Below are 57671 nucleotides of genomic sequence, written 5' to 3'. Positions count from 1 at the left end.
GAATTAGGGCTGAAAATATTTATCCGCATTCATTTGGCAAGATGCTGTAATCGGCACGTGGGGTATTGGTCTGATAGTGAGACTGCTAAAGATCAGAAGGGGAATCCTTTTCCAGAGATGTTCAGCATGGCTCATGAGCCTTCCGTACAAAAAGCCTTAAGTTTTGTCAAAGAAGTTTCTGAGCGCTACGCTTATCTACAAAGAGAAGGAAACATTATTTGCGTGGCGGCTACTACCACCCCTACCCAAGAGGCAGGGTATCATTATGAAGGTAATACAAGTGCGGGAGGCTTTGGCGGAACTTCCTACCTGTCGATGTTTGACTACGCTCCTAGCATGATAACAGGATACCGTGAATGGCTCAAACAGAAATACAAAGATATAAAGACCATCAACGCTACTTGGCGTTCAGATTACATTAGTATAAATGATATTCAGCCAGTTACGACCGATTATCCTCACGCCGAAAACATACGATGGAGTGATTGGTATGTGTACCGGCATACTGTTTTGAAAAACTTTTTGGATGGCGTGAGCAGAACGGTCAAAAGTGTTGATAATTCTTATAAGGTTGTCAACGATTTTGGCTCGGTTCACGATGGGCTGAGTATGCGTAGAGGTACTTTAGCATTTAAGGACTTGGCCCGCTCTACCGACGGAACCAAGATAAATGACTCTCAGTATTATTCCCATTATTTCAGTGCCGATGTATTGAGAAGCAATATGGGCGAAGGAAAATGGATTATGAATGAGGCATTTCATGAGCCAAATCTGTCTACTTACGGTTTGCAAGTGATGCTTAATCAGCACTTTGAACGGGGGTGTAAGTTGGTAAACATTGTGGCGTCCAACCTTGACGATGTCAATTTTTATTCACAAGGAATAAAATCTTTTGTGGCCAATTGGTTAAATAAACCCCTGACCAAAATTGTTCCAGCTCAACAGATGGTCGTAAAACTTTCGGAATTGGTCAGAACAGGCGGCTATTTTCATCCTGGGTACAATAGCCGTTGGGATGAGAAAAAAGCAAGTGGCCCCGTAGATGTAAAATTGATTGAAGACCTTTTGGGTGAGCCTGAAAACAATCAGCCGCCAATCGTCAAGAAAACATTACAGAATTATAACCTCGTCTCTGGTTTTGACGCCTCTTACGTTATTCCTCAGGATGCATTCCAAGACCCCGACGGAACCATTGAGTTTTACGAAGTAAGCGGTTTGCCTACGGGCTTGTACTTAGATAAGTTTACGATTAAAGGAAATACGACGGTGTTGGGTACGTTTGAGGTGAAAGTCAAAGCAACGGATATGTACGATGCCTCCACGACCACAACGTTCAAATTAACGGTGATGCCCCAAAAGACTACCCGCCTTGATTTGTACAAAGCGGGGGACTTTAAAACGCGTAGCTTGATTCGTACGCTCAAAAACAATGATACCCTCAATGTGAGTGAGTACAATTTTCCAATCAACTTTTTTGCGGTACCAGATGCCTCTGCAAGAGCAGTAGTGATGAAACTGTCGGGAGCAATCAACAAAACGCAAACCGAAACGACGGCACCTTATGGATTGTACGGTGATAATGACGGTACTACATTAAAAGTGGGTAATTATGAAATGGTATTGGAAGCGTATAATTCTACCATCATAGCAGGGGCGACGGGAATTGGGAAAGTAAGCTTTAATCTGGTTGTAATTGACAAACGCATCAATAGGGCTCCAATCGTAGTGACGCCGCTTGGAGAGCAACTCGCAACGGTTGGCAAAGAATTTAGTTACACCATTCCAACAACGGCATTTGAGGATAAAGATGGAAAAATAGCCCGTATTGAAATCAAAGGTTTGCCAAGCGGATTGAAAGCCGACGGTTGGAAAATAAGCGGTACGCCTACGTTGGCCGCCAACTCGACCATCACGGTTGAAGTTTTTGACAATGAAAACGCTTCTGTTAAAGTCCAGTTTGTGTTAAAAATCACCGTAGAGAATCAAAAACCAACTGTAACAACGACCATCCCCGACCAAGCGGCGGTACTGCAACAATTGTATGAATACACCCTTCCTACTGGCTTATTTAAGGATGCAGATGGGACGATTGTGAGTATCACAGCCAAAAACACCCCAAATGGCGTGACCCTTAATGCTGGAAAACTCACTGGAAAACCAACGACTGCTGGCGTATTCCAGATAGTGTTACGGGGAACTGACAACAGGGCGAGTTGGGTAGAAACTAGTTTTCGACTGACCGTTAAAGAGACCTCAGATAACTTACCGCCAATTGTAGCGGAGGTTATTCCCAAGCAATCGACGGTGATTGGACAGAATTTTAGCTTTGCGATTCCCACCACGGCTTTTAAAGATCCTGAAGGTGGTGCCATAACCGTAGAAGCACTAAATTTACCCGCCGGTTTGAGTAATAATAAAGGGGTTATTTTCGGAATTCCAACAGTAGGAGGAGAGTATAAAGTAACAGCGCGGGGGTATGACCCTCAGGGAGCGTTTGTGGATACCACATTTTTGCTCACAATTCGTTTGGCTAATGGCAATATCCCGCCAACGGTTGTAGCCGCTATTGAAGACCAAACCATCAAACTCGGCGAACCCTATACATTTACCGTTCCAGTGAGTACTTTCTACGAACCCGACGGATTTCTGTCAGGAATTGTGGTGAGGGGATTGCCCGCGGGACTTACTTATGTGGGAGGTAAAATAAGCGGCACTCCGACCGTAGCGGGTTCATTTACCATCATGGTGCGGGCCATCGACAGTCAGGGAGCGGCAGTTGAAGCTTATTTTAACTTAAAAGTAATCGATGCCTCACCGCCTACAGTAGTATTTAGTCTGTTCAAAGCAGGTGGTTCATCCTCACGGCGATTTGTCCAAACACTCCGTGATAAAGACCAAATGGCGCTAAGTCAGATTCCGTCTTTTATCAATATTTTTGCGGAGGCCAATGTTCCCATCGACCGGATACAATTTGCAATGACTGGTCCGATGGAGGTTACGTTTACCGATGTTACGTCTCCTTATGGTCTGTTTGATGACAATGGAGGTTTTGGCTCGATTGGCGGAACTTACACCTTGTCGGCCAAAGCACTCAAAAGCGGTCAGGTGGTCGCCGAATCTAAAATTCAGTTTGAAATAACCAATGGCGGCGGCGGTGGTAGTTTTGGGGGAGAAGAAGTTCTGTGGGCACCTTACCCGAATCCTTTCAAAGATTCATTTAAAATGACATTACCGCTTGACTATGAGCCAGCTACGACCTCGTTTTCGTTGCTCAACCTTTCGGGACAAAAAATCCCGCTCAATGATGTACTTTGGGAAGGTCAACGGGCTACCATTGGTATCAATTCTGGGGGATTAAATAGAGGCTTGTATCTGCTTCAAGTGCATCATCCAGAATATCCCAACAGAATACTAAAAGTGTTGAAAGGAGAATAATTTAAGCGTAACTACCATAAAAAAACAGTTCATAGTCAAACTATGAACTGTTTTTTTATACCTAAAAAATTAAAAAACTAAACAACAATGCTCTTGCCTGGTACAGCCACAGGATAGAAACCATCAGGTCCTGGAAGCAACTTAGGAAGGGCATCCCAAGCTAATTTTTCGGGGAATAAGCTGATGTTTGAATTCAGTGCATCTTCCCACTTAACCAATTTGCCCGAATACGTCGCCATACGGCCCATGATGGAAGTTAGAGTACTTTTGGCACCGTTTTCGGCATCGGCAAATTTGTATTCGCCTTTGGCAATGGCCGCAAACAGTTCGTCGTGCTCTACTTGGTAAGGGTTACGGTCTCCTTTTCCTTCGTGTCCGTAAATCACCTTATTGCCTTTGTAAGATTTAAGGACGGTGTTGTTGCCGTTAAAGCTGTCGATACGGCCTTTAGTTCCTAAAAACTGCTCGTCTACTTTGCTGTACGTTCCTTCATAGTGACGGCACTGGCTATTGATAAGCGTTCCGTCGGCGTAGGTAAAGTCAACAATGTGGTGGTCAAAAATTTCGCCAAACTCTTTGCCCGCACGAATCTGACGTCCACCTGTCCCCTGAGCCGATACGGGATAACCCTGCTTTGCCCAGTTGGCTACGTCGATGTTGTGTACGTGTTGCTCAGTGATATGGTCACCGCACAACCAGTTGAAATAGTACCAGTTACGCATTTGATACTCCATCTCAGTTTGGCCAGCTTTGCGGGGGTGATTCCATACACCTCCCGACACCCAATACACGCTACCACCCACGATGTCACCGATTTTGCCGTCATGGATACGGTTCATGGCTTCGCGATAATTGCGTTGATAATGGCGTTGCAGACCCACTACAACGTTGAGTTTTTTACGTTTGGCTTCTTCGGCGGCGGCAAGTACTTTCCGGATTCCGGGGCCATCAGTTGCCACGGGTTTCTCCATAAAAATGTGCTTGTTTTGTCTTACCGCTTCTTCAAAGTGCATTGGACGAAAACCCGGAGGCGTTGCCAAAATCACTACATCTGCCAGAGCGATAGCTTGCTTATAAGCGTCAAAACCTACGAATTTGCGATCTTGAGGAACATCAACTTTTGATTTTACATCAATTTCAGCACCTGCGGCGTCTTTGTATTTACGTTTGGTGAGAGCGTTGTAGGCATCATCCAACCGGTCAGAGAAGGCATCGGCCATCGCAACCAATTTTACGTTTTGAGTTGTACTCAAGGCTTGCGCGGCCGCTCCCGACCCACGACCACCGCAGCCAATAAGCGCGATTTTGATGGTGTCGTCGGCAGAGTTATGGTAGCCATACGATGAAAAAGGCAAACTGCTTAATAACGCTCCCCCCGTAAAAAGGCTGGAGGTCTTAAGAAACTCTCTTCTATTAGTTTCCATTAGAATGTAGGTTTTAGATTATGGATTTTGAACTGTGGATTACTATTAATTGATAGATTCAGGAATGTATAATTGAAAACGGACGATTAATAATCTTCAATCAACGGAGGATTATAGTATGCCGCAATTTCTTCTTTGGAGGGCGTTTTTAGGGGTCTTACAATTCGGAAACCTACAAAAGAGGCGCTCGTCATCCACCACTCACTTTTTGGGCTTTGTGGGTCAATGATTTTCCAGTCGGGAGAGGAGGGGATTCGGTTGGCACTTCGGCATACGCTAGCGTCGTCGTCCCATGAACCACCGCGTACCGAGGTTGGATACAACTCCGTTACTTTTGCAAACGCTTCTTTTACTTCTCCTTTTGATTTTTTGGTGTAATAATCCTTGAAATATTGGTCTAGTGTCCATTCCATGACGTTCCCGTGCATGTCATGAAGGCCCCAAGGGTTTGGTTTTTTGGTGCCGATTTTTTTGTAACCATTATTGCTGTTGCCTTTAAACCAGCCGTATTCGTCCAACAATTTCGGGTCGTCGCCAAATGAATAGGCCGTATTTGTACCCGCTCGGCAGGCGTACTCCCACTCGGCTTCGGTAGGCAAGCGATAAAACACCCCCGTTTTTTCATACAACCACTTACAAAAATAGATAGCGGCGTATTGGGTCATGTTGATGGCTGGATAGCCCGAACGCCCCATTCCAAACGACATATCTACATAAGCCGCGCTGGGGCGGGTACTTCCGTCGGTCTTGGCAAGGCTGTTTTCGGGGTCTGGGTGGCGCTTGGCCATTTCAATTTCAATGTTTTTGGTGGTAAACAAATCGTACAAATCCCACTGAATTTCGTACTTACCCATCCAAAAAGGCTCAATCTTTACGGTGTGTTGCGGGCCTTCGTCTTCTTTGCGTCCTTTTTCTTTGGCAGGACTACCCATGGTAAATTCGCCACCTTTGATGGCGACCAGATCGTACGTAACGTTGCTTCCAGAGATTTTCTGGGTGTAATTTTCAAGCTTTTCCTGGGCTAACAGAGGAACACTAAATAACGTAAACCAACTTAAGTGCTTTAGAAACATTCTTATACGCTTTTGTGATTAAAGAATAATAAATCACAAATTTACCTCATTTAAGGAATAGAATTCAAATTATATATGAAATTGCCTTCTGTTTATTCTTTACTCAATGGGTTTACCGTGGGTATTTTTAATGACAAATCGTAAAAGGGGCTTGCCCAACCCAAAAAAAGACAGAGCAACCTCTGATAGCCACGCGTCACCAAAAAGCCTTTGAACGTTTCGTCCCACCCATAATCGTGCCGCAAATTCCCGCTTCCACGCCTTTTTGTATTGTTTTTCCAGTGCTATACGGGTGAGGTTACCATTGAGAAATTGAGCCGTCAACGCTGCCGCGATTTTGCCGCCGTGGATGGCCATGGCCATGCCATTTCCACAGAGTGGCGTGATGAGCCCCGCGGCATCTCCTACCATCAAAATGTGGTTTTCGACTATGTGTTTGGGTTCAAACGAAAATTCATTGATGACTTCTGGGCGTTCGAAGATAAATTCAGATTCGGTGAACAGGCGCTTTAAATGAGGATTTTTCCATAAAACTTCGCGCTCCATGTCGACGATAGTGCCGTGTTTACGAATATTGTTGCGCGTGGTGAGGTAGCAAAGGCAATAGCGGTCTTCTTCAATGGCCGAAATGCCACAATAGCCATCTTGAAAATTATGCAGTGCAATCAAATCTTGGGGAAATTTGGTGCGGATGTGATATTTTACTCCTATATAAGGCGATTTTTTATGGGTAAAGTCACGATCAAGCGCCTTGTCCATGCGGGAATTTTTGCCAAAACTGCCGAGCACAATTCGGGCCGATAAATGAAGATGATTGACGGTCGTGGCCTTACATTCGTCGTTGGTACATTCTACATTATCGACGGTTTCTCCCAAGACAAATTCCACCCCCTTTTTCTTTGCTAATTCAAACAATGCAAAGTCAAGTGCGTAGCGACTGATGCCGAAACCTCCCATATCTAAATCCGTTTCTAATACCCGGCCCGATGGCGAGGTAAATTGAAAGCGCTGAATTTCTTTTATGCCCAATTCGTTGAGTTTTAACCCTAATTTTTCCAAATAAGGTCGGACTTCGTTGGATACGTATTCGCCGCAAACTCGGTGAAAGGGGTACGTTTTTCGTTCGACTACCACCACCATAAAGCCCCGTTGTGCTAACTCAATGCTACTCACCAGCCCTGCTAGTCCACCGCCAATAATGAGTACATCGGTCATAGTTCAATCAATTTAGTCATTCAAGTTGAACAAAGTAGGTAATTGTCAGTTTGGAAATGTGAATATGCCCAAATTTTTCGTTTTACTATCGCCCACCTTTCTTAAACATAGGTTTATGCTATTTTATTGCTTCAAATAAATCCCCACACTAAACAGACTAACAAAGATGAAATTGAACCGCACAGTAACGCTATTCGCAATGGGTTTTGGGTTGCTGGCTTTAGGATTTTCGTGCAACGAAAAAAGCCCTGAAACCATCCTGACCGACGAGGACTCGGAGGTAGTGCCTACCCTAACAAATGCATTTCCTGCCCTTACGTTCAGTAGCCCCGTTGAACTCGTACACGCTGGTGATGGAAGCAACCGGTTGTTTGTGGTAGAACAACGAGGGGTGGTAAAAGTTTTTAAAAATGAAGCCAGTGCCGCACAAACGGAAATATTTCTGGACATCAGTGGGCGCGTAACTTCGGGCGGCGAAACTGGATTGCTGGGCCTTGCTTTTCATCCCGATTTCAAGAACAACGGACAATTGTTTGTGAATTATACCCGACGGGAAAATGGTCAGCTGCAATCGGTGATTGCCCGTTTTCAATCCAATAAAACAACCGCCGATGCCAACAGCGAAGAAATTTTGTTGACCTATAATCAGCCCTATTCCAATCACAACGGTGGGTCTGTGTTGTTTGGAAAAGATGGATTTCTGTACATTGCCACGGGCGACGGCGGTTCGGGTGGTGACCCCCAAAACTACGCCCAAAATTTGGGATCTTTGCTCGGAAAGATGTTAAGAATTGACGTTAATACGAAAGAAAATGGCTTAAATTATGCCATCCCCGCCGATAATCCTTTCAAAAATACGGCCAATGCTCGCCCTGAAATTTATGCCTACGGATTGCGTAACCCTTGGAAAGTGACCGCCGACCGTGAAAATGGACGTTTTTGGATTGCGGATGTAGGCCAAAATGCTAGAGAAGAAATTGATATTTTGGAGCGGGGTGGAAATTATGGGTGGCGTATTGCCGAAGGTAAAGAATGTTATAGCCCTGCCGCCAACTGCAACCGTACGGGATTGGTAGAGCCTATCTTTGACTACGGAACCTCTGAAGGGAGGTCCATTACGGGTGGGTACGTGTATCGCGGAGCGAAATTGGTAGATTTAAAAGGCCAATACATCTACGGCGATTTCGTGAGCGGCAAGATTTGGGCTTTACAATACAACGAAACTTCGCGGCAGGCATCCAACAAATTGATTACTCAATTGACGGGCTCATTGTCTTCTTTTGGGGAGGATGAAGCGGGAGAATTGTATTTGCTGAACTATCAAACAGGAAAGATTCAGCAACTGACAAACCGTTGATTTTGGTTGCCAATACTTTCAGTATCTTAGCCGCAAGATTTATTGCGAAAGGACATGGAAAGTAACCTAACAACACCTTACCAACCCAAAAATCACGTCAGAATTGTGACGGCTGCTAGTCTTTTTGACGGTCACGATGCTGCCATCAACATCATGCGCCGTATCATGCAGGCGTCGGGGGTGGAAGTGATTCATCTTGGACACAATCGCTCGGTGCAAGAAATTGTGGATTGTGCCATTCAGGAAGACGTGCAGGGAATTGCGATTACCAGCTATCAGGGCGGTCACGTCGAGTATTTTAAATACATGTACGACTTGCTCCACGCGCAAAATGCGGGACACATAAAAATATTTGGCGGTGGTGGTGGAACCATCCTTCCCGCCGAAATTGAGGAGCTTCATGCCTACGGAATTGCGAGGCTGTATTCTCCCGACGACGGGCGAGCAATGGGTTTGCAGGGAATGATTAATGACTTGATTAGGCAGTGCGATTTTGCGTTGGACCATGAAATAGATTTTCCTGACGAACAGGAGAATGAGTGGACTCTGACTCAGTCTCAAACAAATGTGCAGGCTATTGCCCGACGAATCTCTATTGCCGAAAATGCCCCCAGCGTTTATGCAAAGTTAAGCGTTGGGCGTGTTGCCGACCGCTTGTTTCAACCCCTTGTTGTAGGCATTACTGGTACGGGTGGGGCGGGAAAATCTTCATTGGTGGATGAATTGGTGCGGCGGTTTTTGATGGATTTTGACCATAAAACGCTGGCAATCATCTCGGTAGATCCTTCCAAACGAAAAACGGGCGGTGCGCTTTTGGGCGACCGCATCCGAATGAATGCGCTGCATCCTGAACTTGCGCACGGGCGGGTTTATATGCGCTCCTTGGCCACGCGGCAGTCCAATTTGGCCTTAAGCAAATACGTGCAAGACGCCATTGATGTGTGTAAAGAAGCGGATTTTGACCTGATTATTGTTGAAACCTCGGGCATTGGCCAATCGGATACGGAGATTACGGAGCATTCTGATGTGTCGCTTTACGTCATGACGGCGGAATACGGCGCAGCGACCCAGCTCGAAAAAATTGATATGCTCGATTTTGCCGACGTGATTGCCATCAATAAATTCGACAAACGAGGGTCGTTGGATGCCCTTCGCGACGTACGAAAACAATACCGCCGCAATCATAACCTCTGGGATACCCCCGACGATGCCCTGCCGATTTTTGGCACGATGGCTAGCCAGTTCAACGATGCGGGCATGAATGCTCTGTACGGAAAGTTGATGGAATTGTTGGCCCAAAAGGATAAACGGAAGGCTGAAAATGGTGAAGGCAGCACATCCAGCTGGGTAAATGGTAAATTGTTTGCTCACTGGAAGGGGCAGGTTCAGTACTCTAAAACATCCGCTGCCAAAGGTATTATTCTACCCGATCGGGTACGGTATTTGGCCGAAATTGTAGAAAGCGCCCGCGCTTATGACCAATTTGTGAATGAACAGACAACCATTGCCCGACAATTATACCAACTTGACGGCACGATAAAAACGCTGGCAAAAGGGAATAATGCAGGGACGATTGAGGCGCTAAAAGCCGTTTATACTGAGCTTGAAGCCCGTTTGCATTACGATTCTAACCAATTACTCAAAAAATGGCCCGATACAATTCGAAAGTACCGCGCTGAGAAATATCAGTTTCAAGTCAGAGATAGAATTATTGAGCAAGACTTATGGACAGAAACCTTATCACACCTTAAAATTCCGAAAATCGCCCTCCCGAAATACAACGATTGGGGGGATATTTTGCGGTGGCAACTGACCGAAAATGTCCCAGGTGAATTTCCCTACACGGCTGGTGTCTTTCCGCTCAAGAGAGAAGGTGAAGACCCCACCCGAATGTTTGCGGGAGAAGGTGGCCCCGAGCGCACCAACCGTCGCTTTCATTATTTATCCAAAGCCATGCCAGCCAAGCGGCTGTCAACGGCTTTTGATTCGGTGACGCTCTACGGCGAAGACCCCGACTTGCGGCCTGATATTTACGGCAAAGTCGGTAATTCGGGCGTAAGCGTTTGTACCCTTGACGATGCCAAAAAACTATACAGTGGTTTTGACCTTTGCGACTCTTCCACGTCAGTATCGATGACCATCAACGGCCCTGCTCCGATTGTGTTGGGTTTCTTTCTCAATGCCGCCATCGACCAGCAATGTGAAAAGTACATTTTATCAGCGTGGAGTCGGGAGGAGCGAGAAACAAGAATATCAAAAATTAGAACTGAAATCGGGTACCAGGGCGAGATTCCAGAAGGCCACAATGGCCTGGGATTAATGCTTTTGGGAACAACAGGCGATCAATTGTTGGAGCCCGAACTGTATCAAAAAATCAAAGCCCAAACGCTTCGTCAGGTGCGTGGAACGGTGCAGGCGGATATTCTGAAAGAAGACCAAGCGCAGAATACGTGCATATTTTCGACCGAATTTGCGCTCAAACTCATGGGCGATATTCAGCAGTATTTTATTGAAAATCAGGTGCGTAATTTTTATTCGGTTTCCATTTCGGGCTACCACATTGCTGAGGCTGGGGCCAACCCCATTTCGCAATTAGCGTTTACGTTATCCAACGGCTTTACGTTTGTGGAATACTACCTCAGTCGCGGAATGCACATTGATGATTTTGCGCCCAACTTGTCCTTTTTCTTCTCCAACGGCATGGACCCCGAATACACCGTGTTGGGCAGAGTGGCGCGGCGGATTTGGGCAAAAGCCATGAAATTGAAGTACAAAGCCAACGAGCGCAGCCAAAAACTAAAGTACCATATCCAAACTTCTGGCCGAAGCTTGCACGCGCAAGAAATCGCTTTCAATGATATTCGGACCACGTTACAGGCGTTGTTGGCTATTTATGACAACTGCAACTCGTTGCATACCAACGCCTACGATGAAGCCATTACCACCCCCACCGAAGAAAGCGTGCGGCGCGCCGTGGCGATTCAGTTGATTATCAACCGTGAATTTGGATTGACCAAAAACGAAAATCCCTTGCAAGGCTCTTTCATTACTGAAGAACTGACCGATTTGGTGGAAGAGGCAGTCTACCAAGAGTTTTTGAGTATCAATGAGCGGGGTGGGGTTTTGGGCGCTATGGAGCGGATGTATCAGCGGAGCAAAATTCAGGAAGAGTCTATGTATTATGAAATGCAAAAGCATACGGGTGCATTGCCCATCATTGGAGTAAATACTTTTTTGGATGAGAAAGGCTCCCCCACGGTGCTTCCCGCCGAAGTGATTCGCTCAACCGACGATGAAAAACAATACGCGGTTTTGGCAAGAAAATCCTTTCAAGAACACAATAGTGAAAAGGCAACGGTTGCTTTGGGTCAATTGCAAGAAAGGGCGCTTCAAGGAGAAAATTTGTTTGAAAGCCTCATGGAAGCCACCAAAGTATGCACACTCGGGCAGATTTCGGGCGCGCTGTACAAAGTTGGCGGTCAGTATCGACGAAATATGTAACGGGTTTATTTTACTGGTAAACTTACGCCTGAGCCGACACCGAGGCGTCGTTAGATAAATAGAATTTCGTACCTTTGTGACCATCTCAAAAGATTGGCGGGAGAAGGAGAATTATGCAAGCGTATATTGTTAGCGGCCAATCGTAACCGGTAAATTGAATATGGAATCCAAAAGACAACAAAAAGTCGCTCGGCAAATACAGAAAGATTTGAGCGATATTTTTCAAAAAGAGGGTCGGACCTGGTTCGACAATGCGTTTATAACCGTCACCATCGTTAGAATGTCACCAGATTTGAGCGTGGCACGCGTTTATTTGAGCTTTTTAGCCGTAAAAAATAAAGGACTTATTTTAGAGCAAATACAAGAACGCAGCAAGCAGATACGTCAGCTATTGGGACAGCGGGTACGCCATCAGTTGCGTATTGTCCCCGAAGTCCATTTTTATTTGGACGATACGGCCGAATACGCCGCCAAAATGGACAACCTTTTTGCGGGGCTGACCATTCCACCGCCACCCAAAGAAGATGCTGATTAGTATTAAAATAAGTTTTGTGTAATTTTCTATTGATTTGGTGGGAATAAGCGCAACAAGTACGCCTATCCCCACCAATTTTGACTCCTAAACCATGACTTTAGAAGAAATACGCCACGAAATAGATTCGTTGGACGACCAACTGCTTACACTCCTGAACCGTCGTATGGAGTGGGTCCATAAAGTTGGCGAATTGAAACGGGCCACCAAAACGGTCATCTACCGTCCCGAACGCGAAAAAGCGATATTAGACCGGGTAAAAAAGCACAATACAGGCCCCCTTACCTCAGACGCAATTGAGGCCATTTACTTAGAAATATTTGCGGCCGCCCGAAACATTGAACTTCCCGAGCGCATTGCTTATTTGGGCCCTGAGGGCAGTTTTACGCACCAAGCCGCCGAAAGCCGTTTTGGGGCCATGAGTGAATACATGACCCTACCAACCATCAAGTCTGTGTTTGAAGCGGTAGATACTGGACGGGCAAAATTTGGCGTGATTCCGATTGAAAATAATCAAGAAGGCATTGTGTATGAGACCGTTGACTTACTCAACGAAACCAGTGTCAACATTGCGGCTGAGCTGAAAATTCCAGTTCATTTTGCGTTGGCAACGGAGTGCGAAAATCCCTCTAAAATAAAGCGTATTTACTCCAAAGACATTGCTTTTCGGCAATGTCGGGGATTCTTGAATAAATATTTTGAGCAAACCCAACCCGAAGAAATTCAGGTAGAGTCCACGTCTAAAGCAGCAAAATTAGCAGCCGAAGACCCCGAAAGTGCGGCTATTTGTTCGGTCATTGCCGCCCGTTTGTTCAGTCTACCCGTCTTATTTGATAACATTGAAGACAACGGTAACAACCGCACCCGGTTTTTTATTTTGGCCAAAGATTTTGTCAATCAGCCCAGCGAAAACGATAAAACCACCATCATTGCCCGTTTGCCCGATACCGACAAACCAGGGATATTGGCTGGTTTTTTGCAAGATTTCAAACGATTGAATATCAACCTTACCAAAATCGAAAGCCGTCCATACAAAGGCAGCGAAGATTTTAACTTCTGGTTTTTTATTGAGTTGGAGGGGTATTTTAAGGACGAAAATGTCCAGAAAGTATTCAAAAAACACCGCAATCACATCAAATGGTTGGGTAGCTACGTCAAGAATGCGTAGCTGCTTAATACGGTTGTAAAAGACATGTACTCAAAAGAAATTTTCTTCAAATGAGTTTAGAAAAAGGCAATAATTGATGGAGTAAAAGATATGTTAATTTTTGCTCGAATCAGTGAAGGGAGAAGGCAAAGAGGCGATGGCGGTTGTTGTGTAAGGTTTTGATTATAATGCTCCATTCTGGGTCAGTTTCCCTAAAAATGCTAAAATTATCTGCCTAATTGACGGTAAACCTCTGAATGAAGAGCAAATTGAAAATTATGCTGGAAAGTTTCAAGGTGCAATAAGCTGCAGAAATACAGGAGATGTTTCAATGATAGCCAAAAAATACTGAGACCTCATAGCCAACTATGATGGGGGCATTGATTTGAAAACGACGCGTTAAATTTACTTTACAGGAGGTAAACCGACTTTTAGCGTTTTTTGCTATTTCCCCAATATTTTACTTGACAATAGTATTGTTTTCGGACAATGGTTAGGGTTTGATTTATTTTAAGTTAGTATTCCATAAAATTTCTGCGAAAGGTGAGCTGTTTTTGATGATAAGTGAGGTATAAGGGCAATTTCGGTCAATTGTCAATAGAATTTCCTTCAAGAAAGGAGAAAGCAATGTTTGGTCTTCTTGACTTTTTTGAAGTAAAAATTCAACACCAGCACTAAACAATGGCAAATCTTTCAAGTCCTCAAATTCATATCTTTGGTCTTTAAAGGAACGTTTTTTTGGGTTATTGCCCAACAAATCCAATACCCGAATGTCGTTGTTAAGTATGTCAGTCGCCTTTACCCCATTCAGGAGTGACTCATCCAAGAAAGAGACTTGGTCTGGTTTTACTTTATTGTTAATAAATAAGTGGTAGAGATAAAAACAAGCCACAATAAGAAATGGATTTTGGTGATTTTCGCCGATGGACCATTGTTTGAGTTGAGTAAGTAGTTCCTCGGTCGTTCCTGCAGGGCCTTCAAGCAATTGCTCCAACGCCAAACTTAAGAAGTAGTTAGCATTATCTCCTCCACGGTAAGGAGCATTTGCCGAGTAATCGTCTTTCAAACCACTGGGGTCTTGGCGAGAGATTATACTATTTGTCGTAATCAATAACTTATCAAATCGAACTATAAAATCTGGTCCCCCCCTTTCAAGTTGTTTTTGCACTGCTGTTTTCTCCTCAATTTGCGCAAAAAACTGTATTTGATTTTTTGGGTGAGCAAAGAAAGGAATAAGGCGGGCGTAGTTTCCACCTTGGTAACAAAGCAAGTTGTAATTGTGAAGGTGTTGGCTGCCTAAGTGTTTACCTGACCACGAGTCAGAAGAAGTATTCAGTAAAGGAAGGCGTGGAAAAGTAACATTGTTCTCCACGTAAAAAAAATTAAAACGCCACAACACATCTTGGTAACTGACAGCAAGGGGTTGGGCTGCTATATTATCGAATGCACGGATAAATAAAAAAACATTAGGAAATCCCCGTGGAGTTGGCTTTTCACTAATGGAAATGGCGTCATTGTGATAATACTCATGGGTGGTATCGAGGAAGTTTTCGAGTGAAGATGCGTAGAGTGGAGGTGCATCTATTTGAATAAGTTGTTCGTTTTCAGTTACTTCAATTTCGGTGGCTTGACTTACATAGTGGTTGATTTTTGAATAAAAAATGTACTTTCCTGGAGGAAGTTGGAGTGATTTATTGCCAAAAAAGGAAAAATTGACCATCAACCCATCGACGCTGTTGATATAGATTTTTATCAAAGGGCAGAGAGCCTCTATCGACGGATACTGTTTGCGGAACAGCAACTTCACCTGAACGTTGAGCAAGGTATCAAGCAGGTTGGAAAGCTGTAAGTCAACTTGCTGCTTGTTTTTATTGATGGTAAAGAAATTTTTATTGGTCGGCACCTCAGTTAACGGCTCGATATCAGTGGTACGAAAGGTCGAAATCGACTGATAGCGACCTTTGGGCAGCGAAAATGTCCCACCTCCAATCAACTCAAAACTAGCCTGGGACTTCTCATGGATAAAACGGGTTTTGACAGACGGTATCAACTCTTCGGGCATTTCATTGGGCATTTTCACCTCAATAGTTTCAAAAGACAATGACTGGGTGTCAGAATCGCTTTTTCCCATCAATCCGCCCAATACATTTTTAAGGTCGATGCCGTCGCCCTGGGTGAGCACCAGGTCATTGCCCAACAGTGCTTTGAGCAGTTCCTCTAGCGTGCCTCCTTGCAATTCTTCGGCGGTTTTTTTTATGACTGCCTCAGTGAGTTTATCCATCCATCCTTTTTCTTTGGCAAATACAAGCAGGTTTTCGGGCAGAATATTGGCCCAGGGAGGACCAAATTCGAGGGTTTTCATGCGGGAGGTGGGGAGTTCGGTCAGCGCCCGTCCTGATTGTACCTTTTGGTCGTGGGTTTGGATGGGGTGTTCCAAAAAATTCTTCAGTGCCTCGGCTGTCACCTGACCGCTGATGGGAGGCAGGTTGTTCAATCCTTTTTTGCCTCTTAGCCCGCGGAGCAACTGCGCTGTGAAATAGCCAAAAATCTTTTCTTCTGGGTCAGCATACTCGTATTCGTAGGATTTACTGCCGTAGGTAGTTGAATGGAAAATGATGATGTCACGGTCGCCTTCGGACACATTGTTGATGGCCTGCGTTCCGAATTTGAAGGGATTGATACTTACACCAGGAGGTTTGTAATCGCGGCAGCAATCCAGAAAAAAGAAGACTTGCTGGGCGCTGGTCTGGTTGAGCAGAAATTCGGTGGCATTGGCCGTTGAAAGGCAGGAGTCGGCGTAGTCATAGCTCCATTCTGACATCAAAAAGAGTGTTTCAAACTTGTCCCAACCCAGGCCATGTCCAGAAAAATAAAAATATATTCGCCCAATGCCTTCGGAAATTTTTTCGAGCTCCCTCAGTTTGTCACCAATGGCTTTTAGTCGGGGTTTTGGGTCGGCCTGGGTACTGTTTTCGGAGAAAAAAGGATAAATCTGCCCATCTGGAATACCTCCACCGTCGGCAGCGGTCAACCATTGGCCAAATTTGCGTGCGTCGGCTACCGGTCCTTTCAGCGAGTTGAGTTCATGGTAGTCGCCGACGGCAATCAGAAAAGCGTGATCGTTGGAAGCCATGCGCGTCAGCGGTTGATCAGAAATTTCAGACTGGCAACCGTGGAGGAGTCGTTGTCGAAAGCACCGTGGTCGAGGGAACCGCAGTTTTCGCCTTCGGGCATTCCGAATACATCCGCCAGTATCACTTTCCCTTCCAGAAACTGTTGAAGCTTTTGGGTTAGGGAGTCATTGGGCAGGGGAGGGTTTTGCCCCCAGAATCGTTCCATTCCCAGAATAACTGAGTCGGTACCATCGGGCTCAAACAACCCCGAAACTAAGTACAGCAGCGAGTGGGTGTACAAAAACTCCAGTACTGGCATGTCGATGAGGCGGTCGAGTTGCTCCTTTTCGTCGCGCATCGTAAACATCCGAAAGTGGCCAAACCGCTCAGGGTGGGCGATGACCTCGTCGGCAAACAAATCTGCTCGGCAGGCTGGGGCCAGAAAAAATAGATTATCAAAAGTCAGGTCGTGGGTATGTTTCAGCAGTTCGCAGCCCACAATCGCCCCGGCGCTATGGCCGATAAAGTGCAGCGAGACATCGGGGTGCTGACTTTTGAAATCTTGCAAACGAGTCAGAAACTGCCTACCAATCTTATTGGGGTCGCCTACGTGCATTTTTGTGGGATGCCAGAGCGCAGCGGCTTTGTCTTTCATGCCCGTCCAGATACTTGTACCGAGTTGGTCGAGGTACAGGTGTCGACCGATTTCTTCCACTACCGTACAATGAAGCCCGTGGTCACGTTTTTCATGAAAACGTTTTAGCACCCTATAGGCGATTTTCCCGATGGCAAGTGCTATTTTTGCCGCGCTGATGATTCCCTTGCTCCCTTCAGTCTCGGCGGTTACTACTTCTTCGGTTTTGAGCAGCGGCAGTTTTTCGACCTCTACCTTCAGCAGTGCATCCCGCAAAAACTTGTTAGTATTGATTTCAATTTCGGCCTCGCTTTTCAGCTTTTTCTCCATGTAGGTCTCATTGTCAATGTCATTAACCTGAACGACAGCGTTTTTAGCGCCTGTTGTGAGGTTGGCTTCGGCAAAGGGCTGATAATACGGAATGGTTTTCGCTTTTGTTAGTTCAGCTTCAATTTCGGCGTAGGAAATCTCACCGCCAGTGGCGCTTTTAGCACCAATCAGCGCGCCAATTTTCCGTGACGCGATTCTGATGACAATCTTCAATAATGCCTCAAAAAAATCGGTTTGGATGACCATACCTAGATTTTCCTGCAAGGCCGTCAGAAAATCAGTATGCCAGAGCAGTGACAGAAATACGGTGTTGGGGGTGTCGAAGGTATTGATCAATTCTTTTGACCCTTCGATACCTGACTTGCACGACACCAGCCCGCCATGAACGTACAGAACAATTTTTTCGGGAGGTGTCGCCGTCCACTCCGTCATCATTCTGTCGAGGTCGGCTACGGTGGTAGGAGGGAGAGTGCCCAAAAAAGTAGATTCACATTCTGGGCCTACATTGATAAAATTATGGATTTTCATCAGGTTTAGGAGGAGGGCGAGTAGTAAACTTTATACAATATAGAATTTCATTCCTTTTTAGTCAAGTAAAGGGGCTTTTTTTCGAAAAAATGATTGTTTTTGCTATTTTTGGATAAATTACACTTTTTCTTAACCCAAAACTATGCAAAAAACCCTCTACACCGCGCTAATGGCAGTGGCTATTAGTATAATGGGCTGGACTCAGTCTAAAAAAGCCCCTAAACTCTCCCCTGAGCAAGCCCGTCTCGAAAAGCTCAAACAAGAAGCGGTGGCTGGCGTTGAAAAACGTGCTGTGATGGGACAGCAAATCAACGATATGTTGTTTAGTTTTTCGGAATTAGGCTTTCAAGAGGTTGAAACCTATCGGTATTTAACCGAATTGCTAGAAAAGAATGGATTTACCATTGAGCGTGGTATCTCCAATATGCCCACGGCTTGGTTGGCCAAATGGGGGAGTGGAAAGCCCGTCATCGCCATCGGCTCAGACGTGGATTGTATTCCCAAGGCTTCCCAAAAGCCTGGAGTAGCCTATCAGGACCCCATCGTAGTTGGGGCACCCGGTCATGGTGAAGGCCACAACTCTGGGCAAGCGTTGAATATCATTTCGGCGTTGGCGGTAAAAGAAATCATGGAACGTGAGAAAATCCCTGGTACGTTGGTGCTTTGGCCGGGTGTAGCTGAGGAGTTGGTAGGGGCCAAGGCATTTTATGTTCGCGATGGTTATTTCAAAGATGTAGATGCTTGTATTTTTACGCACGTAGCCAATAATCTGGGGGTTTCGTACGGCGATGCAGGCAACAATGGCTTGGTATCTGTACGATTTAATTTTGAAGGAGCCGCCGCCCACGCGGCAGGAGCACCATGGCGGGGTCGGAGTGCATTAGATGCGGTAGAATTGATGAATATTGGTTGGAATTTTCGCCGTGAGCATTTGGAATTGACACAACGCTCACATTATGTGATTCCTGACGGTGGAGACCAGCCCAACGTCGTTCCTTCCAAAGCAGCAGTATGGTATTATTTCCGCGAACGCTCCTACCCCAAAATCAAAAAACTGTTTGACATTGGCGTCAAAATCGCCGAAGGTGCAGCTTTGATGACGGATACTAAGTTTAGCTATGAAATTTTGGGGTCCGCTTGGCCCGGCCATTTTAGTAAGCCCATTGCCGAAGCGATGTACGAAAACATCAAAAAAGTAGGCTTGCCGACCTGGTCAGAAGAGGACCAAATGCTCGCAATGGCTTCCCAAAAAGAACTTCAAGCCCCTAAAATTACGGGTTTGGCCACAAAAGTAGACACAATAGGCCTACCTGCCGATTCTCCTACGCGCATGATGGGCGGGCAAGGGATGTCAATGGGGGGTGGCTCTGACGATATTGCCGATATTTCTTGGTCATTGCCCACCATCGTTTTACGGTATCCTTCCAACATTCCGGGATTGCCTGGACACCACTGGTCAAACGCGATTTCAATGGCGACCCCCATTGCGCACAAAGGCGTAGTTTATGGGGCTAAAGCAGAAGCCATGACCTTGATTGATATGTTGTTGAAACCTGAAATCATCAAAGAGGCTTGGGATTACTATAAAAATGAGCAAACGAAAGAGATGAAATACGAGCCTTTGATTTCGCCCAAAGAAGTTCCCGCTGTATATCTTAACCGTACCATTATGGAAAAATTCAAGCCTGAACTTTCAAAATACTACTACGATCCCACGAAATACAAAACCTACTTGGAGCAGTTGGGAATCAAATATCCAACGCTTCGGGACGACCAAAAAGAAGACCTAAAGAAAATTAAAATAGAAGGAGGGAAGTAAACAATCATTAAACAAAGAGAGCCACTGTTACGGTGGCTCTCTTTGTTTAATTTAGGCTTGGTTAACGGTGTATTGTTGAATCGGGGCGGCTACTTTGTCGAGGCCAAACTGTTTACTGATATGTTCATGAACAAAATAATACGTTTCCCAATAGGTAGTGGCTTTTGTCCATACCCTTACATCGAAAAAGATGGCATTTTCGGTGAGCTTGGTCACCAATACATCGTGGGTTGTCGCGTTGGCATACGGGCAGGCTGCAATTGCTTTTTCAATGCTGGCGCGGATTTTATCAACTCCGTTTTGACTGCCACCGGCAAATACCATATCGACTCTGATGTCCCCTCTCGTAGAAATATTGGTAATCGGTCCCGTTGATAATGGGCCGTTGGGAAGCGTAACCGTTTTATTATCAACCGTTACTAGCACCGTATCAAAGATGCGAATCGCTTCTACATTACCTGTAAAGCCCTGGGCATTTATCAAATCACCAACGCGAAATGGTTTAAAGAGCAGGAGCAAAACACCGCCCGCAAAATTGGCCAGACTGCCCTGCAATGCCAAACCAACAGCTAAACCCGCCGCTCCCAAAACTGCGACGAATGAAGTAGTTTGTACACCCAAAATTCCCGCACAGCTTATGAGAAGCATAACCGTAAGTGCCACTCCCACCAGTGATTTGAGAAATGGTTGTACGTCGCGGTCAATGTGACTGCTATTCATTCGTTGGCCGATGAAGCTCATGACACGCCCAATAATAAAGCGACCAACGATAAAAACCACAATCGCCAACAAAATTTTGCCACCGTATTGAGTAATGGCCAAAATGAGCTGCTCTTTGATTGAGTCAAGTTTAATATCCATCTTGAGGTTTAGGTTTTAATTGATTAAGCTATTTTATACATACTCTGATTGAAAATTAAGACTGAAATAAAATAGTTAGGTCACATTATGAGGTGTGATGAATTCGTCGAAGATATGCACTCAATAAACCGCAACCAATTCAATTTCAATGAATTTGTCTGGCTGGACCAGCGTTGCAATGCCAATGGTGGAGCGGCAGGGCTTTACTGGGTTTTCCTTGGTGCCGAAGTATTGCGCGTAGGCCTCAAACCAGCCCTGAAAATCAAATTTGTTGTTTTGAAACATGTCAGGGGCAACGTACACCCGTAGGTACAATACGTCTTTAAAAGATAATTTTTGCTTCGCCAACGCCCCTTGTAATTTTTTCAAAATACTCAAAGCCTGGGTTTTGGTGTTGCCAAAACGTGCATACGTGCCCACTTGGGCACTGCTATCGGCTACATCTGCGACAATGCCGCTTGACCAAAACATTTTTTTGCCTTCTGGTACAACCGCCCCCGACGAAATCGCCGAAGAAGGTGTGCCAAAAAACTCAACGGCTTGAGCGTGAGTGGTTGTTGAGACAAAAAATGAAAAAACAACAAGCCCAATGAAAGTGAATAGTTTTTGCATAATTTAAAGGTTTTGTGTTGTTGAATGGTGAAATGTAAAAATATAGTATTTTAAAATGTAAAATAGTCAAAATTATATTTTGTTGTATGCCTTTTTGAGGTTAGATTTGATAAAAGTTATAAATGTATTGCCGAAGGCCGCACGGCAATACCGTTCTCATTCAACATTCTAATCCTTCTTTATGAATCGTCGTGGATTTATCCAACAGGCCGCTATTGCGGGCAGTTGGGCGGCTGTGGGTAGTACGGTTGCTTCTTGCGCTACTACCGCAAAAGGATTTGCCGATAAGCATTTCCAAATCAACATGGGACATTATCGTATCCCTAAATTGCGTCTTTCAATGGACCGTATTGTCCGGGAAACCGTGGGGCTCAGGCCTTTTCGAACCATTGGTCCACGGCTCGAATCAGAGCAGTTGGGTAGCAAAACCCTCGTCCATAATTATGGTCACGGGGGGAGCGGTTGGTCGTTGTCGTGGGGTTCGGGCATGTTGGCGCGCGAAGAAGTCCTGAAAACGGGCGTTAAACAGGTCGCGGTGATCGGAGCGGGCACTATCGGTCTTACCACCGCGCGACTGTTGCAAGAAAAGGGCATTGAAGTAACCATCTACGCCAAAGACCTTGCCCCTAACGTCACCAGTAGTTTGGCTACCGGAACATGGTCGCCGTCGTCGAGGGTATGTGACCCGCAAAAGGCGACGCCCGAATTTAAGGCGTGGTGGGAAAAAGCCACCCGTTTGTCTTTCAGGGCGTTTCAGTTTCAGTTGGGCTTAAACGATATTATCTCGTGGGTGGATGAGTACAACGTATTCAACGAGCCTCCCGCTGAGCGTCCAAATTCTGAAATATTTGCCGATTTGTCGGGATTGGTGCCTGAACGAATCATGTTGGGCAAAAAAGAACATCCGTTTAAGGCAGATTACGTATCAAGGCGCTCCAACGTGATGATTAATATTCCGACCTATTTGCACAAGCACATGACCGACTTTTTGATGTTTGGGGGAAAGGTTAAAATTCAAGAAATCAAGAAGATAGAAGATATTGACGCTCTTTCCGAAAAATGCGTGGTCAATTGTATGGGTTTGGGAGCCAAAGCGATTTTTAACGATGAGCACCTGACACCAGTTTCTGGGCAGCTTTCGTGCCTGATTCCGCAGCCTGAAGTGACGTATAAACTCAACACCAAAGGCGCGAGCATTATTTCCCGAAAAGACGGTATATATTTGGGCGGTAACGGAATTGTTGGCAATTGGGACACGACACCGAGCCGCGAGCAGACCGAAAAAGTAGTAGCAGTTTTACAGAAATTAATGGAAGATATGCGGGCCTGAAAAATATTTTTTAAAGGCTTTCCAACCTTTTTAGTCCCGAAGGCGTCTTTGCTGATAGTACTGCCTATTAACAACAGACATTTCTATCCGAAACAAAGATATCTATTGGGGTAAACAATAGACCTTAGTCCAGAAAAAGCGCGATTTTTGATCGCGCTTTTTTTTATGGAGTAAATTCAAGAAATCAAACTTTGTGAATACCGTCTTCTTCCAACTTGATTTTTCCTTCTTTTAACAGCCCCCCGATGGCTTTTTTGAAGTCTTTTTTGGACATACCAAACGTTTTATGAATCAGTGTCGGGTCAGATTTATCGGTAAATGGCAGAAAATGTCCTTCGGCGGCTTCCAATTTTTCAAAAAGAACGGTTTTACTGTCGGCAATGCGGTTGTAGGATTGCTCAACAAGCGCCACATCTATTTTTTGGTCTTCTCTGATTTTTTTGATGTAACCTTTGGTGGGTTTTCCCAAGTCAATGTCTTTAAACACTTCGCCGTGGTACAAAACACCCAAATGCCGTTGGTTGATAAGGGCTTTGATGCCCAAATCAGTGTATTCAAAAGGCAGAAGCTCTACTTCCATCCCTTCCTTCAGTTCTGAAATATCTTCATCCAAAAAACGGTCAATTTTGGCCGATGCCACAATGCGGTCGGTTTGGGTGTCTAAATGAATAAACACCAGAAATGACTTACCCACGAGCATGTTGTCGCGTTGTTGTTTGAACGGAACAAACAAATCTTTGGGTAAGCCCCAATCCATAAATACCCCCGCCGCCGTCACAGCATTGACCGTCAGGTAGGCAAATTCACCTACGGTTCCGTAAGGCTCAAGAGTAGTGGCAATGACGCGGTCTTCTGAATCGCGGTACACAAAAACGTCGAGATAGTCACCGATTTCAACGCCTTCGGGGACGTATCGGGTCGGAACCAAAATTTCGTCTTCATATCCGTCCAAATAGATTCCAAATTCTAGGCGTTTCACGACTTGAAGTCGATTGTATTGACCCATTCGCAAACGGCGAGTTCCCATGTTATACTTACTTTTATTGATTACGCTGATTAATTACCGTCATTCAACACAACAAATGCGCTGAATTAGGGCAAAGGTAACTCTTTTGCTGGCAAGGGCTAAATGTTACTACTGAAAAAGCCCCGGTATGCCCAAAATCAGGTTGGGGTCAGGGCAAAGTTGTAAAAAACGCCCCCGCTCTCGTAAGGTGCATACGCCAGGAAAGTCTCCTTTCAGGCCAAGTAGGTCGGTTATGAGTTGAAAATGCAGGTGCGGCGGCCAGTCGCCGTTGATGGGGAATTGGCCAAATGTTGCAATGAGTTGACCTTTTTCGATAGGCTTTCCTTCGTACAACTCTTCCAACGATTCTGCGCTCAAATGCCCATAAAGAGAATAAAAAAGCTGATTTTCGAGGTGGTGTTCCAGAATAATGGTGGGGCCATAATCACCAAAATTAGCGTTATTGGCAAAACTGTGGACGCGTCCTGCCAACGGTGAAAAAACAGGCGTGCCAGCCGCTGCCCAAATATCAACGCCAAGGTGAATACAGCGCGGCTCTTCTGTTTGTTGAAAATGCGCACTGCGACGATAAATGGTTCGGTGCTCGTTGTAGCCGCCTACCCCAACTGAAGCATGGGCGGCGCGTAGTTTTCCAAAAACATAGTCTGAAAAAAGTTGGCTATTTTGTAATTCAACCTGTTCTAATTCACCATTTTGTTTGGTGAAATCTAGGTGCAAAAAGTCGTTTTTACCCCAATCAAACGGGACAACGGGCGCAAACGAAGCTTGGTGTTTTTTGAGTAATTCAGTTATCAAAATTGAAACAAGAAAAGGGTTAATACTTAGCGATTTTTTCCAAACGGCTCAACGCTTTAGGCTCTTTGGGGTCAATGAGCAGGATTGCCTTGCAGACCGAACTCATATAATCGCGGTCTTCGGCATATTCCAACCCAAATTTGTCGGCTTCCAGCGCTTTGTTCAACAACTTGGTAAGGGCGCGTTGCTTCAGAATGGAGTCTTGGAGGGAGATTTGCGCATATTTCTGATAATCGGGAATATTAAAGAGTGAATCCATCTGCTGTGCGAGCGCTACCGTGTCTACCACGGCTTTGGGCGCGGCGGTTGTTGTTGAATCTGTGGGTTGAAGCGCAACGTCATCTTTTTTATCTCCGCCGAAATAAATCACCGAAGCGGTAATGAGCACCAATGCGGCCACCCCCACTAAGATAATCAAGGGCGTATTGTTGGAAGTTTTCTTTGGTTTGGGGGTTGAACGAACGTACCCGTCGCTCTCTTTTGGGTCCTTTTGTGGCGGGGTAGAGGTGTCTTTCAACGGTTGGACGTCGGCCGAGGCACCAAAAGAATCAGTGGCTTTCCCCAAACCCGCAAAAGGGCTGTCTTCAAAAATCTCAGTTTGGTCTGCTTTTGCTTGTACAATTGGCGCAACGGATGGAATTGGGGGCGATGCTGGAGGGACGGGTAAATTCGGTGCCTGACGAATTTCTAAAAGAATTTCTTCGGCGGCTCGGTAGCGTTGGTTGGGATTGACCATCAGACACTTCTTGATGATGGAGGCGTAAGGTTCTCTGACGTTTTTAAACGACTCGGGCAAAGATTGACTGTTCATCCGTTCGTACACTTGCCGAAGTGTACTTTCCGAACTGTCATCAATTTTATAAGGGACTTCGCCCGTCATGATTTCGTGCAAAATGACCCCAAATGACCATAAATCGGTATTTCGACGAATCTGTTCGCCTTTGATTTGTTCAGGGGAAGCATAATTGAGCGTTCCGCCTTTGAAGCTCTGAGAAATCACGCTGTTGGAAATCGAGTCTGAAAACTTACTCAGGCCAAAATCGGTGATTTTGGGAACGTATTTGCCGCGCCATTTTTGAATTAAGACGTTTCGTGGTTTGAGGTCGCGGTGAACCACTCCCTGCGCCCCCGTGGTATGCAGATGACGAAGCCCTTCTAAAATGCCGACGGCTAAATCGTGCTTTTCGGTATCGTTAAGGGAGTGATTTTTGATAATTTTGTCTAAACTCCCCAACGGATAATATTCCAAAACCGCAAAGTCATGCAAGCCTGCCCACTCCACCGAAAAACGATAACATTCATCATACATGGCAATGTTGAGGTGCGGGTCTACCTTGCCGACAGTCTCAAACTCATGTTTGAGCGAATGACTTTCGTTCGACATATTGACAGGGGCCACTTTGATAGCTACGGTAGAGCCATTTTCGGTGTCAACGGCGCGAAAAACCTTGCCGAAAGCCCCCTCGCCAAGAATGTCATTGGCGGGGTCGTAGCGATAACGTTGTTTAAATTGCTCGTAAGTCATAAGGCGCAAAACATCCGAATTTCGATTTTAAATAGCCAAAATACACCGATTTTGACTGAAAAGCCTAACTATTTTTATCCAACGGTGAGAAATAAGTTAGGACTCAGTTGCGTACTAACCGAAAACCCACGTAGCCATTATCGCTAGCGGGTTTGTACCCGTCGCGGGTGGTGAGCGTGGTAGCGTCGGCCCCCGAATCTAGTGAGCCGCCCCGAATAACCCGGTATTTTTCTTCAGCCACGTTTACTGGATTATTGACGGGGCTTTTTGCGTAAAAATTGGGGTCGTACCAATCTTGACACCATTCCCAGACGTTTCCTAGCATATCGTAAAGCCCCAATTCATTCGGTAATTTCTGCCCAACGGGGTGTGTTTTCTTTCCACTATTTGAACGGTACCAGCCTGCATCTTTCAACTCCACTGTATTATTGTTTTTTTGCGCCCCGCCCCGCGCGGCGTATTCCCATTCGGCTTCAGTCGGTAGACGAAAGTTTTGGCCGGTGCGTAGATTCAGCTTTTTGATGAATTCCTGCACATCATTCCAGGATACTTGTTCAATCGGACAATCATTACAGCCGTTATTGGTCAATTTCTTGGGCAGCGTTCCCATGATGTTGCGCCATTGTCGCTGGGTAACTTCGTATTTACTGATGTAAAAATCGTTGAGAACGACAGTATGGATTGGTTTTTCATCCTTGCTTCCCATTTGAAACGTCCCCCCTTTTACCGCGACCATCAAGCGAGTCAATTCTTCCGAAAGTGCATCGATTTTGGGCGTTGTAGCATAATTTTTAGGCGGATTTTCGTCTTTTTTAGGCGACGTATTTACGAGGGCGTTGGTGGGGGGGGGTAACACGTTAGGCTTGGATTGTTTTTCGGCGGCTCGTCGTTCTTCCAATAAGTTGATTTTCAAAAGCTGATTCCCCGACTCCCGAACGGTGACGGTTTTTTCAAACCCATCAGGGCCACCGTCGGTCGGTTTAATTACTACAAGATTTGCGCCCGCATCCAAGAGCAGTTTTTTGGCAATATCGTTGGGCGAAACGAATTGACGTGTACCTCCATTGACGTATACATGGACGGGTAAATCAGTTGTTACCAGCAAAAAAGCACGAATTGCGGGAGGAGCGGTCGTGGAGGGTTTTGGATTGTTGGCAACTGGTTTTGATGGTTTAGTTTTTGGTGGTTTAGGTTTCTTTAGGGCTTGGGTCGCTTTGGTCAATCCCTCAGCACAGTGAACATCATTTTCCCTGATTCGAAGTGCCCGTTCGTAGTTTTGTACGGCACAGGCATAGTCTTCCCGCTCAAGGCAGGCGTCGGCCCGGCGTCGGTATTCATCAAATGTAATTTGCTGAGCGGGTGCCAAAAAAGGAATAAAAAGGATAGCCCATAGCCAAAAAATGGTCCTCATAAGTACAGATAGCTTTTTTTGTTAAAGATAACAGAGTAGGGCCAAAGAATCTTTTACCGTTCGATAAAAAGGATTAGGGCGCATATTCATTTGTTTCGTAAATTAGCCCTCAGTAAGCAATACGCTGAAATACAACGAATAACGAAACAACTCCAATGCAGGTAATCCTAATCGGACGAGGACAACAACCGCTGCCGGGGCAGGTGGTACTCAACTCAAGGGGAGTATCGGGCCAACACGCCCGGGCCGTGATTAACCCTGCTCAAAATACGGTTGTTCTCGAAGATTTAGGCTCTACCAACGGTACGTTTGTCAACGGTTTTCGCATCAAACGTAAAAGTATCAATCACAACGACATTATTTTGGTGGCCGACCAGCGCCTGAGCCTCCAACAAATACTCGACGCTGCCCGCACCACCCGCGACGACCCCAATGATTACTCCCTAGAATTTGGCAAGTTGCAGGATGTCTGGGATAGGTATCAATTATTGCTTCAACAGGCCCGGGGCAATAACAGCATGGATACATTTATTACGGCTTGTGTCATCATTGCGCCTGCCCTCTTGGGGACTCTATTTGTGCCTGTACCCGGCGTGGGTACGGCAGTAGGCAGTGCGGTAGGCTTGGCCGCTCGTGAATTGATGTCTAAAAACAAATCGGCCAAAACGCAGAATTTAGTCACCGATATCGAAAACGACTTTAAGATTCAGTACGTGTGCCCCAAATGTAGCCGCTCGTTGTACGGCTTTCCTTACGAGTACCACAAAAAGCAACGCCTGTGTGTACAGTGCAAAGCGATTTGGGTAAAATCTTGAACCTTTAAACGCTGAAAATAAATGAGCCTTAATGAACACACCCAGTTTTTTGGTGGGCCTAATGAGCCTGCTCAAAAAACGCCGCCGCTCTCGCCCCCTAATTTGCCTCCTCAAGCGTCTACACCGCCGCCTGCTGCTACGCCACCCGCCCCGGCGGCAAAGCCAAAAGCTCCCAAAGATTATTCTAAAGTGGCGGGAGCGTTGGCGATTGGTGCGGTAGCGGTAGGGAGTATAGGATTTATTTCATGGACCGTTTTTGAAGGAGACGATACGCCCGTGCCAGTGAAACCCGCCGTGCAGCCTCCCATCGATTCGATTGTACCTGAGTTACCCAAAGAAGAGTTTATAGAACCTCCAGTGGCGGTGGTTGAGTCACCATCACTTCCTCCGCCTCCGCCCCCCGCTCCCAAGCCTTCGGGAGGAGCGCCCAAGCCTAAGCCAGCTCCCCAACCAGAGCCAGAACCACAGCCTCTGCCAGTGGTGCCAGATGAGATTAAAATTGCCGAAATAAGCGATGATTCCGCGTTTAAGGAAGCATTTATTGAGGCGCGAGATCAAGTAGGGCCGGGTGGACTTTTTGAATACAAAGGTCAATGGTACAGCACGTACTCCATCGAAGAATGGAATGCCATGCCTCAGGAACTACAGGCGGATTTTACGACGCGTATTGAGCCAATTATCAATCCAGTGGAAGTAGAAAACGAAGCGCCAGTGGTAGAATTGCAGCCAGATATTGTTAAATTGGATACCGACAACGACGGTATTGAAGAAACCACCATGGCAGATCATAACCACGACGGTCTAGCCGATGTGGTCATCAAAGATGAGCCGGGAGAAGGTATATCAGGCTTTATGTACGTTGACAAAAACAACGACGGAAAACTCGAAACCGCCATCCCGGTATCTGACGAAGGGCAGGTATTGGAAGATAAAGCTGAAACCTTGGAAAATCCCTGGCAAGTGCCCATGCATCCAGCCCCAGACGCGCCCACCTCAACCGTGGCCAACTCATTGTCGAGTCTTAACGAGGCGTCGGAAGTGGTGGATTTAGACACCGATGGAGACGGATACGCCGAAACCGCATTGGTCAATAAAGATACCGATATACAGGCAGAGATTGCCCTCGTTGATACCGACAAAAATGGCAAACCTGATCTGGCTTTGCTGGACACCGATGGCAATAATACGCTCGAAACCGCCGTACCGATTGGCCTAGACGGTCAGCCCATTATGGCCCAAAGTGAAGCCTACGAAAAGGCTCCGATTATTGACATTCCGGGCCATGAGGATGCGGTAGAAACACACCTAAATTATACATCAGGATACGGCGCACACGACACGCCTGTGGTGCCAGATACCGATGTGTCAACGGACGATTTATTCACAGTTTAATAAAATTACAGTTATGTTGGATGAAACTGGAATGTTGGGCTTTCACAAGAAAGAGGAGGCCCAACCGCAACAACCCAAGCCGCAACCACAGCCTCAGGCGGGGGCTTCGCCTGCCCGTGAGTTACCCAGAATATTCAGCCCCGATAAAATGACACCGACCGAAATGGCGGGGGCGGGCATTGTCATGGTGGGCAATATTGCCTTTGTGTCATGGTGGGCTATGAATCAGGAACCTACCGAAGTAGCCGAGGTGATGGAAACATCGAGTGGAATTACGACAGAGATTGTCAATGCAGCGGTAACTGAAAAACCGTCGGAAATAGCGTATGTCGTGCCGCCTCTTACCCCACCTGCTGCGGAGCCAACGGGACAGGCTGCGCCCATACTGGAAGTAGCAGAAGTAAAACAGGATGTGCCTTTTAAAGAAGCGTTTGATACCGCCCGGGCGCAAGTGGGGCCAGGAGGGATTTTTGAATGGCATGGGCAGTGGTATAACACCTATACTGCCGAAGAATGGACGGGCATGACGCCCGAGAATAAAGAGGATTATGTTTCTTTGGTAAAACCCTACGTAGAAAGTGAACTGCCCGAAGATACGCTTCTGGGGCATGAAGGTCATGTGGAAGTGGCAAATTTGGAACATTCACCATTGCCGCACCACGACCACTCTGCCGGACAGCTAGAGCCCGCCGCTGGGTTGTTGAACCCTCCCGAAAGTTATCACTTAGATTCGCTGGATGATTTATTTACAAACACCTAAAAGTGGGTCTCTCCCTTGAGAAAATTAGGTTTTATCTATTGATAGGTTCCTTATGTTTGAGTACGTTTTTCGTTGCAAGGAGTGTCAGCACACCAAAAAAGGACAATCGCCAGTCAAGCTCTTGCCCGGCAGCCCGGCCAAGCTTAACTGTGTACAACAAAAACCCGAAAAGTGCATTTTTGTCGTGACGCAAGAAGCGGGAATGCCTCCCGCGCCGCCAACCAACGAATTTATGCCACCGCTGTCGCCTCCCACGGGTTTTCAGCACGTTACAAAGTCGGCGGGAGGGAGCAATCCCTTGTTTGCCCAACCCTCTGCCGACGACAACAAAGCGCAAAATGATATTTTTCAACAAACGGGGACCGTCGGATTTTTGGTGGTTCACGACGAAAACGCTGCTGCTCAAACGCATCCTTTACGCATTGGTCCCAACGTGGTTGGGCGCAAAAGCTCATTGCCAACGGCAGACATACTGATTGATACAAACGACGTGATGATGAGTCGGCGGCACGCGGTCATTGAAGTAACCCGTGATAAATTTGGCCAGTTTCAGTACCTGATTGCCGAGGCAGGAAGTCGCAACGGAACATTTGTGATGGGGGCCAAAGACCCGATGCGTAAGATAAAATTGGAGCCCGAAGATTTGATTTATCTGGAAGATAACGATACCATTCAGATGGGACGAACCAAAGTGGTTTTACAGACGACCAAGGCGGCAAGCAATGCCAGAGATGCCGCCCGAAACGTGCAGGGGACGGACTATTCCCAAACCATCATTTGGTAATAATTAGGCGCTTAATCTATTGATTTTACTTATTTAGCCAGTTATACGATGCCGTATAGTATCTACCCGCCTTTGGGCTTTACGTTTCAGGGACAGCGCGAAAATAATGAGGATTCGGTGTATCCTGAAGTTGGCATGGCCACGCCTCAAAACCGCTTTTTTATTGTTTGTGATGGGGTAGGAGGTGCCCAAAAGGGAGAATTGGCCAGTCACATCGCCGTGTCTGGTTTTTCAGATTATCTCAACACCCATACAGATTCCGACTTCTCGGAGGAGGTTATCGGTGAAGCGCTTGGGCACGTTCAGCAAAAGTTTGATGAGATGCTGGCCGTTCAGCACCTACTCAAAGGAATGGCGACGACTTTTACGTTGGTGGCTTTCGGGGAAGATGCCGTCCACGTCGGGCACATTGGCGACAGCCGTATTTATCAAATCAGAAACGGGACGATTATTTATAAAAGTGAGGACCATTCCAAAGTCAATTTTCTACTAAAATCAGGATTGATTTCTGCCGAGCAAGCCCAAAATCACCCAGAGCGGAACGTAATCATGCGGGCTATTCAAGGGTCACACCGAGACACCAAAATCGAAATCCATTCGTTGACTGATGTCCTTCCTGGAGATTACTTTTTTCAGTGTACTGACGGGGTACTAGAAAATGTGAACGATGACGCACTTTCTCAAATTTTGGGAAGTGAAGAAACCAATCCCCGCAAACTTCAACTGATTCTTAATCTTTGTGACGGCAACACGCGGGATAATTATTCTGGGTATTTAATTCAGGTGGCCAACAACGAACTTGCTGACGCCGCAAAAGAGTGGATTGAACCCATGCAGGCCATGGCCCAGAATGCCGATAATACCATGAAGTTTAAGTCGGCAGCGCCCGATACCGTCGCCCTAGTTTCTTCAACACCGCCCGAAACGCCCAAAAGCAACCGAGGACTTTGGTATTTAGGGGGCTTGGTTTTGATAACTATGGTTTCTTTGGGTATCTTTTTTCTTAATAAAAATAAACCAAAGTCAACGGTCTCGGCAACGGTCGTGCCCGTGGTTACACAAGAAATCGATACACTTAGCTCCGTGGATACGTCCATTGCGAGTGAATCCGAATCGGCACCTTTGACCGCTTTTCCAGTGGTAAAAGTGCCACCTCATTTATCCCCCAAGATAAAAGCCCTTAAAAAGGCAGCGGCGTTAGATTCAGCGGCTGTGCCGTTTGGGGGTGTTACTCCGAACGAAACGGCCTTTGGGAAAAGTAAAAAAGATACGGCAGCCAGCACAAAAAAAACACCGGGAAGATAATCCCTAAAGTAGAAAAAATCGTGATTTTGGGTTTTGAGAAAACGGTAGCAGAGGAGTTATTGATGCGATAAAATATGACAAAGATAATCAGAGGATGGCTTTTGCTTTTTTTGATGGGAGTCGCAATCGGCGGTTGGGCGCAGTGGAATAGCAATCTGGGCCAAAACACCCGCGTCAGCGCAGGGGCCATGCACACATTTGCGTACGGTGCAGTAGGGGGAGACGACGGCAGTGTGTTGGTAACTTGGGCCGAAAGCATTGGCAATGCGTCCATCATGTTTGCGCAACGCTACCGAGCGGATGGGACCGTTGCATTTGCCAAAAAGGAATTGTTTCGCTATACTTTCGGTGACTGTACGAAAGAAGGTTTTTCGGGGATGAAATTGCTGAAAGCCGCTGGCTCCGATGATGTTTTTGTGATTTATAACGTCAATACTACCCTCGTAATTCAAGGAGGTTTGACCACGTATTTGCAGTACCAAATCATTTCCTTTAACGACGGCACCACCAAAATTCCGAACAACGGCAACGAAAATCGTGGGTTGAATCTAGGGTATAATTATGGGACAACTGCTCCAGGTGTTTCGTTTGATGCTCATTTTATCCGAGATGGAGGCAGCAAAGTAGTGATAACGTGGGCGCAAAAAAACAACCCATTGGACTTAAACCGGGGCGGAGGGGGGAGTCTCGTTACCTTAACGGATTTACGAATTGCCATATTGGATGCCTCCAACCGAACCGCCCCCACGGCGTATTTCGTGGAAGGAGACGCTGGCGACCAAACAACCCCTCGTGTATACGCACAGGGAGAACGGCTCTTTGTTTCGTTTATCGACAGAAACACTACCATAGCGGTCAGGAAATATAAGTATGCCCTAAACGGTACAACCATTTCTAAAGAATGGGGCGGAAATGCCCAGTACCTTGGCAGCTTGCCTGACCCCCAAAATATGGGTGTTCAGCCAAGCTTTGATGATAGCAATCCTATTTGTGTCTATTCAGTGTCTGGCTCAGGGGCAGGAAAAACAATTAAAGCGCACCGTATTAACCCAACGTCGGGCGCTTCGTTGGGTACTACCGATATCGGCGTTGGTGATCAAATTGGAGGGTCGAAAATGGTCGGCAATAGCGGACAGTTTAGTTTAAACGTGGCTTTTATCAACACCCGGAATAACCGTCAAATCGTGCGTCGTTACTTGGGAAACACCGCAACCAGCGCTGAAACCCCCATTACCTTACGAAATCACGGCGGAGACCCCACTTTTGAAGGAATTAAAATTGCCGATAGCCCTGAGAAATACTTATTTGTGGGCGAAAACCGAGACAATGGAGAACTTTACGGACAAGTAATCAGGTTTGATAACAACTCAAGTGAAGGCGTTAGGGAGTGGGGAGACAACGGCAAAATTGTGAGCAACGCCTCTGGAAACAAAACGGGGGGGCGGCTTTCGGTGCTGAACAGCAATGCGCTGTTTTTTTTATGGCGTGATGAACGAAACAGGAATAGTACTTGTACGGCTGATATTTATGCTCAGGTGTTGGATGCCAACGGAAACCCGCCCCAGTCTGTAACCATTTCAAAACCGAGCCTAAATCGTAGTTCTTTGTGCGTAAAAGATACTTTGCGAATAAGTTTTACCACAACGGGTACTTTTACCGCGGGCAATGTATTTACCGCTGATATTCTTAACGAGGCAGGTACCTCTGTAGTTTTAACCAATTTTCCTGGAGCTACCGCCAGTCCAATTTCCATTGTTGTACCTACGGGGCTACCCAATGGGCGCTACCGAATTCGGGTAAAAAGCAGTATGCCAGTTGCCAACAGTCTGGAAAATAGTGATGTATTTACGGTCACTTCCACGCCAGTCATTGCCGCTACCGCCAACGGCCTCAAATCTTTGTCTGTTTGCAGCGGTGCACCCGTAACCCTTACGTCGTCTGCTGGATTTACGATGTACAGTTGGAAAGGCCCCGCGGGTTATACAAATTCTTCCCAGTCTCCGATGTTGACTTCCACGATTCCGGGGTATTATATCGTCACGGGGACGAGCTCCTGCGGAACCGCCAAAGACAGTATTCAACTCTCAATCAATCAAATCCCCAACGCCGTTGATGCGACCAATCGTACCAGTTACGTATCGGGGGAAACCATCCAATTGAAAGCACCGTCTGGAACGGGATATACCTATGCGTGGACGGGTCCTAATGGATTTATGTCTACTCTGCAAAATCCAACCATTGCTAACGCGACCGTCGGTATGAGCGGGAACTATGTTGTTACAGTAAAGGCCAACGGTTGTGAGGCAAAAAATGAGCTAATGATTACGGTTTCTAATCAGCCCGTAACGGGCATAACAACTGTATCCGCCAACCCTGAAGTAGTGTGTCCTGGGGCAAACATCAGCGTGAGTTTTGTAAAACAACCCAGTAATGGCGTAGCTACTTTTAACGTTTTTTTGACCAATAGCACTGGACAAAAAATCGGTGGCAGTTTAGGCAGCGGAGCCGCAAGCCCTTTGTCGGTGCGAATACCTGATGCTACTCCTGCGGGGGCTGATTATCGATTGCAGGTGGAAGTATCAGATGCAGTAAAGGCACAAAGTGGCGCGCTAACGGTATTGCAACGGGCTTCTGCTCAGATGATTAGCCCGCGTGGCGACACTTCGGTGGTGTTCAGAAAATCGGGCGATAATCTCAACGTTCGGGTTCGGGTGCAGGGAAGTGGCCCTTTCACGCTTAATTTCAGCGGCGGAAGCCGATCGGTCCGAAATGCTGGCGATACCACCTTGAGTTTTCGGATTGAAAATGAAACGACCTTCACTTTTCAGGGAGTGACGGGTGCTTGCGGGGCGGGTACGTTGAGCGGTGTGCAAAGTTCCAGAATTTCCCTCAAACGCGTAGTTGCGATAGAAGCAGACAGCATGGGTCGCCCCGCAGTGACGGTTTTTCCCAACCCAGCGGCCAATAAATTGACGATTCAGCTTCGGGATAATTTGCCTACAAATGTGAGAACAGAAGTGCGAATGTTTGACTTAAAAGGAAGCGTGGTAAAAAAGATTACTTTCAGTAACTTACAACACGATTGGGATATAAGTAGCCTTCCTTCGGGATTTTATGTAATGGAAGTGGTTCGGACCGAAACTCGGTACACCTTTAAAATCAGGAAAGAATGATGCAAACCATGAAGATACAAGGATTGATTTTGGCGCTACTGATTGGCGTTTTGGGGTGCAAAAAAAAGGACGTCAGCACCCAAATGGACCGCGCCTGGATTATGAAGCAAGCGGTTCATATTCCGCAGGGGGGCGGCGGACGAACTAAAGTTTATGAGCGAGGACAAGCCGGCAATCTGTTTAATTACGACGGATTTCTGCTCGATTTGAGTAATCAAAATGCCTTACAATTTACCGACATCGGGCAGGGGGGCGACCGTTTTGATTTTACGGGAAAATGGCGCGTTGACCAAAATATCCGTCTCGTACTGTTTGAACTGAGTCCTGAGCCTACTTGCAGCGAAGGCGTGGATTGTGCCAAAGAAGGGATTCAGTTTTTTATTGATAAAATATCGGACAATGAGCTGAAAATTAATCGGCTGTATGTCAGTGACAAAACGGGAAATACCGTGAATGAATATACCTTAATCCCCAAGTAATTGATTGAATACAACGCTACTCTGTACACAAAAATGGGCTTTGCACTAACACGACGCATCGGTAAAAAACAACTCTTTTCGGGGCTGTTGTTGCTTTTGTCGTATGTGGGTACGGCCCAAAATCTGAATCTAAACGCTAATGGACCGGGAAGTCGGGCAATGGCGATGGGAGGAGCCTTCATCGGGGTAGCCGACGATGCTACCGCGATGTATTGGAATCCGGCTGGCATTGCCATGCTCAATTATGATGATGAATTGGCCGAGGGTATTGGGCCGCACCTGTTGTGTTCGGGGAGGAATACCACGCTTCAAGTACCCATTGATGCTACTCGGTTTTCTACCACTTCCAATTTTGGCCCTACATTTATCGGGGCTGTGATGCCCTTTTCGGCGTCTCGACTAAAGGGACAAAGGCATTATCGGATTGGCGATTTGGACCGTAATATAGTACTCGGGGTGGCTTACCAAAGTGTGATGGATGCCAATAAATATTCCATTGATCGTACGGTGGCTTTGGCCACCGAAAGCATCAAAAACAACTTGACCATCAGCAACGCGTCGCTGAGTGCGGCGTATCAACTTAGCAGGTATGTTGGAATCGGCGTGACTGCCAACTACTGGTTTGGAATGGGGAATAAGCTGAATTATAGCTCAGGGGAGCGCACTTTGAACGTAAATCGGACGGGAGAAGGGACGTATGACATCAGCGGACTAAATTTTGTAACGGGTTTTTTGGCCGATTTTTATGAAGCAAACGTTCCGCTGCGCGTAGGCCTCCGCGTAACGACTCCTTTCAATCTCCGCAATAATTTTACTTACAGCGGCACCGTCACCGATGCGTCGCTGGATGCGACCGAGTTGCGCAGTTACGAACAAAAATATAAAATGCCCTTTACGGTTGGGATGGGTCTTTCGTACCGTCTGCCCTTTTTTCCATTGCTGATGCTTGCCGCCGACGCCGAATGGTTGCCCTATAAAAACCAAGCCATTTCCCAGACTTTTTATGAGTACAATCAATACAATAGTTTGGACCCGAATCGGGGGTTGCCGTTGGTCATTCAGACGCCACGTCCGCCGGTCATTAGCAACGAAAACCATTATCAATTACGTAGCGGCTTAGAGTTTTTACTGGTGAATGCCGAAAAAGTCGAGTTTCGGGTGATGGGGGGCTACCGCATTCAAACCCAGCTAAACGAAGATGGGTCGAGCAGTAAAGCCAAGGGATTTAGCGCGGGAGCGACCCTCTTTTTTGACCGTTTCAAAATCCACGCGGGCTTTCAGCAAATGAAATATCCGCAAACGACGGCAGGAGTGACCAATCAAACGACCCAAAGCGCTTTTTCGGTGGATTTGGTAATCCATCTAGTAGAAGATATTTTTTGACATGAAATTACGGAAACTTCTTTTTGGGCTGTTGTTGATTTTTGCCGTTTCTGAGGCAAAAGGGCAAAGCTACGTGACGTATTACAAAAAAGGAGAAAGCCTGAGCCAATCCAAAAATTGGCCCGAAGCCATTGAATATTTAAAGGCGGCTTTGCAAGGTTCGGGAGTCGATAAAAAAAGCATAGCCACGCGAAACGGCGTGGCGGCTTATTTTCCTAATCGGGAGTTGGGGATTATTTATTTTATGCAGGGAAAAAAAGAAGAAGCCAAGCAGCTTTTGGAAAAATCGTATCGTGATGAACCTACGGACCGAGCATTGGAATTTCTTCAAAAATTGGACCCTGCATGGATGTCAAACCACCAATTGGCGACCATTCCGCAACCAAAACCGTTGTTTGAAAAAGAAAAACTGGAGAAAAGTGCTGAATCGGTGGAAGGGGGCGGAAGTTTAACCTTCAAAATCCACGTTCGGAACGAAGGAGAAGGACGATTTGATAACGGAAAGATAAGAATTGCAGCCGCTACACCGGTCAAAGGCGTTGAATTTGAGCCCTTGGTGGCGGTGGGAGATGTAAGGGGAGGCGGCAGTCGATTGGTGCAAATAACGATTAGAACCAATCAATTGCTCACCGACGGCAAAGCGTCCTTGATATTGAGTTTGGAAAGCGAATCGGGCACGGTTTGGGATGAGCTACCCATCAGGTTTAGTACGCTCAGCCCGCCAGCACCGCTGATAAAACTGGTTGGATTGTATGCTGGAAATGATGCTAAATTGGTGCTAGAAAAAGGTCGGCGTGTCAAGGCTGTTAAACTTTTGCTCAAAAATGAAGGCCGAGGAACGTTGGTCAAACCGCGTATCACGCTCACCTTAAATGAGCAGCCTTTAGCGCCTAGCACCAACGGATTAACCACGATTTTGGCGGGAGAAACCGCGACAATTCCTTGTGAGTTTTTTATCCCATCTAGTTTTGTCGCCGCCACTGCTACCGTGGAGGTAACCGTACAAGAAGGAAGTGGCACGTACACTTTTAGCGAAAGAATAGCCGTGCCAGTCCAAGAACCCGTGACGCCATTGGTTCATTTTGACAAAACCATGACCCAATGGGAAGGCACTCGTGAAGGGTTTATTACTCGGCTTTCACAACCAACGCTGAAATATGCTGTCGTGAATGAGTCAGATGAACCTTCCAAGGATCTGATTGTCAAGGTAGTACAAGCGCCAACCAACGTAGGTTTATTGGTGCCTGCCTCCAAGAAGGTTGCTCCGTTAGAATCCAATAAAACGGTAGGGGACGAGGCCAAGCTGAGCGTTTCACCCAAATTGTTAAAAGGGACTCTGGCCAAGTTTACCCTACGTTTGGAAAATCTCCAAGGCAAATTGTTGGATAAAATGGAGGTGGATGTGCCCGTTTTGGTGCCTTCAAAGCCAAAAGCGTCTATTCCGAGCGCGGAGGAGTCTCATAATTTGATCGTTAAGATTGGGGAGTTTTTAGAAAACAATTTTTACTTTAATCTCCGTTCGATGGGGTCAGCCGACGAAGACATTGAAACCAAGAGTAATTTTCAAAAGGAGCTAGTTAGGCTTTGCTTCAAAAAAGGCGATAAAGTAAGCATCGGCAATGACATCGTTCCGAGTGAGCTAATTCTGGCGGGCAAATTTCCTGAGGCTTACGAAGCAGAGAGCTACCTTAATAATTTATTTTTATGGTACGATAGTTATCAGGTTGATTTTCAGTCGGATGATGCGCGGTTTTCTCCTATTTTGTTTTCAGAAAAGGGCATCCCTTACGTTGATGTTTACGTCTCAAAAACGTTTACTGGAAAGTCCAAAAGCAAGGATTTTTTGGGGGTTACGGTAACGCAGGAAAATCTACTTCAAATTAAAATTGTCTTTGACCGGTACCGGCAATCAAACGGCAAATGGGACAGTCGGCAATTGTCGGTGAAAGGCGTAGAAAAGGTGAAAATTCCCACAACAATCGCCGTTTTTCCGACGGCTGAAGAATGGGAGAAAAAAGAAGCCAATGAGAAAAATGAGTTGATGTCATTGTCATCCACCTTGAATGGATTGGTTGAGAATCTGAAAAGTAAACTGCCGCCCACCACCAAGCGCCTGGTGGGCGAGCATTTTATGAAAAAGGATGGTAAAAGTGAAGAAATATATACTTATAAGATAGAAAATGAGTTGACGACGTCGTTGGCACTCAAAAAGATTAAATGGATTAATGCCGAAGAATGGGACCCTCTGAAGGCGGTTCCCAACGAAGAGTTTTTGATGGAAGGCACCTACGAACTGGGAACAGCTGGCCTGAAACTCAAAATCAATGTGCGGAATTTTAGAACCTACGAATCAGTAGCTGAGGCGGAAGCAATCATCAATCCCGACTTGTTGGGCATTGCAACTAAATGATAGTCAATGAAATGTAAATATTGTATTAGGATGCTATTGGGGTGGCTGTTGGTCGGTGGGTTGGCCCATGCTCAGCAACCACTGCCGAATCGAAACGTGAACAATGGGTCGGTTCCTGCCTATGAGGGTGAAATCAAAGATCCGACCCGGGAAGAATTGGACGGAGAGTTTAAGAAACGTACTGAACAGCAAATTTTGCGTTTGCAGGAGTACATCCAAATCATTTCGGATAAAAAACAGTCGGATGAAAATCGGGACAAAGCCATCAAAGAGGCCATAAAATTGTTTCAACCGGGCTCCGTGGTTCAGGTTTCGTCGGGCAAAAAAGGTTCATCAGTGATTTCGCGTAGCGTCGGAGATTATTTTAGGCGATTAAAGGCCCTGCAATATCCGCAGGTAGAGATTACTTTTTATGATGCGACTTACGTGGGCGATTACCGTAAGGGTGCCGACGGGGGCTATTACACTACGGCCACTTTTTCGCAGGAATTTAGGGGGAAAGACGAAAAAGGAAACATCATGTATCAGGACAAAACCACCAAAGACGTGGATGTGTCGCTGCAAAATCTGATGGATGAGGATTTTTATAAGCAAAATCGCTGGATTATTAAGTTCGGAAACATCAAAGTGACCGAAACCAAAACGCCCGGAAAGCCCATCAATTAAAGGAGGGATTTGCCGACAATGTTACAGGAGTAAGGGAGTTTGTACTTTATACGTTACTGCCCATGCGTTGTTTTTTTGTTTTTATTTTACTGGCAGCAACCGCGTGTTCGGCGTGGGCGCAAACGGCCGTAAAACGGATAAAAACCCCCGAATCTACTGTTCAAGAAGTAAAGCAGCTGGATGATTTTTTTGACCGGTTCAACGCAGCACGCCTTCCAAACGGTCAAAAAGCCCCTGACTCCCTCAAAACTGCCCGCTTTCGATTAGCCTATCTGGAGCAACTTGTCAATTCTGAAGATACCAAATGGCAAAAAGGGCCTGCACGCGAGAAACTCATTCGGTTTCTAGAGCTGGTTTGTGATGAGCGTAATTCTCTGTTTTTGAATAAGTTTGACGAGCAAATCTATTGTATTACCTCGTGCAATGTAGATTATTTCGGGACGCAGAGCCTTGCCGATTTATTGTTTCGCCGCAAGGTTTCCAACGACCGGCATCAATGGGTGTTGCAGGGAGCGTCAGATCCTTTTATGGAGCAATTGGAGCAGAAAATTGAAACGCGCGGTATTGTCCCTAATGCCCACGAAACCAATTTCCTGAGTTTGTCGAATGAACTGCACGCGGGTGTTCCGTTGCGGAGTTACACCGATTCTACCTTTCGATTCGACGCGCTGAGTGCTTTTATTTTTGCCGTCGATAGTCGCCTCATTAAGTTTAATGAATGCGAGCGGGTCACGGTTTTTTTGACGGGTATCAAAGGTTGGGTGATGAAATTAGAGGATTTTACCCGTGAAAAAGGCAATACTGGCTGGCTCATCAGCGACTTGATGGAAGTAAAAGAGGAGCCGCTGAGTCAATGGTTGTTTCAACATCGATAATTCTTTACTGTTAAGTAAGTTTCAGATTGTATACTACAACGCTATTCAAAAAGTAACAAAGCAGATTTAAATTTGACATCATTAGGATGAGACTTCTTGGCATAGAGAGCGAAGCAACTTGGGTGGAATAAAAAGGATTTGAACTATGATTGAATATACGACTGAACCCGTCGAAATAGATGTTAGGGTAGGTGCAGGATATGGCCACGAAAGAGCCGCGTTGAGAGATTTGCTTGTAGGGCCAGACGGAACAAGCTCATGGGAAAGTGTACGTATTGGAAGACGGGATTTTCCCGTACAAAGAATGCCCTATATGCTTCAAGATGGGATAATTACTGTTCATGAAGGCATAAGAATAAACGTGTATCGCGGTACTACCCAACATTTTAGGCTTTTAGAAGCAACTTTGGAAGAACTTCCTCCTTCTCATTTAGAATTGTTTGTACAACGAAAACCTTTGGGAATCATTCTCAATGATTATGCTGGCCTAAGCAACAGTATGCGTTTTACAGGAGGGGTAAATCCCAGTAGAGATTATGCCGACACTGCCGCTTTGGATGATTCCAGAGGGATAATTATTACGTATGGTGCTTTGTGGAGTTTTTATGATAACGGATTTTCTCCTACCCTTATTCATGAAATTGGGCATGTAATGACCCATCAAGGAGAAATTAACTATCGTCGTTTTGAGACGAGTGTCAGAGATAGGTTGATTTCCGAAAGTACTTCTGGAGGCCACTCTCGTAGTGGAGGCCAGGATGAAGGTTTGTGCGATGTATACATGTACATGATTTGTTACGGCGCCGTCAACCCAAATTTGGTCAACTATTGGAGTTCTAAAACGACTGAATTAGCGGCTTCTGCCGAAGCCTTGGAAGGGATTCGAAACACGCCAGCATTTAGCAGGATGCTAACCGCTGGATGGCGAACTCGATACCAAACAAGACGACGATAAAGTAAAAATCTCCACTCTCTCACTAGCCTTTACCGTTTACTCAATACTTCTTGCTATTCATTGGCTCTTTGTATAAGTTTGATTGTAGCATCTCCAATCTCTACTCTATGCTCTCGACACTAACTTTCAGTAATGACCTCAAACAAGCCGTTCAGATTGCCCAGTCGGTAGCCAAAGAAAACCAGCACGCTACGTTTTCGCCAGGGCATTTATTGAAAGGATTGTTGCACAATGATGTGGGTTTGTCCAGCGTCTTGGCCATCTGGGACGTAGATATTCATTATCTGCGTGATTGGGCTGATATCCGGGTTGAAAAATACCCTAAGTCGGCTCGGCTCGGGGATTCTATCCGTGGAGACGCACAAGTGCAGGCGGTGTTTGAAGTTTCGGATGTTATCCGGATGAAATTGGGTGAGGAGGAGGTGACGCCCTTGGCCGTTTTGGCCGCGATTGCGCGCCCGGGAGTGGGCTTTCAAAAAGACCAACTGAAATCCTTTCCGCTTACCGAAACCGAGATTTTGGGAAAAGTCATGGCTTCGGCGGGTGTTCAAAGTGCGGTCACTCCAGAAAACGGTTCTTCTCCCGCCAAAGGCACCCCCACCTCGGTGGGAGGCAACGCCTCCGCGCAGGCATTGTTGAAATACTGCGTTGACAAAACGGCCATTGCCCGCGAGGGCAAACTCGACCCCATCATCGGCCGCGACAAAGAAACCCGCATGATGGTCGAAATCCTGGGCCGACGTACAAAGCCCAACGTTATCATTGTGGGTGAGCCGGGCGTGGGAAAAACCGCCTTGGTCGAAGGATTGGCGCAGTTGATTGTGGCAGAGCAGGTGCCGGGGCATCTGCAAAAAGCCGCACTCTTTCAGCTCGATATGGGTGCGCTCATTGCGGGGGCTTCTTACAAAGGTGAAATCGAAGACCGTCTCAAAAATATCATTGCCGAAGTCAAACAGCACGAACGGGCCTTGCTCTTTATTGACGAAATCCACGTGCTGATGGACCCCCAAAGCGGAGCCATGGGACTGGTAAACTTGCTCAAACCCGAACTGGCGCGCGGGGAGTTGACCGTCATTGGCGCCACCACGCTCGACGAGTTTCGAAAATTCATGGAACCCGACGAAGCCTTCAGCCGTCGTTTCGAACTAGTCAAAGTGGAAGAGCCCGACGAAACCACCGCGGGTCGCATGGTGGGCAAAGTCGTTTCGCTTTTTGAAGACCATCACCAAATCAAAGTGGGCGAAGGAACCATAAACGAGACCGTTCGGCTGGCGCGGCGCTACATCAAAGACCGCCGCCTGCCCGATGCCGCCATTGACCTCATCGACCGCACGATGGCGGCCATGAAACTCATGTCCGAAACCACGCAGCGCGAGATTGACTTTTTACGCACCGAGCTTTCAAACCTTCGCGAGTCGCATGGGAGCGGCGACCCGCTTTTATACACCCAAGAGCTGCGCTGGTTTGAACGCCAGTTGCAGCACCGACTCAGCCCGATTTTGTTGGGACAGTTGGAAGAAGAAACGGAACTTGCCCAAATGGAATTGCCAGAAGCCGTGGCGGATTACCTGACGGAGCTGCTGATAAAACTGGAAACTTTGGGTGGTCAGAAAAAAGAGACGGTGGAAAAACACGATGTTGCGGCCGTAGTGGCGCACAAAACGGGGATTCCGCTCGGAAAACTTCAGTCCAAAGAACGGGAAAAACTGCTGCAATTGGACGAACACCTCAAAAAACGGGTGGTGGGACAAGACCACGCCATCAAAGTAATTTCGGATGCCATTCTGGAAAATCGCTCGGGGCTGAGCCGTCCAGGACAGCCGATTGGGTCATTTTTCTTCTCAGGCCCCACGGGAACGGGCAAAACGGAGTTGGCCAAAACGATGGCCGATTTTCTATTCAACGACGAAAAAGCCCTGATTCGTTTCGATATGTCGGAGTTTAAGGAAGAGCATTCGGCGGCGGTGCTGTACGGTGCGCCTCCGGGCTACGTGGGCTATGAAGAGGGGGGATTGTTGGTGACCAAAATCAAACAACAGCCCTTTGCGATTGTGTTGTTTGACGAAATCGAAAAAGCGCACCCATCGGTTTTTGACCTGTTTTTACAGATTCTGGACGAAGGTACGCTGCACGACCGTCTGGGGCGGGAGGGGGATTTCAGCAATGCCATCATTTTATTCACATCCAACATTGGTGCGGATTGGATAGTGGAGCAGTTTGGGAAGGGCAAAATTCCTGCCTCCAACGACGTGTTGGATTTGATGACCAAGCACTTCCGCCCTGAGTTTTTGGGGCGCTTGACGGAAATCATTCCATTCAGTCCGATTACGGAGAATGCGGTGGTCAATATTTTCAATATCCAGCTCAAGCCGTTAGTGGTGTTGCTGGAAAAACAGGGTATTACGCTGAAGATTGAAGACGAAGCACGCAAGGCGTTGGCCTTGGAGGGCTTTACGCCCAAATACGGGGCAAGGCCGATTCGGGGCGTGATTCGCAACCGTATTCGTCGGCCACTGTCGCGGATGATTGTGTCGGGTGAACTCAGCAAGGGAAGCTCGGTGACGCTGAAAGTGGGCGAAAACGGTGAGTTTGAGTGGGTGAAAGAAGCTGAATAAAGGTCGCAAACTAATTTTAATAGCCCATGAACGAAGAAGAAAGAGCGCAGATTGTGAGCGAAATTAAAACCATGATGCGCACGAGCCCGATTATTATTGACCTTGATCGGTTTGGTATTAAAGTTAAACCCAATTCAGAGTATAAAATAGGTACGCATGTCGGTTTTAAGTTTCAGTGCAAAAATCCCGATGGGCTTACAAATGCCTTATTGGGAAGTCAGGAGTTTAATTTAGACAGTACCAGTACGGTTTTAGGGTGGTTTATGCAGCTCGCTACGCACGGAGTGGGCTTTCGACAAATAGGAAAGGCGAGGTCAATACACATTGAGATTGACGAGCAGGATTGTGATATACATATTGATACGCACGGCATTGTCGCAGGGCTAGGAGTGTACTATTTCAAAGGAATGGAAGGTCACTTGAATTGGGATTTGATACCGAGTTATTTTCCAACGCTGCACCTCGGACGGAATTCATTTTTGGGGCCGTACGTAGGTCTTACGGATTCATTGGATGAGGAAAGTCTTTTGGAAGGTTTAGCAACGCACGGACCAGTGCTACCAAAACTCAGTAAAGCTACCTTGGGTTTGCTTTCCCGGGCGGAGGTGGGCGTACAGCTTTACATCGGCGAAGCTACTGGGCTTCGAGCAACTGTATCGGGGCTGGGAGATGAAGCTAAAATATGGGGCTCGTTTGAAACGAGGATTGGAGGGGATGCCGCCCTTAGGTTTTCAGCTACCTCAAATGAAGCGAAATTAACGCTCGGAGGTTCGTGGTGAAGGCTTTTTGTGCTTAGAAACACAACTAATTGATGAACAATACGGCATAAAAATTAAAACTAAGACCATTCATTAATTACGATTAATACCATGGCTTACACTGTCCCAAATATGAAACTAATACCGCAGGACAAAGGAATGTCGTGCTGGTATGCCAGTGCTCAAATGCTGATTAACTGGCGGAGAGAAAGGTTCCAAATGTCGGAAATGGGGATTCTTGACCCAAGCGAAGATGCGGGAAGTAAATCAATCTACGCATTGGATAGTGGGATTCAGAATCCGCAGATTATTTCGATGGCCAAGCGACTGGGCTTGGTGGCTGTTCCACCATTGTCGCCCACCGAAGATGCGATTGAAAATTGGTTGTTTCAATATGGGCCGTTATGGGTCAATGGCATAAGCCATATTGTGGTCATTGCGGGCATTAAAGCAGGAAACGTGTTAATCTACGACCCCTCTCCGGTCAATAAAGGTAGTATTGGCTGGCGAAGCTTGGATTCATGGTATGTTGGCAATGCGGTAGATTCGAGAGATACTGCCAATAGCGTGCAAACCGTGTTTTTGCATTGTCCCTAAAGAGAACGTAGGGTAAAAATGCCTAAGTACTTAGCAACACGTAGGAATACGCATTTTGAAAATCAGGTAGTTCCACTATAAAATCCTTGAAAGTGAGGTGGTAACTTTGTTCAGTATTACAATAAATGAAAACACACACTTAACGACACAGTCATGCCAGTAAATCAAACAATCGTTGCTTGGATAACAACTCGGGTAGGAACACAAATTGGGAATGGGGAATGTTGGACCATGGTCGAAACAACACTTCGGGAGTCGGGAGCGCGCACTTCCAACAGTATCATGGGAGCAAGCGGCGTCACTGCAAATGCCGATTACGTGTGGGGAACGCCTACAACCCTAGCCAATCTGGCCCCCGGCGATATTATCCAGATGCGAAACTATCGCTATTCGGAGTCTGACGGGGCTTATCAAACCCGCCCGCACCATTCGGCAATTGTAGAGGCAGTTTGGGCCGACGGAGTGATTGATGTGTTTGAGTGCAATGTCAACGGGTCGCGCCGGGTTCAACAAAATACCTTGTATTTTCAGAGCGGCGATGGAATCTCGGTCAGTGGCAGATGGTGGTTTTATCGCCCTATTCCAAGACCCTGAAAACAGCGTATTACGTAGAACTACCCGATTTTTAAATCACGTAGTTTCACGATAAAATCCTTGAGAATCAGTATTTACCTTTGTAATATTACTAAAGCATAACCTACTAATAAACCTTAACCATGGCAATCGAAAAACCCCAGTTGGGCGGCGTCGTAATCGACGAAGGTACCAGCGAAGCAATCAAGCTCCTCCACGACAACAAAACGGCCATTATCAGTAAGTTTACGGCTGATTCTATGAGCCAAGCTCCCGTAGAAGGTATCCAAAAACTCCAAGATGCCTTTGACCATTTCCAACCCCAAGTAGATGTAAGTCACACGACCGAAGATGGCCAGGAAGTGAACGAAACCCTCAATTTTACGAGTATGTCGGCCTTCACCGTCAAAGGAATGATTGAGCAAAGCGGCTATTTGCAGGAGCTAAAAGGCAAGGAGGATGATTATCAAACGTTGATTAAACGCTTGATGACCAATAAAGTATTCCAAAAACTGTTAGCAGACCCCGTGGGCAAAGCGGCATTCGTGGAAGCCCTCAACGCGATGATTGCCGAATTGGACGACGTTGACGGAGAATAAAATTGTAATATCTCTAAGCAATTGGGTTTTCCAGTTAAAGAACCTAACCAAATAATCCACTATCGAAAAAACTATCCTCCATGGCACAGGAAGAACAAATACCTCAATCAAAAGAACTCGTCAAAGAAAAGGTTGCGCCGCGTCCTTTAACCCAGACAGTACAGCAACTTACCAAATACGGCGGTTTTGAATTCATTAAAACCATCGTTGACGGAACCGAAAACATGGACCCCACCAAAAAGGCGCGGAAAAGCATGTTTTTGGAAGAGGAAGAAAATAAAGCCGACCGCAAAAAACTCAAAAAACGCCTTCAGGCGGTGGCCGACTTACTTACGGCCCACGACAACGTGGCCGATATGATTGCCGAAGCAGAGCAAAAAGCCACTTCGGCGAGCGAAACATTAAAAGCCAACCTACGCAATTGTCTGACCCAGACCGAAGAGTTGGAACGCTCTTACCGCTCGTTGGCATTGTTTTTTGAAAATACCGCCGAAGAAAAAGTGAAAAATCTGGTACTCTTTGACGCTGGATTGGAGCACACTACCGATACCGACGGATTCAGCAACCCGACGGGTATTTTTGAGCAGGTAGCCAAGGAATTACGCGATAATTATGACCGTTTTGACCTGACCAACAACTATTCTCTGATTGTGTTGCCGGGTTGGTTGAAGAAAAATATCATCGTTGATAAATGGGCCGAACTGGCGCACCAAAACAAAGTGATGATGATTACGGATTATCGTCACCTCGATAGCGCCGAAGACGTAGAGGCCATGTTTGATCGCGATAAGCTGACGGGCTCAGACCCACACAAAGCACACGTGATGATGCCATGCAACTGGGTAGTGGGCCGCGAAGCCAATACCGAAATCGGCGAAGAAGACCATTTGTTTATTCCTCCTTCAATGGCCTTGGCGGGCTTGCTTTGGGGGGGCAACATTGCTCAACCGTCGGCGGGATTGGCCAACGGAAAACTCAAAATGGCCAGTGGAACGCGCTTCACGATGCGTAAAAACGAAGTGGCGCAATTGGAAAACAGAGGTCTGATTCCGCTGATTTATGAGTGGGGGCGCGTGGTGCCGCAGTCGGCCAAAACCCTCTTCGACGGCGACAACGTGGGCTTACAAACGTACAGTGTGGTACGTGTGTTTGACTGGATTGGCAAAATCATGCAAGATTTTCTGAATCGTCGTACGTTTGAGAACATCGACAATAAGATGTTGGAAGACATCAAAAAGCAGATTTCAAAGTTCTTGGCGGAGATTCGCGGACCGGGCAAAATCATCGAAGATTATCGCAATCTGGAAGTAAAGCGCCATCCGCAGAAGCCTACTCACGTGATTGTGAACATGGATTTGAAGCCTTTCTTCCCGGCCAAAGTATTTGCCATCAACATGACAGGTACCAAAGGGGATTGGGATTCGGAATTGAAACCATAAAACTCCAGAGGGTGTCATTCCCTGCAAGGAGTGACACCCATTAAAAAGACACAAAGATGGGAAAGCCCGCTGCTGCTGTAGGCGACATGCACGTTTGTCCGATGATTACGCCTGGAACACCGCCTGTCCCTCACGTAGGAGGCCCCATCTTACCTCCGGGCACGCCGACGGTTTTGATTGGGGGCAAGTTTGCGGCAACTTTTGGTAACATGTGCGTATGTACTGGGCCGCCTGATAGTATTGCTTTGGGCTCATTGGGGGTGTTTATTGGAGGGAAACCCGCCGCTAGACTGGGTGACATAACTACCCACGGCGGAAATATTGTATTGGGTAATTTTACAGTGTTGGTAGGCGATTTAGACGTTTCGACCTTAACCCCCGCTACTATTGCTTTTATCTTGGGTTTTATTAACAACTCCAATTCAGTTGTCAATTGTGGGCACATCATCGACCAAGTTATTAGTATGATACGTACTGGTACGGGGGGAGCTGCCCCTGCAGGAGGAGACGGGTCATGGGCAGAAATTAATAGTCGTTTGGGGGTTAATATTGACTTCAATAACCCTACCAACCTCAATACGGTCTTTAACCAAGTACAAGCTGGCGGACCCGGTACTATGCAAGTTGTTGGCATTGATTATGGTAATGGAAGCTCTCATGTAGTAGTTGTAGCAAACGTTAACGGCCAGACGGGAGTGATGGAAGGACAAAATTGGGGGCCCGGGCAAGACCGAGGGTTTATTACCGACCCTGCTGTTGCCAATGCCCGATACAATCCCAGCGGAACTACTACCTATGCCGCGAGTCCAGTGCCATAACTCAACTAAATCGAACCTTAGGATGAAACGATATTGGTTGTATCTGATGCTCATTGCAGTTTGTCAAACGTATTGTGTTGGACAAAAAAAACAACAAAAATTAGCCAAAAATAAAATGGTTGACTACTATCAAGCACGGACGATTGCACTCGAAAAAATGGCTACATTTTCTCCCGCAAAAGATATAGTACTGTGGGAAGAACAAACCATCACAAAACCTTATGGATGGATATTTATTTTCACAACTGAAAAATACATTGAGACCCGCAATCCAAATGATACACGGCCTGGCACTCCCGCGATTATTGTAGAATACCAAACAGGAATAGCCACCGAAACACCTTCCTCCGTGCCTCTTGAAACCTTTTTGAGAGAATTTGAGAAGAAGTTTCAGCCAAAGTATTAAGGAGATACAACAACATTAACCAAACAAGTAGGAATTCAATCATTTATTTTTCACTCATAAACATTTTAACCTCAAAACGCTTACAACCATGGCACACAAGGCAACCATCAAAATCGACGGCACTGAATTCGAAGTACTACATTGTTCATACTCGTTTCACCAACACGTAAATCCTCATACCAACGAAACTACTTCAGAAGTATTTGGTGGCAACATCGACGTAACCATCGAAACCCGTAACGCAAATGCGAAAATCATTGAGTTGATGACCCTCCAACACAAAGACGACATCGACGGTGAAATCAAATTTGTAAACCAAAAAGGTGAAGAATTGCGAACCATTAAATTTAACGATGCCTCGGTAGTCAATTTTAGCGAGACATTCAACTTGGCAGGAGCAGGCACAGGAACCCAAACTTTTACCATCTGCTCACGGGACTTGGACGTCAACGGGCAAAAATTGAAATTGAAAAGAGAGTAGCCTCTAAGCCTTTGGTTGTGCCGCATTCTGCGAAATAAACCCTCGCTAATGTGGCACAACTGCTTTTTTGTTAGATTGATACTTTTTATTTTTAGCAAGTTACACGTTACATCATGGCTCTCACCAATACTTTTACTGCCAGCACTGAAATCACCATCAACGGTGAAACCATTCGGCGCGTCAATCACCTGCGGATTGGTCAACGGTTTGAAAGTCACCACGATTTCGAGATCAGCGTATCGCCTGATATGCTCGCCAATCGGTTTATAAAGCTGAAAGAACTGGCAGAAAAATTTGTGGGGAAAACGGCCGCCATTACCCTGCGTCAGGGTCGGTTAGGTGTAACTGAACAAACGCAAATTTTTTCGGGAATCGTCACGTCGATTCGGCTAGTTAAGGGGCAAAGTCAATCGAGTACATACCTGATTTCGGGATTAAGCCCAACCATTCAATTGGCCGCTGGGGTAACAACCCGCAGTTTTACTGATAAATCGTTGATGGATATTGTTTCTCAGGTACTTTCTCCTTTTTCCTTTGCCTCAAGTATGGCTCCGGCCAACAGTACGCCCATTCCTTACGTGACGCAGTATGAGGAAGATAACTTCCATTTTTTGCAACGCTTGGCCGAAGAATTTGGCGAATGGATGTTTTATGACGGACGATCGTTGATTTTTGGCAAAAATATTCGGGAAACTTCCCCCACGGTAGCCTTGACCCATGGCACCAATTTGTTTGATATGGAATACGGATTGCGGGTAACACCCCTCAATTTTAAGGCAGCGTATTTTAATTATGAGGCGTTTGATTTATTTAAAGCAGATTCGACAAGTGAACAAGTAGAGGGGCTTAGCTCTTTTTCTCAAATGACATTTGACCGTTCTAAGGAAGTTTTTGCCGACGATTTGATGAATATCAACTTCACAGACCATGTCAGCGAGAGTAGCCTTAAAACAGCGGTGAAACTCAAGAGAAGCGAGCAGTCCAATAAATTGGCTGTGTTTACGGGACGCAGCCCCGAAATGGAGATGAAAATTGGTGGCTTGGTAAACATCACTGAGCCAGTATTTATAGATGGAAGACGTACAGATACCATCGAATACGGCACTTTTGTGGTGACACGGTTGAATCATTTTGTGGATGCACGTGGGGTATATCAAGCTAATTTTGAGGCGGTTCCGCAGGATAGTACTTTCCCGCCCGTTGATTATCGTATTGTGGCACCTATTGCCAGACCGCAAATTGCGCAGGTAAGAGCTACAGATGATCCCTTGAAATTAGGAAGAGTTAAGGTCCAATTTGGATGGCAGCCGCAGGGTGACACAACGCCCTTTATTCGGGTGTCTAGCATGATGACGGGTCGTTCAAAAGGGTATTTTATCCCCGAGGTGAGCGATATGGTGATGGTAGACTTTGAGTTTGGCAATCCAGATCTCCCTTACGTAAGCGGAAGTTTATACGCCAACGACGGGGGCACTCGCATGCCTGGTGATGAATTATTTAAAGCAGATAATCACATCAAAGGAATCATTACCCGGGGTGGTAATCACATTATTATTGACGATACTGACGGGAAGGAAAACATTAAAATTTTTAACAAAGAAAATAAAAATGAAATTGAACTATCACTGGATGGTGGATCTCATATAAATATCAAAAGCAAAGGTTCAGTCAATATTAGTGCGGGTAGCATTAATCTCAGTGCTTCAAAAATTAATATCAAAGCGTCGGAAGATTTGGTGTTACACGGAGAAGACAATATCAAGGGTACGTCAAAAGACAAGATTGATATCCAAGCCAAGAGCTATAAACTAAAATCTGACACGGATGTGGATATTGAAGGAATGAACGTAAATATCAAAGCAACGGCCAACGCCAAAGTAGAAGCTGGAGCCCAATTGGAGCTTAAAGGTGGCCCAATGGCGACCATGAAAGCAGGCATTATTCAAATCAATTGATTATGGCCGACGAATATTACCCCGTTCCGCCCTCGTTTGGGGCACTGATGAAGCGCCAATTTACCGAAAAAATCTCGGTAGAAGATTCCATTGCCCAAAATATATCACTTTACTTGGCTTCCAAACCCAAGGAGTTTCATTTTGACCATAATTACGGATGTATCATTCATGGCTATGATTTTCGGCAATTGAGAGATACACCCAGCAAAGACCAAATCAAACGGTCGGTGGAAGAATACCTCAAAAAATTTGAACCGCGAATTACGATTATTAAAGTTGATATTGAAATTACGGATGTAGAAGAAAAAGTAGAAGGTGGAAGCCCCCGCATTTGTCGCTATATTCAGATTGTCATTTCAAGTACATTAGTGCAGACGCAGGAACGCTTGAAAGACATGAAGTTTCGATTAGTAAGGTATTCTTGAGGTAAATGGCTCACCCATAACCCCTAACTATGTACAACGAACCCCAACGATACAAAACCCGTGAACAAATCCGAAGCGAAATGATTCGGGAAATTGCGCGTTTGTGGCATTATGACGAAAGCGATTTGGCCATCGAGAGCTTTGATCCGCTCGTCGGGATGCTATTAGGCGCTTTTGCCACGGGGCTCGAAAATGTTCATCACGAGTTAGACAATTCGCGGAGCCGGGTGGTGCAGCGCTTGGCCCATTTGCTTACACCAGAGGTACTGACGGGGCCACAACCCGCCCATGCCATGATGAAAGCGGGTATCCTTGACCCTACTTTCGATGTGTTGCCAGAACATACATTCAGCTGCGCTTTGGCAGGAAAAGAGTTTTTTTTCTCATCGGTGGGGGAGTATACGTTGCATAATCTCCGATTGAATACCGTCATCATGCAAAGCCGCATCCGAGAGATGGGTATGGGGGGGGCACCGCGTGAGTTTTTTATGGACCAAGCGTTGCCGTTGGATGAAGTCTGGATTGGCCTGTCTTTAAACGAAGAATTGGAAGCCCTTGATGACCTTGCGCTCTTTTTTGATTGGCGCAATGACCCCTCACGCGCAACCCATCTGAGCCGTTTATTGGACGTACGGATGTTTACCGACACCGAAGAACTTCAGGTAGTGCAGGGGTTGGTCAACAAAAAACCTTTTGACGGCCTGGCCAATGAACTGGGCGCTTCGACCCGGATTGAGCGGACGGTACAACGTCAATACGACGGGCAGGTACTAAGCGTTAGCAGCCGCAATCGACTAACGGGCCAAGAAATTCCGATTCAAAGCCAAAAGAAAAAATATCCCGAAGCCATTGCCTCTTTCTTGCGCCCTGATGAGCTTCAGCGGTATTTTGTGCAAGAATTGTTTTGGATAAAAATCAAATTTCCCGGTGCTTTATCGCCAGAAATTTTGTCACGTATGTACCTCGATGTAAACGCTTTTCCCGTGGTGAACCGGCGGGCGGTTACTAATTTTCAGGAATTGCGGGCGTTGTTTAATGTATTTCCCATTCGTACCGAAGAGACCGATTTTTTTCTGGATATGATTGAGGTTGAGACCCCTACGGGGGCTAAACTCGCCAACGTGCAGCAGTTCAATCGAGAAACAGGTAATCAGTATTTGCTCCGACAGGGTGGAGTGGCGCGTTTTGATGAGCGCGATGCTTCCGAAATTTTGTCGTATTTGGTGGATTTACTGCGGGACGAAGGAGCCATGTTTATGGCCTTGGGGCGCGGTGAAATCGAAAACGACGTGGAAGAAATTCGTAAGCGGTTGGAACGCATCAGCAACATTATAAAAAAAGATAATTTTCAAAACTGGTTTATCAGTGCCAAAACCACCGAAAAAAACGGGCGACTCAGCGTGCGCTATTGGACCACGAAAGCAGATACTGCCAACAATCTCGCATTTGGCACTAAACTCATGCGAGACCGCGCAAATATTGCTTTTACGGACGACATGACCATGCTCCTCACCACCACCAAAGGCGGGCAGCGCCCGTTGCAGGGAGACGATAATTTACCCGTTTTCAAAAAAGCAATCCTTACCCGGGGGCGCGCCGTGACGATGGAAGATTACAAAGCGGTGTGTTTTGCCGAACTGGGCGATAAATTAAAGCGGGTGGAAATCAGCAAGGGCTTCAGTATGGGAGCCTCTCAGTATCAGGGACTACAGCGAACTTTGGACATCAATCTTACGCCTAATCCTGCTAAACCGCTTCCGCCCGAGCAATGGTCGGAGTATAGTTTACGCATCAAACATTTGTTGGAAGAACAGTCGTCGGGCGTTTTGCCCATTCGGATGTTGGTCAACGGAACAGTGACGTAAGTGCAGGTTGATTTCTGACTTCATACTTCCAAATTCTTACTTCCACCTTCCTTTTAATCAACCAAGCCACTAAAATCACCTATGTCACCCGAAGAACTCAAATCAGCCTTGGATCAATTGCCTGTCAGGCGGCTTCGGGTAGAGGCTGTGGTGGATGAATTGATTGCGAGCGGGTTTTGTCGGAAAGAAGAAATTGTCATTTATCCCGAGCGCTCATCGGCGTATTTTTACGAACGCGATGTTTCAGAAATAGAGGAAGTATTCAACGAACTCACTGGAACGTCGTGGTACCGGGTCAATACCCCCCGCGATGGACTGTACGACACCTTGCCTGAGCGCCTTTTTCACCGCCCCACTGGCCGTAATAAAACGGATGAGCAATGGGAAGAGATTCGGAATGAAGAAGAACGACAAGAAGACGATGCCCGGCAGTTTTTTTTACCGTTCGACAACGCCATCACCCATCAACGGGTGCGTATTGAGCAGTTTGAAAAACAAGCATTGGCGGGGCAGGATAAAGGTTTTTTGAAGGAATTTTTAGCCGTTTTCTGGCCCGAAAGTACCCATCTATCCTTGACAGATAATCAGCAGGCTTCGTTGTTTCAAATCACAACCATTGCGCACAAAGCCGCGGGGAATTTGGTGTGGATGCGCGATTGTTTTGAGCAATTATTGGGTGATTCGGTGGCACTGGACTACGAGTCAATTGTTCAATCACTACCAGTTGAAGCCTCTTTTATACCACTTGGAGAGGCCGCTTTGGGCGTGGATACGGTCATTGCCACTCCTTCGTTGACCGACCAATTCCTTTGTTTGAAAATCTCTATCGGCCCACTCCCAGCTCACCAAATGGAAGCGTATGTTCCCAATGGTAGACAACGAAAAATCGTTGATTTTCTGGCTGGATTATTAGTGCCGATTGAATTGGATTGGCGGTTGGAATTGCTACCCCAAAAATCTAGTGATGGATTTCAGTTAAATAAGGGAAGTCAGGCGGCATTATTAGGTTTTACGACGGTTTTATGAGTATTTTTAGTGAAGAATGGAGACTAATTTCAAATTCAGTAATTAATCAATTGTAGGAATGTCGTCAACAATACTTACGCTTTTAATTGGAAATATTGTCTTTGGAATAGCCAATTTAGGAATTGTTGCCTATTTAAAATCATCGGCGATTTTCTCCAAAAAATTGTTGATGCACGTGCTCATTGTCTTTGCTCTTTTTGCGGCATTGGGAGGAATTGTTAGTCAAATAGCGTCGCTGTCGTTGGGTTTTATTGTGTTTGAAACGGGTGCTTTGATTTTGGGCGTTGTCTTTTTACTAACGGCCTACAAAAACTTTTCGACGTGGCTGGTACGTAAAGAATTTGCTCCCGGATTTTGGTTGTGTGTCTCACTCATGTTTTTTGGGATGGCGGGTTTTATCCTTTCGTATTCCCTCATTTCCAAACAAACAGGGATGCTCATTCCGTATCTTTCATTGGGCGCTTTGCGGTATATGTTGCCTTATGTATTCATTAAATCGTATGATTTCTGGACGGCTATACCGCCGAGTGTTTATCGAAAATGGTATTATCCCGTCACGACGCGTGTACCAGGGATTGAATTACGAAATACGATGCGGGTCAAGGTCAGAATCAGCAAGAAACCCAATGACCCCACGTGGGAAGGTCACGAATTTGAAGCGCCCCAAGATCGTACTTTGGGCGAATGGCTGCATTATATGATGAATTTGTACAATACCAAAGTCGACCCCAATAACCCTATCTTGTTTGAAGATATTCAAACGGGCCGGGCTGTGGGTTGGGTTTTTTATACCTCCTCGTTTTGGGGGTTATTTAAAACGTACCTTGACCCTGAAAAAACCTTTATTCAAAATAACATAACCACGAGCACACCGATTATTGCGCGTAGTTATACCGATTAAACCTGCGTATGGCAACTCCAACTTCAAAGCATTTACCGATCAACTGGGTGGACGGGATGAAAATCACCAAAGACCACCTGTTGGGCAGTGATTTGGCCGCAATCGACGCAATGTGCGATGTGGCCCGTACGCACTTAAACGCCCATACTTACGGCCTTCTGCCTTCCAACGACGGAAAAGTGTGTCAACTGAGCCAAAATGGCAATGAGCTAACGCTGCCGTTTTGCCGGGCTGTTACGCCAGGCGGGGTGCGCATTGAATTCCCCGCTTATGCCAGTCAACCCTCACTGACCTGCTCGTTGTCAAGTATTCAAAACGAATTGCTCAATGAGCGCAGCACGGAGTTTTATGTGTTGCTCATTGTTGACCCCACCAACGTAGTGCCGTTTGGCGAACCTGACCCCAAAGAATCGCCGTTGCGTTTGCCTTATTGGATGCCGTCGCTCCGATTGGCCGTCGCTACCGCCGAGCATATCAAGCACAACACCTCTGGAATTCATCATTTGGTGGTGGGAAAACTCAAGAAAGTAAATCAGCAATTCAACCT

The 57671-nt window shown here is 46.3% G+C and carries 45 protein-coding genes (2 of these 45 running past the window's edge); 34 read left to right on the top strand and 11 right to left on the bottom strand.

From position 1 onward, the window contains the following. Window positions 1-3435 carry the 3' portion of a putative Ig domain-containing protein gene (locus GVN20_RS09445; RefSeq protein WP_166558065.1) on the top strand. Its footprint begins 321 nt before the window's first position, so 3435 of the gene's 3756 nt are visible here — the last part of the coding sequence; its start codon lies beyond the left edge, outside the window; the stop codon is at window positions 3433-3435. A 77-nt stretch (window positions 3436-3512) separates the two neighbouring features. On the opposite strand, the gene GVN20_RS09440 is transcribed toward GVN20_RS09445, so the two are convergent. The 3 genes from GVN20_RS09440 to GVN20_RS09430 all read right to left on the bottom strand — a co-directional run bounded on the left by GVN20_RS09440 (window position 3513) and on the right by GVN20_RS09430 (window position 7147). Continuing rightward, the gene (locus tag GVN20_RS09440) at window positions 3513-4859 is read right to left on the bottom strand and encodes a Gfo/Idh/MocA family protein (RefSeq protein WP_166558064.1); all 1347 of its coding nucleotides are present in this window, start codon (window positions 4857-4859) and stop codon (window positions 3513-3515) included. 86 nt (window positions 4860-4945) lie between these two features. Beyond that, window positions 4946-5932 (bottom strand): formylglycine-generating enzyme family protein, encoded by a 987-nt coding sequence (locus tag GVN20_RS09435; protein ID WP_166558063.1) that lies wholly within the window; start codon window positions 5930-5932, stop codon window positions 4946-4948. A 99-nt stretch (window positions 5933-6031) separates the two neighbouring features. Then, window positions 6032-7147, bottom strand: coding sequence for an NAD(P)/FAD-dependent oxidoreductase (locus GVN20_RS09430; RefSeq protein ID WP_166558062.1), 1116 nt, complete (start codon window positions 7145-7147; stop codon window positions 6032-6034). A gap of 166 nt (window positions 7148-7313) precedes the next feature. Between GVN20_RS09430 and GVN20_RS09425 the strand changes: the two genes are divergently transcribed. The 4 genes from GVN20_RS09425 to pheA all read left to right on the top strand — a co-directional run bounded on the left by GVN20_RS09425 (window position 7314) and on the right by pheA (window position 13705). Next, a complete protein-coding gene (locus tag GVN20_RS09425; RefSeq protein ID WP_166558061.1) occupies window positions 7314-8504 on the top strand; it encodes a sorbosone dehydrogenase family protein in 1191 nt (396 codons plus the stop codon). 54 nt (window positions 8505-8558) lie between these two features. After that, window positions 8559-12005, top strand: a complete 3447-nt coding sequence (locus tag GVN20_RS09420) for a methylmalonyl-CoA mutase family protein (protein ID WP_166558060.1) — start codon at window positions 8559-8561, stop codon at window positions 12003-12005. Window positions 12006-12165: 160 nt separating this feature from the next. Next, window positions 12166-12540 (top strand): 30S ribosome-binding factor RbfA, encoded by a 375-nt coding sequence (rbfA, locus tag GVN20_RS09415; protein ID WP_114460719.1) that lies wholly within the window; start codon window positions 12166-12168, stop codon window positions 12538-12540. Window positions 12541-12631: 91 nt separating this feature from the next. Next, window positions 12632-13705 carry a prephenate dehydratase gene (gene pheA / locus GVN20_RS09410; RefSeq protein ID WP_166558059.1) on the top strand — a complete coding sequence of 358 codons (1074 nt, stop codon included), beginning with the start codon at window positions 12632-12634 and terminating at the stop codon, window positions 13703-13705. 484 nt (window positions 13706-14189) lie between these two features. On the opposite strand, the gene GVN20_RS09405 is transcribed toward pheA, so the two are convergent. Further along, window positions 14190-16817, bottom strand: a complete 2628-nt coding sequence (locus GVN20_RS09405) for a caspase family protein (RefSeq protein WP_166558058.1) — start codon at window positions 16815-16817, stop codon at window positions 14190-14192. A 5-nt stretch (window positions 16818-16822) separates the two neighbouring features. Next, window positions 16823-18289: a hypothetical protein gene (locus GVN20_RS09400; RefSeq protein ID WP_166558057.1), complete on the bottom strand. Its 1467-nt coding sequence runs from the start codon at window positions 18287-18289 to the stop codon at window positions 16823-16825. 142 nt (window positions 18290-18431) lie between these two features. Here GVN20_RS09400 and GVN20_RS09395 point away from each other — a divergent pair, with 142 nt between their 5' ends. Beyond that, a complete protein-coding gene (locus tag GVN20_RS09395; protein ID WP_166558056.1) occupies window positions 18432-20108 on the top strand; it encodes an amidohydrolase in 1677 nt (558 codons plus the stop codon). 51 nt (window positions 20109-20159) lie between these two features. Here the strand turns inward: GVN20_RS09395 and GVN20_RS09390 are convergent, their stop codons facing one another. Beyond that, window positions 20160-20969 carry a mechanosensitive ion channel family protein gene (locus GVN20_RS09390; protein WP_166558055.1) on the bottom strand — a complete coding sequence of 270 codons (810 nt, stop codon included), beginning with the start codon at window positions 20967-20969 and terminating at the stop codon, window positions 20160-20162. 120 nt (window positions 20970-21089) lie between these two features. Continuing rightward, window positions 21090-21581, bottom strand: coding sequence for a RidA family protein (locus tag GVN20_RS09385; protein ID WP_166558054.1), 492 nt, complete (start codon window positions 21579-21581; stop codon window positions 21090-21092). A gap of 181 nt (window positions 21582-21762) precedes the next feature. On the opposite strand from GVN20_RS09385, the gene GVN20_RS09380 reads away from it, so the two are divergent. Next, a complete protein-coding gene (locus GVN20_RS09380; protein WP_166558053.1) occupies window positions 21763-22911 on the top strand; it encodes an FAD-dependent oxidoreductase in 1149 nt (382 codons plus the stop codon). 184 nt (window positions 22912-23095) lie between these two features. Here the strand turns inward: GVN20_RS09380 and GVN20_RS09375 are convergent, their stop codons facing one another. The 4 genes from GVN20_RS09375 to GVN20_RS09360 all read right to left on the bottom strand — a co-directional run bounded on the left by GVN20_RS09375 (window position 23096) and on the right by GVN20_RS09360 (window position 27669). Further along, window positions 23096-23938: a S1 RNA-binding domain-containing protein gene (locus GVN20_RS09375; protein WP_166558052.1), complete on the bottom strand. Its 843-nt coding sequence runs from the start codon at window positions 23936-23938 to the stop codon at window positions 23096-23098. Window positions 23939-24046: 108 nt separating this feature from the next. Next, window positions 24047-24733, bottom strand: a complete 687-nt coding sequence (locus tag GVN20_RS09370) for a peptidoglycan DD-metalloendopeptidase family protein (protein ID WP_166558051.1) — start codon at window positions 24731-24733, stop codon at window positions 24047-24049. 19 nt (window positions 24734-24752) lie between these two features. Continuing rightward, window positions 24753-26258, bottom strand: coding sequence for a serine/threonine-protein kinase (locus GVN20_RS09365; RefSeq protein WP_166558050.1), 1506 nt, complete (start codon window positions 26256-26258; stop codon window positions 24753-24755). A 103-nt stretch (window positions 26259-26361) separates the two neighbouring features. Further along, window positions 26362-27669, bottom strand: a complete 1308-nt coding sequence (locus GVN20_RS09360; RefSeq protein WP_166558049.1) for a formylglycine-generating enzyme family protein — start codon at window positions 27667-27669, stop codon at window positions 26362-26364. A gap of 155 nt (window positions 27670-27824) precedes the next feature. Here GVN20_RS09360 and GVN20_RS09355 point away from each other — a divergent pair, with 155 nt between their 5' ends. From GVN20_RS09355 to GVN20_RS09225, 27 genes are all read left to right on the top strand, one after another. Beyond that, window positions 27825-28484, top strand: a complete 660-nt coding sequence (locus GVN20_RS09355; protein ID WP_166558048.1) for an FHA domain-containing protein — start codon at window positions 27825-27827, stop codon at window positions 28482-28484. A gap of 21 nt (window positions 28485-28505) precedes the next feature. Then, entirely contained in the window at window positions 28506-29876 is a 1371-nt protein-coding gene (locus tag GVN20_RS09350) for a hypothetical protein (protein WP_166558047.1), read from the top strand. A 13-nt stretch (window positions 29877-29889) separates the two neighbouring features. After that, on the top strand, window positions 29890-30636 hold the full coding sequence (locus GVN20_RS09345) for a hypothetical protein (RefSeq protein ID WP_166558046.1): 747 nt from the start codon (window positions 29890-29892) through the stop codon (window positions 30634-30636). Window positions 30637-30688: 52 nt separating this feature from the next. Next, window positions 30689-31420: an FHA domain-containing protein gene (locus tag GVN20_RS09340; protein WP_166558045.1), complete on the top strand. Its 732-nt coding sequence runs from the start codon at window positions 30689-30691 to the stop codon at window positions 31418-31420. Between the two features lie 48 nt (window positions 31421-31468). After that, on the top strand, window positions 31469-32725 hold the full coding sequence (locus GVN20_RS09335; protein WP_166558044.1) for a PP2C family serine/threonine-protein phosphatase: 1257 nt from the start codon (window positions 31469-31471) through the stop codon (window positions 32723-32725). Window positions 32726-32799: 74 nt separating this feature from the next. Then, window positions 32800-35898, top strand: coding sequence for a T9SS type A sorting domain-containing protein (locus tag GVN20_RS09330; RefSeq protein ID WP_166558043.1), 3099 nt, complete (start codon window positions 32800-32802; stop codon window positions 35896-35898). An 8-nt stretch (window positions 35899-35906) separates the two neighbouring features. Beyond that, window positions 35907-36377, top strand: coding sequence for a hypothetical protein (locus GVN20_RS09325; RefSeq protein ID WP_166558042.1), 471 nt, complete (start codon window positions 35907-35909; stop codon window positions 36375-36377). 33 nt (window positions 36378-36410) lie between these two features. Then, on the top strand, window positions 36411-37760 hold the full coding sequence (locus GVN20_RS09320) for a hypothetical protein (protein WP_166558041.1): 1350 nt from the start codon (window positions 36411-36413) through the stop codon (window positions 37758-37760). Window position 37761: 1 nt separating this feature from the next. Continuing rightward, the gene (locus GVN20_RS09315; protein ID WP_166558040.1) at window positions 37762-40170 is read left to right on the top strand and encodes a tetratricopeptide repeat protein; all 2409 of its coding nucleotides are present in this window, start codon (window positions 37762-37764) and stop codon (window positions 40168-40170) included. A gap of 6 nt (window positions 40171-40176) precedes the next feature. Further along, entirely contained in the window at window positions 40177-40836 is a 660-nt protein-coding gene (locus GVN20_RS09310; protein WP_166558039.1) for a hypothetical protein, read from the top strand. A gap of 62 nt (window positions 40837-40898) precedes the next feature. Further along, window positions 40899-41711 (top strand): hypothetical protein, encoded by an 813-nt coding sequence (locus GVN20_RS09305; protein WP_166558038.1) that lies wholly within the window; start codon window positions 40899-40901, stop codon window positions 41709-41711. Window positions 41712-41856: 145 nt separating this feature from the next. Next, window positions 41857-42666, top strand: coding sequence for a hypothetical protein (locus GVN20_RS09300; protein WP_166558037.1), 810 nt, complete (start codon window positions 41857-41859; stop codon window positions 42664-42666). 107 nt (window positions 42667-42773) lie between these two features. Beyond that, on the top strand, window positions 42774-45281 hold the full coding sequence (locus GVN20_RS09295; protein WP_166558036.1) for an ATP-dependent Clp protease ATP-binding subunit: 2508 nt from the start codon (window positions 42774-42776) through the stop codon (window positions 45279-45281). 26 nt (window positions 45282-45307) lie between these two features. Next, window positions 45308-46060, top strand: coding sequence for a hypothetical protein (locus tag GVN20_RS09290; protein WP_166558035.1), 753 nt, complete (start codon window positions 45308-45310; stop codon window positions 46058-46060). 90 nt (window positions 46061-46150) lie between these two features. Continuing rightward, window positions 46151-46636 carry a papain-like cysteine protease family protein gene (locus GVN20_RS09285; RefSeq protein ID WP_166558034.1) on the top strand — a complete coding sequence of 162 codons (486 nt, stop codon included), beginning with the start codon at window positions 46151-46153 and terminating at the stop codon, window positions 46634-46636. A 153-nt stretch (window positions 46637-46789) separates the two neighbouring features. Further along, a complete protein-coding gene (locus GVN20_RS09280) occupies window positions 46790-47230 on the top strand; it encodes a hypothetical protein (RefSeq protein WP_166558033.1) in 441 nt (146 codons plus the stop codon). Window positions 47231-47352: 122 nt separating this feature from the next. Continuing rightward, window positions 47353-47808, top strand: a complete 456-nt coding sequence (locus GVN20_RS09275) for a hypothetical protein (protein ID WP_166558032.1) — start codon at window positions 47353-47355, stop codon at window positions 47806-47808. Window positions 47809-47888: 80 nt separating this feature from the next. Continuing rightward, window positions 47889-49247 carry a type VI secretion system contractile sheath protein TssC gene (locus GVN20_RS09270; protein ID WP_166558031.1) on the top strand — a complete coding sequence of 453 codons (1359 nt, stop codon included), beginning with the start codon at window positions 47889-47891 and terminating at the stop codon, window positions 49245-49247. Window positions 49248-49303: 56 nt separating this feature from the next. Next, window positions 49304-50065, top strand: coding sequence for a PAAR domain-containing protein (locus GVN20_RS30000; RefSeq protein WP_166558030.1), 762 nt, complete (start codon window positions 49304-49306; stop codon window positions 50063-50065). Between the two features lie 22 nt (window positions 50066-50087). Next, entirely contained in the window at window positions 50088-50471 is a 384-nt protein-coding gene (locus GVN20_RS09260) for a YrhB domain-containing protein (protein ID WP_166558029.1), read from the top strand. A gap of 88 nt (window positions 50472-50559) precedes the next feature. After that, window positions 50560-50952, top strand: a complete 393-nt coding sequence (gene tssD, locus GVN20_RS09255) for a type VI secretion system tube protein TssD (RefSeq protein WP_114065184.1) — start codon at window positions 50560-50562, stop codon at window positions 50950-50952. A gap of 113 nt (window positions 50953-51065) precedes the next feature. Beyond that, window positions 51066-52907 carry a type VI secretion system Vgr family protein gene (locus tag GVN20_RS09250; protein ID WP_166558028.1) on the top strand — a complete coding sequence of 614 codons (1842 nt, stop codon included), beginning with the start codon at window positions 51066-51068 and terminating at the stop codon, window positions 52905-52907. Window positions 52908-52909: 2 nt separating this feature from the next. Next, the gene (locus tag GVN20_RS09245) at window positions 52910-53332 is read left to right on the top strand and encodes a GPW/gp25 family protein (RefSeq protein WP_166558027.1); all 423 of its coding nucleotides are present in this window, start codon (window positions 52910-52912) and stop codon (window positions 53330-53332) included. Window positions 53333-53361: 29 nt separating this feature from the next. After that, complete coding sequence (locus GVN20_RS09240) at window positions 53362-55197, top strand: type VI secretion system baseplate subunit TssF (RefSeq protein WP_166558026.1); 1836 nt, start codon at window positions 53362-53364, stop codon at window positions 55195-55197. Window positions 55198-55278: 81 nt separating this feature from the next. Continuing rightward, entirely contained in the window at window positions 55279-56223 is a 945-nt protein-coding gene (locus GVN20_RS09235; RefSeq protein ID WP_166558025.1) for a type VI secretion system baseplate subunit TssG, read from the top strand. A 58-nt stretch (window positions 56224-56281) separates the two neighbouring features. Then, the gene (locus GVN20_RS09230) at window positions 56282-57124 is read left to right on the top strand and encodes a TssN family type VI secretion system protein (protein ID WP_166558024.1); all 843 of its coding nucleotides are present in this window, start codon (window positions 56282-56284) and stop codon (window positions 57122-57124) included. A gap of 8 nt (window positions 57125-57132) precedes the next feature. Beyond that, window positions 57133-57671: the 5' portion of a hypothetical protein gene (locus GVN20_RS09225; protein WP_147277023.1), read on the top strand. Its footprint extends 568 nt past the window's final position; the window shows 539 of its 1107 coding nt (coding positions 1-539); the start codon lies at window positions 57133-57135; its stop codon lies off the right edge, out of view.

Source organism: Runella sp. CRIBMP, assembly GCF_009905605.1.
Lineage (GTDB): Bacteria > Bacteroidota > Bacteroidia > Cytophagales > Spirosomataceae > Runella.
Note: the sequence above shows the minus strand (reverse complement) of the source record. Positions and strands in the feature narration are given on the sequence as shown.

Excerpts from the sequence above, each read along its gene's own strand:
- GVN20_RS09440 (WP_166558064.1), bottom strand. The coding sequence starts at position 4,859 with ATGGAAACTAATAGAAGAGAGTTTCTTAAGACCTCCAGCCTTTTTACG.
- GVN20_RS09435 (WP_166558063.1), bottom strand. The coding sequence starts at position 5,932 with ATGTTTCTAAAGCACTTAAGTTGGTTTACGTTATTTAGTGTTCCTCTG.
- GVN20_RS09430 (WP_166558062.1), bottom strand. The coding sequence starts at position 7,147 with ATGACCGATGTACTCATTATTGGCGGTGGACTAGCAGGGCTGGTGAGT.
- GVN20_RS09425 (WP_166558061.1), top strand. The coding sequence starts at position 7,314 with ATGAAATTGAACCGCACAGTAACGCTATTCGCAATGGGTTTTGGGTTG.
- GVN20_RS09420 (WP_166558060.1), top strand. The coding sequence starts at position 8,559 with ATGGAAAGTAACCTAACAACACCTTACCAACCCAAAAATCACGTCAGA.
- rbfA (WP_114460719.1), top strand. The coding sequence starts at position 12,166 with ATGGAATCCAAAAGACAACAAAAAGTCGCTCGGCAAATACAGAAAGAT.
- pheA (WP_166558059.1), top strand. The coding sequence starts at position 12,632 with ATGACTTTAGAAGAAATACGCCACGAAATAGATTCGTTGGACGACCAA.
- GVN20_RS09405 (WP_166558058.1), bottom strand. The coding sequence starts at position 16,817 with ATGGCTTCCAACGATCACGCTTTTCTGATTGCCGTCGGCGACTACCAT.
- GVN20_RS09400 (WP_166558057.1), bottom strand. The coding sequence starts at position 18,289 with ATGAAAATCCATAATTTTATCAATGTAGGCCCAGAATGTGAATCTACT.
- GVN20_RS09395 (WP_166558056.1), top strand. The coding sequence starts at position 18,432 with ATGCAAAAAACCCTCTACACCGCGCTAATGGCAGTGGCTATTAGTATA.
- GVN20_RS09390 (WP_166558055.1), bottom strand. The coding sequence starts at position 20,969 with ATGGATATTAAACTTGACTCAATCAAAGAGCAGCTCATTTTGGCCATT.
- GVN20_RS09385 (WP_166558054.1), bottom strand. The coding sequence starts at position 21,581 with ATGCAAAAACTATTCACTTTCATTGGGCTTGTTGTTTTTTCATTTTTT.
- GVN20_RS09380 (WP_166558053.1), top strand. The coding sequence starts at position 21,763 with ATGAATCGTCGTGGATTTATCCAACAGGCCGCTATTGCGGGCAGTTGG.
- GVN20_RS09375 (WP_166558052.1), bottom strand. The coding sequence starts at position 23,938 with ATGGGAACTCGCCGTTTGCGAATGGGTCAATACAATCGACTTCAAGTC.
- GVN20_RS09365 (WP_166558050.1), bottom strand. The coding sequence starts at position 26,258 with ATGACTTACGAGCAATTTAAACAACGTTATCGCTACGACCCCGCCAAT.
- GVN20_RS09360 (WP_166558049.1), bottom strand. The coding sequence starts at position 27,669 with ATGAGGACCATTTTTTGGCTATGGGCTATCCTTTTTATTCCTTTTTTG.
- GVN20_RS09355 (WP_166558048.1), top strand. The coding sequence starts at position 27,825 with ATGCAGGTAATCCTAATCGGACGAGGACAACAACCGCTGCCGGGGCAG.
- GVN20_RS09350 (WP_166558047.1), top strand. The coding sequence starts at position 28,506 with ATGAGCCTTAATGAACACACCCAGTTTTTTGGTGGGCCTAATGAGCCT.
- GVN20_RS09345 (WP_166558046.1), top strand. The coding sequence starts at position 29,890 with ATGTTGGATGAAACTGGAATGTTGGGCTTTCACAAGAAAGAGGAGGCC.
- GVN20_RS09340 (WP_166558045.1), top strand. The coding sequence starts at position 30,689 with ATGTTTGAGTACGTTTTTCGTTGCAAGGAGTGTCAGCACACCAAAAAA.
- GVN20_RS09335 (WP_166558044.1), top strand. The coding sequence starts at position 31,469 with ATGCCGTATAGTATCTACCCGCCTTTGGGCTTTACGTTTCAGGGACAG.
- GVN20_RS09330 (WP_166558043.1), top strand. The coding sequence starts at position 32,800 with ATGACAAAGATAATCAGAGGATGGCTTTTGCTTTTTTTGATGGGAGTC.
- GVN20_RS09325 (WP_166558042.1), top strand. The coding sequence starts at position 35,907 with ATGAAGATACAAGGATTGATTTTGGCGCTACTGATTGGCGTTTTGGGG.
- GVN20_RS09320 (WP_166558041.1), top strand. The coding sequence starts at position 36,411 with ATGGGCTTTGCACTAACACGACGCATCGGTAAAAAACAACTCTTTTCG.
- GVN20_RS09315 (WP_166558040.1), top strand. The coding sequence starts at position 37,762 with ATGAAATTACGGAAACTTCTTTTTGGGCTGTTGTTGATTTTTGCCGTT.
- GVN20_RS09310 (WP_166558039.1), top strand. The coding sequence starts at position 40,177 with ATGAAATGTAAATATTGTATTAGGATGCTATTGGGGTGGCTGTTGGTC.
- GVN20_RS09305 (WP_166558038.1), top strand. The coding sequence starts at position 40,899 with ATGCGTTGTTTTTTTGTTTTTATTTTACTGGCAGCAACCGCGTGTTCG.
- GVN20_RS09300 (WP_166558037.1), top strand. The coding sequence starts at position 41,857 with ATGATTGAATATACGACTGAACCCGTCGAAATAGATGTTAGGGTAGGT.
- GVN20_RS09295 (WP_166558036.1), top strand. The coding sequence starts at position 42,774 with ATGCTCTCGACACTAACTTTCAGTAATGACCTCAAACAAGCCGTTCAG.
- GVN20_RS09290 (WP_166558035.1), top strand. The coding sequence starts at position 45,308 with ATGAACGAAGAAGAAAGAGCGCAGATTGTGAGCGAAATTAAAACCATG.
- GVN20_RS09285 (WP_166558034.1), top strand. The coding sequence starts at position 46,151 with ATGGCTTACACTGTCCCAAATATGAAACTAATACCGCAGGACAAAGGA.
- GVN20_RS09280 (WP_166558033.1), top strand. The coding sequence starts at position 46,790 with ATGCCAGTAAATCAAACAATCGTTGCTTGGATAACAACTCGGGTAGGA.
- GVN20_RS09275 (WP_166558032.1), top strand. The coding sequence starts at position 47,353 with ATGGCAATCGAAAAACCCCAGTTGGGCGGCGTCGTAATCGACGAAGGT.
- GVN20_RS09270 (WP_166558031.1), top strand. The coding sequence starts at position 47,889 with ATGGCACAGGAAGAACAAATACCTCAATCAAAAGAACTCGTCAAAGAA.
- GVN20_RS30000 (WP_166558030.1), top strand. The coding sequence starts at position 49,304 with ATGGGAAAGCCCGCTGCTGCTGTAGGCGACATGCACGTTTGTCCGATG.
- GVN20_RS09260 (WP_166558029.1), top strand. The coding sequence starts at position 50,088 with ATGAAACGATATTGGTTGTATCTGATGCTCATTGCAGTTTGTCAAACG.
- tssD (WP_114065184.1), top strand. The coding sequence starts at position 50,560 with ATGGCACACAAGGCAACCATCAAAATCGACGGCACTGAATTCGAAGTA.
- GVN20_RS09250 (WP_166558028.1), top strand. The coding sequence starts at position 51,066 with ATGGCTCTCACCAATACTTTTACTGCCAGCACTGAAATCACCATCAAC.
- GVN20_RS09245 (WP_166558027.1), top strand. The coding sequence starts at position 52,910 with ATGGCCGACGAATATTACCCCGTTCCGCCCTCGTTTGGGGCACTGATG.
- GVN20_RS09240 (WP_166558026.1), top strand. The coding sequence starts at position 53,362 with ATGTACAACGAACCCCAACGATACAAAACCCGTGAACAAATCCGAAGC.
- GVN20_RS09235 (WP_166558025.1), top strand. The coding sequence starts at position 55,279 with ATGTCACCCGAAGAACTCAAATCAGCCTTGGATCAATTGCCTGTCAGG.
- GVN20_RS09230 (WP_166558024.1), top strand. The coding sequence starts at position 56,282 with ATGTCGTCAACAATACTTACGCTTTTAATTGGAAATATTGTCTTTGGA.